32 protein-coding genes (2 of these 32 running past the window's edge) are annotated in these 57,671 nt (G+C 69.7%); 10 read left to right on the top strand and 22 right to left on the bottom strand.

From position 1 onward, the window contains the following. A protein-coding gene (locus IPJ17_11475) for a S8 family serine peptidase (GenBank protein ID QQR72147.1) crosses the window boundary here: on the bottom strand, positions 1–674 show its start. 2,827 nt of this gene lie to the left of the window's left edge; the window shows 674 of its 3,501 coding nt (coding positions 1–674); it begins with the start codon at positions 672–674; its stop codon lies off the left edge, out of view. A gap of 361 nt (positions 675–1,035) precedes the next feature. Here IPJ17_11475 and IPJ17_11470 point away from each other — a divergent pair, with 361 nt between their 5' ends. Next, positions 1,036–6,213 (top strand): DUF11 domain-containing protein, encoded by a 5,178-nt coding sequence (locus IPJ17_11470; GenBank protein QQR72146.1) that lies wholly within the window; start codon positions 1,036–1,038, stop codon positions 6,211–6,213. Between the two features lie 354 nt (positions 6,214–6,567). Here IPJ17_11470 and IPJ17_11465 read toward each other — a convergent pair whose 3' ends face one another. Beyond that, on the bottom strand, positions 6,568–7,065 hold the full coding sequence (locus IPJ17_11465; protein QQR72145.1) for a hypothetical protein: 498 nt from the start codon (positions 7,063–7,065) through the stop codon (positions 6,568–6,570). 908 nt (positions 7,066–7,973) lie between these two features. On the opposite strand from IPJ17_11465, the gene IPJ17_11460 reads away from it, so the two are divergent. Beyond that, a protein-coding gene (locus IPJ17_11460; protein QQR72144.1) for an IS3 family transposase occupies positions 7,974–9,103 on the top strand; the annotation gives its coding sequence in 2 pieces (ribosomal slippage) (positions 7,974–8,226 and positions 8,226–9,103; 1,131 coding nt in all). 226 nt (positions 9,104–9,329) lie between these two features. On the opposite strand, the gene IPJ17_11455 is transcribed toward IPJ17_11460, so the two are convergent. From IPJ17_11455 to typA, 5 genes are all read right to left on the bottom strand, one after another. Next, complete coding sequence (locus IPJ17_11455; protein QQR72143.1) at positions 9,330–9,617, bottom strand: hypothetical protein; 288 nt, start codon at positions 9,615–9,617, stop codon at positions 9,330–9,332. Between the two features lie 96 nt (positions 9,618–9,713). Continuing rightward, a complete protein-coding gene (locus tag IPJ17_11450; GenBank protein ID QQR72142.1) occupies positions 9,714–10,121 on the bottom strand; it encodes a hypothetical protein in 408 nt (135 codons plus the stop codon). A gap of 300 nt (positions 10,122–10,421) precedes the next feature. Then, positions 10,422–13,256: a choice-of-anchor J domain-containing protein gene (locus tag IPJ17_11445; protein ID QQR72141.1), complete on the bottom strand. Its 2,835-nt coding sequence runs from the start codon at positions 13,254–13,256 to the stop codon at positions 10,422–10,424. 343 nt (positions 13,257–13,599) lie between these two features. After that, positions 13,600–15,042 carry a CSLREA domain-containing protein gene (locus tag IPJ17_11440; protein QQR72140.1) on the bottom strand — a complete coding sequence of 481 codons (1,443 nt, stop codon included), beginning with the start codon at positions 15,040–15,042 and terminating at the stop codon, positions 13,600–13,602. A gap of 138 nt (positions 15,043–15,180) precedes the next feature. Continuing rightward, positions 15,181–17,010: a translational GTPase TypA gene (typA, locus tag IPJ17_11435; GenBank protein ID QQR72139.1), complete on the bottom strand. Its 1,830-nt coding sequence runs from the start codon at positions 17,008–17,010 to the stop codon at positions 15,181–15,183. Positions 17,011–17,136: 126 nt separating this feature from the next. Here typA and IPJ17_11430 point away from each other — a divergent pair, with 126 nt between their 5' ends. Continuing rightward, on the top strand, positions 17,137–18,153 hold the full coding sequence (locus IPJ17_11430; protein QQR72138.1) for a hypothetical protein: 1,017 nt from the start codon (positions 17,137–17,139) through the stop codon (positions 18,151–18,153). 31 nt (positions 18,154–18,184) lie between these two features. Beyond that, positions 18,185–18,793, top strand: coding sequence for a thioredoxin family protein (locus IPJ17_11425; protein QQR72137.1), 609 nt, complete (start codon positions 18,185–18,187; stop codon positions 18,791–18,793). Positions 18,794–18,848: 55 nt separating this feature from the next. Here the strand turns inward: IPJ17_11425 and IPJ17_11420 are convergent, their stop codons facing one another. The 3 genes from IPJ17_11420 to IPJ17_11410 all read right to left on the bottom strand — a co-directional run bounded on the left by IPJ17_11420 (position 18,849) and on the right by IPJ17_11410 (position 26,373). After that, the gene (locus IPJ17_11420) at positions 18,849–21,896 is read right to left on the bottom strand and encodes a carboxypeptidase regulatory-like domain-containing protein (GenBank protein QQR72136.1); all 3,048 of its coding nucleotides are present in this window, start codon (positions 21,894–21,896) and stop codon (positions 18,849–18,851) included. 35 nt (positions 21,897–21,931) lie between these two features. Next, a complete protein-coding gene (locus IPJ17_11415; protein QQR72135.1) occupies positions 21,932–25,045 on the bottom strand; it encodes a carboxypeptidase regulatory-like domain-containing protein in 3,114 nt (1,037 codons plus the stop codon). A 350-nt stretch (positions 25,046–25,395) separates the two neighbouring features. Then, a complete protein-coding gene (locus tag IPJ17_11410; GenBank protein ID QQR72134.1) occupies positions 25,396–26,373 on the bottom strand; it encodes a YafY family transcriptional regulator in 978 nt (325 codons plus the stop codon). A 111-nt stretch (positions 26,374–26,484) separates the two neighbouring features. Between IPJ17_11410 and IPJ17_11405 the strand changes: the two genes are divergently transcribed. Together IPJ17_11405 and IPJ17_11400 are read left to right on the top strand one after the other, a co-directional pair. After that, on the top strand, positions 26,485–27,063 hold the full coding sequence (locus IPJ17_11405; protein QQR72133.1) for a hypothetical protein: 579 nt from the start codon (positions 26,485–26,487) through the stop codon (positions 27,061–27,063). Between the two features lie 13 nt (positions 27,064–27,076). After that, positions 27,077–27,718, top strand: a complete 642-nt coding sequence (locus tag IPJ17_11400; GenBank protein ID QQR72132.1) for a LysE family translocator — start codon at positions 27,077–27,079, stop codon at positions 27,716–27,718. Positions 27,719–27,878: 160 nt separating this feature from the next. Here IPJ17_11400 and IPJ17_11395 read toward each other — a convergent pair whose 3' ends face one another. The 4 genes from IPJ17_11395 to IPJ17_11380 form a co-directional block, all read right to left on the bottom strand. After that, positions 27,879–29,348, bottom strand: a complete 1,470-nt coding sequence (locus IPJ17_11395) for an adenosylhomocysteinase (protein QQR72131.1) — start codon at positions 29,346–29,348, stop codon at positions 27,879–27,881. Continuing rightward, positions 29,345–30,385, bottom strand: a complete 1,041-nt coding sequence (locus IPJ17_11390; protein ID QQR72130.1) for a metalloregulator ArsR/SmtB family transcription factor — start codon at positions 30,383–30,385, stop codon at positions 29,345–29,347. The genes IPJ17_11395 and IPJ17_11390 overlap by 4 nt, the downstream gene beginning before the upstream one ends. A gap of 230 nt (positions 30,386–30,615) precedes the next feature. Beyond that, positions 30,616–32,037 carry a hypothetical protein gene (locus tag IPJ17_11385; GenBank protein QQR72129.1) on the bottom strand — a complete coding sequence of 474 codons (1,422 nt, stop codon included), beginning with the start codon at positions 32,035–32,037 and terminating at the stop codon, positions 30,616–30,618. Continuing rightward, entirely contained in the window at positions 32,034–32,306 is a 273-nt protein-coding gene (locus tag IPJ17_11380; GenBank protein QQR72128.1) for a DUF2277 domain-containing protein, read from the bottom strand. Before IPJ17_11380 ends, IPJ17_11385 begins: the two co-directional genes overlap by 4 nt. Before the next feature lie 143 nt (positions 32,307–32,449). On the opposite strand from IPJ17_11380, the gene IPJ17_11375 reads away from it, so the two are divergent. Then, a complete protein-coding gene (locus IPJ17_11375; protein ID QQR72127.1) occupies positions 32,450–33,322 on the top strand; it encodes a DMT family transporter in 873 nt (290 codons plus the stop codon). 10 nt (positions 33,323–33,332) lie between these two features. Here the strand turns inward: IPJ17_11375 and IPJ17_11370 are convergent, their stop codons facing one another. The 7 genes from IPJ17_11370 to IPJ17_11340 form a co-directional block, all read right to left on the bottom strand. Further along, a complete protein-coding gene (locus tag IPJ17_11370) occupies positions 33,333–34,922 on the bottom strand; it encodes a right-handed parallel beta-helix repeat-containing protein (protein QQR72126.1) in 1,590 nt (529 codons plus the stop codon). Between the two features lie 74 nt (positions 34,923–34,996). Further along, on the bottom strand, positions 34,997–36,637 hold the full coding sequence (locus IPJ17_11365; protein QQR76149.1) for an amidase: 1,641 nt from the start codon (positions 36,635–36,637) through the stop codon (positions 34,997–34,999). Between the two features lie 84 nt (positions 36,638–36,721). Next, positions 36,722–39,181: a peptidase M14 gene (locus tag IPJ17_11360; GenBank protein ID QQR72125.1), complete on the bottom strand. Its 2,460-nt coding sequence runs from the start codon at positions 39,179–39,181 to the stop codon at positions 36,722–36,724. 89 nt (positions 39,182–39,270) lie between these two features. Beyond that, positions 39,271–40,698 carry an L-serine ammonia-lyase gene (locus IPJ17_11355; GenBank protein ID QQR72124.1) on the bottom strand — a complete coding sequence of 476 codons (1,428 nt, stop codon included), beginning with the start codon at positions 40,696–40,698 and terminating at the stop codon, positions 39,271–39,273. A 58-nt stretch (positions 40,699–40,756) separates the two neighbouring features. Continuing rightward, positions 40,757–41,941 (bottom strand): M48 family metallopeptidase, encoded by a 1,185-nt coding sequence (locus IPJ17_11350; GenBank protein QQR76148.1) that lies wholly within the window; start codon positions 41,939–41,941, stop codon positions 40,757–40,759. Positions 41,942–42,297: 356 nt separating this feature from the next. After that, positions 42,298–44,367: an oligopeptide transporter, OPT family gene (locus IPJ17_11345; protein ID QQR72123.1), complete on the bottom strand. Its 2,070-nt coding sequence runs from the start codon at positions 44,365–44,367 to the stop codon at positions 42,298–42,300. A 52-nt stretch (positions 44,368–44,419) separates the two neighbouring features. After that, positions 44,420–47,128 carry a S8 family serine peptidase gene (locus IPJ17_11340; protein ID QQR72122.1) on the bottom strand — a complete coding sequence of 903 codons (2,709 nt, stop codon included), beginning with the start codon at positions 47,126–47,128 and terminating at the stop codon, positions 44,420–44,422. 316 nt (positions 47,129–47,444) lie between these two features. On the opposite strand from IPJ17_11340, the gene IPJ17_11335 reads away from it, so the two are divergent. After that, positions 47,445–48,320: a transposase gene (locus tag IPJ17_11335; protein ID QQR72121.1), complete on the top strand. Its 876-nt coding sequence runs from the start codon at positions 47,445–47,447 to the stop codon at positions 48,318–48,320. A gap of 237 nt (positions 48,321–48,557) precedes the next feature. Here IPJ17_11335 and IPJ17_11330 read toward each other — a convergent pair whose 3' ends face one another. Beyond that, positions 48,558–49,916 (bottom strand): replication-associated recombination protein A, encoded by a 1,359-nt coding sequence (locus tag IPJ17_11330; protein ID QQR72120.1) that lies wholly within the window; start codon positions 49,914–49,916, stop codon positions 48,558–48,560. A 281-nt stretch (positions 49,917–50,197) separates the two neighbouring features. Here IPJ17_11330 and IPJ17_11325 point away from each other — a divergent pair, with 281 nt between their 5' ends. Both IPJ17_11325 and IPJ17_11320 read left to right on the top strand, forming a co-directional pair. Beyond that, positions 50,198–51,883, top strand: a complete 1,686-nt coding sequence (locus IPJ17_11325; protein ID QQR72119.1) for an acyl-CoA dehydrogenase family protein — start codon at positions 50,198–50,200, stop codon at positions 51,881–51,883. 31 nt (positions 51,884–51,914) lie between these two features. Continuing rightward, positions 51,915–57,671, top strand: the 5' portion of a protein-coding gene (locus tag IPJ17_11320) for an SDR family oxidoreductase (protein QQR72118.1). 2,895 nt of this gene lie beyond the right edge of the window; only the first 5,757 of its 8,652 coding nucleotides appear in the window; the start codon lies at positions 51,915–51,917; the stop codon falls past the right edge of the window.

The following is a 57,671-nucleotide window of genomic DNA, read 5'->3' as shown; positions in this document are numbered from 1 at the left end:
ACGCGCTGCAGCACCTTGCCGCCGAGCTTTTCGATCTCGGCGGCCACCGCATCGAGCTTGCCGTCGTCGTAGACCGTCACGTCGACGTTGCGGATCGTCCCGGTGCGGCCGTCGAGCTCCGGCGAGACCTTGTAGGCCGGATGGACGAGCCCCTGCCAACGGACGAACGGTCGCGCCGCGGCGTCTTCGGCGACACCGGGCGCAGCCCAGGTCAAGTAGGTGTCGAACGGGTAGTACTGCAGCAACGGCAGTCCGGCGCGGCCCAACTCGGCCAGCCATTCGTCCTTGGCGGGACCGCGCAACTGGACGAGGCGAAAGCCGGCCGACGTGCCGTTGGCCACCTCACCCGCACCGATCGCCGACTCACCGTCGCGCCGCGGGTCGAAACGGAAGCGACCGATCTGCACCTGGCCGGCGTCGCGGTCTTCCGTGAAGGGCACCCCGGCGCCTTCGAGGCGGGCGACGTCGGCCGCCGAAAGCTCGAGATAGCGGAAACCGCCGTAGTCGGCGGCAAAACGGGGCGCGAGCGCGAGGCGGCTCGCCGCGCGCGCTGCCGCGCGGTCGAGACGCACGACATGCGAGGGGCCGGGGGCCGACTCGGCGGAGGCTGCGCTGCCGAGAACGAGGGCCCATCCCAGGAGGCGAGAGAAGCGCTTGACCGCAGACGGGTGCACTCGAATCCTCCTTGAACCGACGAGCCGAACAGGGTCTGACCTTTCCCGGCCAGCCGATTGTTCCATTCGAAGTGCACGGCTTCAACTCGCGCCGTCCCTCGACGGCGACTCGCGAGGGCGCCCGCCTGGGGAGCCGGAGGCGGCGTCCCCGCGACGGCGAGGGCGGCCCGTTCGGGCCCATCGGCCGGCGCCCGAGGGTTTGACCTCCCCCCACCTCCGCCGGTACTCTCCGCCCACTCGACGTCATGCTTGGCTCGATCTCTTGCCAACCCAAGCCTGCGCCTTTCCGTCGCCTGCCGGCCCTCGGTGCACGAAGCCCGATCTGCCGGTAGGGACTCTGCCTTTGTTCCAGGAGGAGCCGATGCCGTCAACCCGCAAGCGTCCGATTGCCCTCGCCGACCCCGTCCTCACGATCGTCGCGTGCCTTGCCCTGCTGGTCGGCGGGCTCGCCGCGGCCGCGCCGCTTCGTCCGGTGGCGGCGTCTCCGGCTCCCGAGATGGAGGTCTCGAACCCCGACGAGAGCCTCGCCCGTCAGGAAGGAATCGCCCGCACCGACGACGGCCGGATCCAGGTCCTCGTCGAGCTCGTCGATCCTCCGACGGCGGTCGTCTACGCCGAGGCGATGAAGGGTGCCCTGCCGACGGACAGCCACGCCAAGGCCGCCGCCGCCGTCCTGACCCGGAGTCAGGCGATGCGAATCGCCGCCGCCCAGGCACAGGTCGGGGCCGCGCTCGCCGCGTCGCCGATCGATGCACGCGAGATCTACCGGGTGAAGAACGCCCTCAACGGCATCGCCGTCGCGGTCGAAGCCGATCGCCTGGCGGCGATCCGGGCACTCCCCGGCGTCAAGGGAATCGTGCCGATCGCCGCCGAGTTCCCGACCAATTCGACCAGCGTGCCGTTCATCGGCGCGCCGAACGTCTGGGCCAATACCATCGGCCTGCCGGCTGGCGTCGATGGCACCGGGATCCGGATCGGCATCATCGACACCGGGATCGACTACCTCCACCCCGCATTCGGCGGCCCCGGCGCGACGGCGGCCGACTACACCACCGAGCGCACCGACACCGCGACCTTCACCACCGTCGGCACGGCCACGGGCGGGAGCTTCCCGACCGCCAAGGTCGTCGGCGGCAACGACTTCGCGGGCGACGCCTACACTGGCGCCAACGCTCCGGCGCCCGACGCCAACCCGATGGACTGCAACGGCCACGGCAGCCACGTCTCCGGCTCGGCGGCCGCCTACGGCATGACCGCCGGGGGAGCGACCTTCACCGGGCCGTACGATGCCAACCCGTCGACCTACAGCGGCCTGCTGGTCGGACCGGGTGTGGCGCCCAAGGCGTCGCTCTACGGGCTGCGGGTCTTCGGCTGCTTCGGCAGCACCGGCCTGACCACCGCGGCCATCGACTGGTCGCTCGACCCGAACGGCGACACCGACCTCTCCGACCACCTCGACGTGATCAACATGTCGCTCGGCTCGAGCTTCGGCTCGGCGGTGACCGCCTCGGCGCTCTCCTCCGACAATGCGGCGCTCGCCGGCGTCATCGTCGTCACCTCGGCCGGCAACGCCGGGGACACCTTCTTCATCGCCGGCGCTCCGGGCTCGGGCTCACGCGTCCTCGCCACGGCGGCCTCTTTGGACAACGGTGTCGCCGCCGTGTCGATGCTGGTCAACTCGCCCGCCGGGATCGCCGGCAACTACCTCGGCGGCGCCGCGGCGTTCGGCACGACACCGAGCGGACAGACCGCCAACGCGGTGATCGGGCAGGACGCTACGTCGCCAGCGGCTTGCGGTACCTCGGCAACGGACGGCTGCTGCGCGCTGACCAACGCCGCCGCCATCGCCGGCAACATCTGCGTCGTCGACCGCGGCACCTGTTCGTTCAAGACCAAGGCGCTCAACTGCCAGAACGCCGGCGCCATCGGCACGATCATCGTCAACAACGCCCCGGGCTCGCCGCCGCCGGGGATGGCCGACGACGCGACGATCGTCACTCCGATCACCACGCCCACCGAGATGATCACGCTGGCCGACGGTACGCTGCTGAAGAACACGATCCTCAGCACGCCGCCGGTCAACGTCACCCTGCAGGGGCAGAACGGCGCCGACACCGTCGCCAGCTTCTCCTCGCGCGGCCCGCGTCGCATCTTCGGCTCGCCGCTTCGCCTGAAGCCAGACGTCGCCGCTCCGGGCTTCAACATCACCTCGGTCGAGACCGGCATCGTCTGCACGACGGCGACCTCGGGCGGCTCGTCCTGCACCGGCGTCTTCGACCCCAGCGGCATCCAGGTCGGCGTCCGCAACCTGACGATCTCCGGCACCTCGATGGCCAGCCCGCACATGGCAGGCACGATGGCGCTGCTCCGCCAGCTCCACCCGACCTGGACCGTCGAGGAGCTCAAGGCGCTGGCGATGAACTACGCGATCCACGACACGACGCTCTTCCCCAACGGCACCGCGCCGCGCTTCGGCCCGTCGCGCATCGGCGGAGGGCGTGTCGACGTGCCGAAGGCGGCCGTCGGCGACGTCGTGGCGATGAACGCCGAGGACGCCGGACTGGTGAGCGTCACGTTCAACCCCGAGGTCGTCGGCAACGTCACGCAGGTCAAGAAGGTGCGGGTGGTGAACAAGGGTGCGACCTCGCAGACCTTCAACCTCGGCTTCGACCTGACGAACGACGCCCCCGGCGTCTCCTTCTCGCTGCCCGGCGGCAACAGCCTCACCATCCCCGCCGGCGAGTCGGTCGAGATCGACGTGCAGCTGTCGGCCGACGCCAGCCTGATGGACCAGAAGCGCGACCCGTCGCTCTTCCCGACCCAGGGCATCCAGGCGAACTACGGCGACCAGCCGCGCTCCTTCCTGACCGAGGAGGAGGGCTATCTCACCTTCAGCCAGAGCAGCACGCTGAAGCTCCGCCTGCCGGTCTACATGGCCGAGAAGCCGTCGTCGGCGATGGCGGCCCCGCCGACGATCGTGACCGGCGGCGCGCCGACCGGCTCGACGACCATCCCGCTCTCCGGCACCGGGCTCTGCACCGGCACGCTCGCCGCCGGCCCGACTTGCACCGGAACCTACCCTACCGACATCGAATCGCTGGTCTCGCCGTTCGAGCTCCAGGTGGTCTCCGGCACCGACCCGGCGAACGCGCCGGACTACGCCGACATCCAGTACGCCGGCGTCTCCTACCTCCCGGGATCGCCGTCGAACATCAACAACGACCTCGTCTTCTTCGGCGTCTCGAGCTGGTCCGACTGGTCGACGCTCAACGAAGTGGCCTACGACATCTGCATCGACACCAACGAGGACGGGACGTACGACAAGGCCATCTTCAACCTGAGCCCCTCGATCTTCGTCTCGGGGGCCAACGCCGTCGACACCTTCCATCGCGGCGTCCGGGACCTGACGACGAACGGCAATACCATTCTCGGCCTCGGCTCGTTCGTCAATCTCGTCTCGCCGTCGGTGATCGACACGGCGATGCACCTCAACAACGTGATGGTCCTCGGCGCCACGCCGGCGCAGCTCGGCATGACCGCCGGCGACACCACCTTCCGCTACAAGATCGTGACCTGTCCGGCGACCAACGCCGGCTGCGCGCGGACGACGACCGGCGATCACTGCAGTCCGGCGGCGGCCTCCCGCTATGACGAAGCGGCCGGCCCGTACTTCTACAACTGGGCGGCGCCGGGCATCAACTTCGGCGGCAACTTCCTCGACGAGGACCTCAACGGCGCGACCCTGCCGGTGAGCTGGAACACCGCCAACATGACCACCAACGGGTCGCTCGGCGCGCTGCTCCTGCACCATCACAACGCCGCCGGCACGCGGGCCGAGGTGGTGCTGCTCGACACCGCCCAGGCGGCCGACCTGGCAATCGCCAAGTCCGTCCTGCCGGTCAACCCGACGGTCGGCCAGAACGTGACCTTCACCGTCACGGTCACCAACAACGGGCCGAACACCGCCTCGGGGATCGTCGTCAGTGATCCGCTGCCGAGCGGTCTCACCTACGTCTCCGACAACGGCGGCGGCGCCTACGTCTCCGGCACCGGGCTCTGGACGGTCCCGGGCAGCCTGGCCGTCTCGGCCAGCGCGACGCTGCAGATCGTCGCCACCGTCGAGCTCTCCGGCCAGATCTGCAACCGGTCGCAGGTCCGCGCCGGCACGCCGCTCGACACCAACCCGGCCAACAACCAGGCGACGGTCTGCGTCAATGCGCCGCGCTCGTCGGACCTCGAGATCACCGAGTCGGTGAGCAGCCCGACCGTGCTCGTCGGCGGCAGCGTGACCTACACGCTCACCGTCACCAACCACGGCGACGACCCGTCCTACAGCGTCGACGTCCAGGAGGGCTTCGCCAGCTTCCCGAGCCTCAACCCCGGATCCTTCACCGCCTCGCAGGGCATCTACAACCCGGCGACCGGCCACTGGGACCTGGCGAGCCTCGCCCCCGGCGGCTCGGCGACGCTCGCGGCCACCTTCACGGCGCCCAACACCGCGGGCGCGCTGACCAACGCCAGCGACACCAGCTCGCCGACCACGGCGGACCCCAATACCGTCAACAACTCGGCGAGCGCCACGACCACGGTGCTCTCGCCGGCGACCCTCAGCGCCACCAAGGCGGTGACCGGCTCGTTCGTTCCGGGCGGCGCCGTGACCTACACGGTGGTGCTCAGCAACAGCTCGAGCTACGACCAGCAGAACAACCCGGGCGACGAGCTCACCGACGTGCTGCCGCCGCAGCTCGCCCTGGTCTCGGCTTCGGCCAGCTCGGGCACGGCCCTGGCGAACCTCGGCACGAACACGGTGACCTGGAACGGCGTCGTGCCGGCCAACGGCTCGGTGACCGTCACCATCCAGGCGACGATCGGTGCCGGCGCGGCGCTGGCGACGATCACCAACCAGGGCAGCCTCGCCTTCGACGCGGACGGCAACGGCGTCAACGAGGCCGCCGCCCTCACCGACGACCCGGCAGTCGGCGGCGCCAGCGACCCGACGAGCTTCTTCGTCACCTCGCCGGCCGGCATCAGCGGGCGCACCAAGACCGTCAGCGGGAGCTTCGTCCCGGGCGGCGCCATCACGTACACCATCACCCTGACCAACACCTCGGCCACGGCCCAGCTCGACAACCCGGGCGACGAGCTCACCGACATCCTGCCGGCGTCGCTCGTGCTCGTCTCCGCGTCGGCCACCTCGGGCACGGCGGTCGCGACGATCGGCACGAACACCGTCACCTGGAACGGCTCGATCCCGGGCGGCGGCTCGGTGACGGTGACCATCGACGCGACGATCTCGTCCGAGGCCGCAGGGACCTCGATCAGCAACCAGGGAACCGTCAGCTACGACGCCGACGGCAACGGCACCAACGAGACGACCGCCTCGACCGACGATCCGGCGGCCGGCGGCACGAGCGACCCGACCGTCATCCAGATCTCGGGCGTGCTCGAGATTCCGACCCTCTCCCCGATCGGAATCGGCGTGATGCTCGGGCTCCTCGCCCTGGCAGCGCTCCTCGCCCTCCGGCGCCGCCCCGCCTGATCCCGACCCCACGCGGCAAATGCCAAGGGCCCCTCTCGCGAGGGGCCCTTTTCTTTTTCAGATCCACGACACGGTCCAGCTTGTGGGTATTGGGCCGGAGCACCGGGGACGAGCCGGACAGCTGCCACGGACTTCTGGGCCTCCCGTCCGTCCCCGACGCAGGATACGAGGCGAGGCCAGTGCAAGTTCCACGATTCCCCGATTCGAGGTCTCGTGGGATTGAAGACCACGCAGCCTGACTGCGGTTGAGTCCTTCCTTCCGAGGGGCTGACGAAGGGCGGCGTCAAGCCATACGACGAGCCCAGCCAACGGGCCGGGCTCGTTTCTCACCACCGCTGCTTGGCGCCTGGCTGCTCAGTCCGCCTTACCCGATTCCCGGAGTTTCCGCCTCCCGTGTGAGCGCCAGCGCATGAACACCAGAGGAGCATTGATGAGCGCTAGCGCGAGAGCCGTGAACAGCAGCGCAGCCACCCAGGTATTGGGAGCGATCCCGATCGCAGGAAGATACCCGCGGACTATCAAGGCAGGCAAGGCGGAGATCGCCATCGCGAGCGCGAGCCCGGCAATGCCGCCAAGCGCGCCGAAGAAGAATGAAGCAAGGCTCCTTGTATGAGCGACTCGAGCCATGACGGCAACAGGGGCCAACCACCCAAGCAGCCTCAAGTCCGAACCGACCCAGAACTCGCAGTGGTCAACGAGGAACGCACTGGGCAGTCCTTCGATGTCCGAGACCTCCAGCAAACGCAGATGCAGACCGACTGCTACAACCGCGTGCAAGGCAGCCCTGACAACAAGCAAGCTGCTGGCCACCCATGCAAACGAGGTGTAGCGGGGCCCCACGCGCGATTCCATTCGGTGTGGCATCACGGATCGAACGTCGGGTAGCAAGCCTTGAGGACTGCGTCGCCCTTCGGGCCGATTGTAAGGTGGCTGGCACCTCTACGGTCTTCGGTCTTCGACGTGACGACCATGTTGCGAGCTCACTTGGTTGCTGGCTTCATCTCGTCCGCAATGAGTTTGCGGTCAAGAGACTCAACCAGGTTGCACCCTTGGCTCATGACACTCGAGTGCACCAAGTCGACCTCGAGGCCGCAGAGCTTCTTTAGACCCGACGAGTACACGATCATGCTCGCCCATTCGGCGTCGGCCCGCGGCACTTTCAGAACGACTCCATTGCTTGCAGCTGGGAGCGGTTGAAGCGGCATTTCCTGGAGCAGTGTTTCCTTCGATGTTCGCCAGCCCGCACAAGTGGAGTAGAGGCGGCTACTGGCCCAAGCGTCTCCCATCAAGTTCCGCATGAACTCAGGCCCCAGAAGGACGAAACCGCGATCCCCGCGAATCCTGATGAAGTCAGCGTTCTCGGTCGACGTGAAACTCGCGTTGTAGGTCCTCCAAACAACGAAGCCAACGCCCGCTGCCGCCACGAGAGAAAGCAATAGAGCAACAAGCAGCGCACGACAAAGGCCCGTCACAGTGTCTTGCCTCCGCTGTATCCAATCTCGAGTCGAAAGTCCATCAGAGACGGTTCGCCGTCGCGCTTCACATCAAGCAAGTAGGTCCGCGCAGCAGTTTCGCGCGGTGTGCTCGTCGCTGCCCCAAAGTCCACTGCATGCAGCGATTCATGCATGAACGTGTCCGCGTACTCTCTTGCAAGCGCCGCAGGATCACCCGACGATTCTCGGACATGGCGTGAGCCCTTCCCCGAAAGTCGGTCCAGTTAGAGTGAGAGTCCTCCGCGGGGCGGAAGCCCGGAGGGCGCGATGCGCAAGAAGCGGTTCAGCGAAGAGCAGATCATCGGGGTGCTGAAGGCAGCCGAGGCCGGGATGGCGGTGAAGGAGGTGTGCCGTCAGCGCGGGGTCACCGAGGCGACGTACTACCGGTGGAAGAAGAAGTTCGGCGGCATGGAAGTGAGCGAGGCGAAGCGGCTTCGCCAGCTCGAGGACGAGAATCGCCGCCTCAAGACCCTGGTAGCCGACCTGACGCTCGACAAGCAGGCGCTACAGTGGGCGCTGGGAAAAAAGTGGTGACCTCGCCGGCCCGGCGCGAGGTCTCCACGGCGATCCGGGTGCAGTTCGAGCTGAGCGAGCGGCGAGCGACGAGGCTGGCGCTCGCGCATCGTTCGACGGTGCGGTACCAGGCTCGACGGAAGACGGACCCGCGCCTCCAGCAGCGACTTCTGGAACTCGCGGCCCAGAGGCCGCGCCACGGGTGCGATCTGCTCTGGCTGCAGCTGCGTCGCGAAGGGTTTGCGGTGAATCGGAAGCGAATCCTGCGGCTCTATCGACTCGAGCGTCTGGGGCTGCGCCAGAAACCGCGCAAGAAGCTCATCGCGGCGGCCCAGCGAAGCCGGGAGTTGGCCGCCACCGGCCCCACACAGCGCTGGTCGATGGACTTCATGCAGGACAGCCTGAGCAGCGGTCGTTGCTTCCGCCTGCTCAACGTGCTCGATGAGTACCACCGCGAGTGCCTGGCGACGGAGGTGGACCTGTCGCTGCCCGCCGAGCGGGTCACCCGGGTGCTCGACCGCCTCGTCTCCGAACGCGGCGTGCCGAGCGAGCTGTGGGTCGACAACGGGCCGGAGTTTACGAGCAAGGCTCTCGACCGCTGGGCGAGCGAGAAGGGTGTCCAGATGCGCTTCATTCGGCCCGGCAAGCCGATCGAGAACTGCTTCATCGAGAGCTTCAACGGGACGATGCGGCGCGACTGCCTCGAGGCCAACTGGTTCGACTCCCTGGCCGACGCCCGACAGCGGATCGAGGCATGGCGCGTCGAGTACAACCACGACCGGCCCCACACGAGCCTGGGAGGGCTCACGCCGGCGGAGTTTGCATCCCTCCGGTCGCCTACGGCTCCCTCCGGGCTGCAAACTCCGAAGAACCTGGTCCAGTGAGATCATTCAACCCGGACTCTCATCCGAGATGGACCGATGAAGGGGCAGGGCTCAGGCGCTCTACGTTGATGGTAGCAAGTACCTCATCTGCATCGTTCTTCCAGTCTGCCGTCTGTCGAAGCCGATTGTAAGATGGCTGTCACGCTTACGGCCGACCACAACGGCCATCGACTGGTCTCTGGACCCGAAACGATACCGCGTGCGAATCCTGTTGGAGCCGTCGCCGCTACTCGCGAGCTGCCTCCCCTACCGCCCGCAGGAGCATCCCGAACTCAACCAACGTCAGTCCGACTGGGGGGAGCTCTCCGCTCAGGACCTTCGTCATCGTCGACCAGTCGTCACTGATTTGCCCGAGGGAGAGTTCGCAAGGCTTTGAATAGGGATCGAAAGCGACCTCTCGCGGTACAAACCAGTAGTAGTCCCAGTCTACCCTCACGCTCGCCTGGCCTGTCTCCTCCAGGTGATTCAGCAGCATCTCCGCTAGTTCCCGCAGGTCTCGTGTGTGAACGATCATCACTCCTTCTCCCCGTCACGCAGCCGCTTGCTCGAGCCTATCGGACTCGCAGTTCGAGTCTCGAGCGGTCTGCCTAGCCGTCATTCTTCGGTTGACCTATCCAGCCTTCTGCCGGCTGACTCCAAAGCCAACACGCAGATGGAGAACAGCTGGCAGGAGGAACAGGACTACGGCTCCAACCGCCCTTCCGATCCACTCACCGAGCCCAGGCGAGGCCGCACCCGCGTTCGGAATCAGAAACATGAGGGAGCCGAAAACGTCCGCCCCAATTCCTGAGAGGAGGCTCAGACGGGCGTACCTTCTCTTCGTGACCTCACAAACCAAGGCAAGGACTCCAAATAGCCCAACGAGGAGTATGCCGCCCTGAAATGGCTGCTCGAGAACGAGCGAGGCCGCAACCAATACGAGCCCGAGTGCTCCTACGAGGATCAATGCCACCCTGTTGGTGGCAAGCACGAGGCTCTCGAAAGCCACCGCCAATGCCCCCATCGAGAATCCGGTCATGTCAAGGCGCTTTCGTATAGGAGGCGCAGTCATCCCGAGTGCCGTCTGGGCACTCGCCATCGGCCCTTGGAAGGTGGCTGGCACCTGTCCAGCACCTGTCCACCACCGCAGCACGCGAAGCCGGCGCTGCGATGGGTGCAGCCAGCGCCGGACCATGTGCGGGGCGGCGGAAAGGTGTCAGCCGGCCGACCTCGAGCAGCGGAAGCTCCACGTTGCCTTCGGAGTTGAGAGTAAACGAAACGGCCGGCCCCGGAGGGCCGGCCGTCGTTCAAGCGGTGGTGTCGAGGAACTGCGGGGGAATCAGTTGTAGGCCCCGCCGTTCCATCCAGAGAAGGTGCCGCTCTCGAAGCCGTCGCGGAAGAGCCCTGCCATGCAGGCCTGGACCTTCACGTCGTCGATGTGCCAGCCGTCGGGCGAACGGCCGGCCGAGGTGTCCGTGCCGATGCGGAAGCGGAATTGCACGGTGTTGCCGGCGTAGGCCGAGAGGTCGACGACCGAGTTCAGCCAGTCCTGCGGGTCGCCGCACCAAGCGCTGAGGCTGGCCAGCGGATTCGAGAAGCTCGCCGAGACGGTCCCGTTGTAGGGATCGGTCTGCAGCGATCCGTTGGGGATCTGCGTCCAGTTCGTGCCGCCGTCGGTCGTGACCTCGAGGATCGCGCCGTCGTAGCAGTTCGGCGGATTGTCTTCGAACGACTGGTAATTCCAGAACTGCAGCGTCAGCCCGGAGGCGGCCGCCGGCAGAACGATCGCCGGCGAGACGAGGCGCTGGTCGGAGACCGTCGTCGTGTCGACGGCGAGGTAGGCGTTCGGCGCGCTGTGATTGCGCGTCGTCGAGCTCGCCCAAGTGTCGCCGGTGCCGCTGTGGGTCCAGCCGGTGACGACCCCGTCGAAGTTCTCGAAGAAGACCTGCTGCGGCGTCGTGCCGATACCGCAGTCGCCCGGCAGCGCCGTCGTCGAGAAGGTGTAGACCGACGAATCCGCACCGGGGCCGCACGGGTTGGTCGCGCTGACACGCCAGTAGAGCACCGTGTTGCTCGGCAGATCGATCGTCGGCGTGTAGCTCGTCGCCGTGATCCCGGCCTGGTCGAGGAGCAGCGAGCCGAAGCCCGCCGAGTTCGAAACCTGGAGACGATAGCTCACCGCCTGGACGGCAGCACCCCACTGGAAGGTCGGCCGGACCGCGACGTTCAGCGCACCGTTGGCGGGCGCCGTGAGCGACGGCGCGGCTGGGGCTGCCGTGTCGATCGTCACGTTGACGTTCGAGTTGTGGCCGGGGCTGGCGGTGGCTGTCCCGGCGATGTTGATCGGATAGGTGCCGAAGGCCGCGGCGCCGGTGTTGCCGAGGGTGAACGTAGTCGAACCGGGCGGCGTCACCGGGTTCGGGGCGAAGCCCACCGTCGTGCCGCCGGGGTTCCCGGTGGCACCGAGGGTGACGTTGTTCGAGAAGCCCGAGATCGAACCGACGTTGACGGTCACCGTGGCGTTGGAGCCGGCGCAGATCGTCTGGTCGAGCGGCGAGGCCGCGAGGTAGAAGTCCGGCGTGCCGCACTGGTCGAACTTGAAGGCGCCGATGCGCAACTGCCAACCGACCGAGCTCGTGGTCGGAACCCACTCGTCGACATACCAGAAGGTGCAGTCGTCGATCGGGTCGACGTTCATCGAGGTGTAGTCGCCCCAGCGGTTCGAGCCGGTCTGCGATCCCGTTCCGGCGATGATCGTCCCTTCACCCTGGGGCATCGTGTTCAGCGGGTCAGCCGACAGACGCCCGGTGTAGCGCAATCCCGGGAAGACCGAGACGCCGTCGGAGACGCTGTAGCCGAGCGCCATGTTCCCCGCGCTGTCGATGGCGAGCGACCCCATCCAGCGGTGGATGCCGTCGGTGGTCCCTGGAGCGTAGGTCCCTTCCTGGAAGATCACCGGGCTGGAATTCGGGCTGCGAATCTCCCACCAGCGGATGCCGGACATGGTGGCGGACGCTTCGACCGACTGGTTGGTGACGATCGCTTCGTGGTCGCCGAAGTTGCGATAGGCCGCGCGGTGCAACGGCCGCTGGCGATAGCCGAGGTGATCCAGCTTGTTCGTGGTGCCGGGCTGAGGAATACACGCACGGCCCGAGCAGAACACCGGGCTCGAATCGAAGGCGCCGACCGGGATGGTGTTGGCCAGCGTGAACGTCGAGTTGGCCGGCACGGCGAAGTCGACGTGGAACTTGTAGAGGTTGATGGCGTCCGAAGCTGCCGAGTAGGGGCCACCGTCGTCCTGCGTTCCGAGGAAGAACTCCGGCGTCCCCGCCGGCGGGAGCACCGGTCCTTCGATGTCGGCCGGCAGCAGACCGTCGCCGACGTTGGCGCCGGCACCGGTCGGTGCGGCCAGGAAGGAGACGACCTGGGGGGCCGGGTTGCCGGCGATCATCTGCGTCCGGTTCAGGGCGTACGCGCCGACCCCGGCGAACGGCGACCCGGCGAATTCGCGCGTGCTGATGTAGTAGGCGTCGGACCAGATGCCGTACTTCGGGTAGTCCGGGAAGTTCGTCCCGGTGGTGAACGCCCACCGATAGTAGGTCCCGGTCGGATCGTTGGTCGTGGAGAGGGCCACGCAGTTGTAGTAGGTGGGGCCGTTCGCGGTGAACTGGGTCAGCAGCCAGCGGTCGGCGAACTGGTCGTAGAGGACCACCGGGTCGCCGGCGTTCTCCGTCTGGCAGGGGCCGCCGAATCCGCTCCACAGCGTGTTGTTGAGCGCCGGCCCATAGAGCGAAGTGCCGGTCTTGCTGAAGACCTGGAACGACAGGTTGCTCATCGCCACGTAGTGGTTCGGACCGACATCGCCGACCGGGTCCGGCGGCGACACGCCCGACACGTTGCTCGGCCCATTGAACGAGATGCTCGGCGCCGGCATCTCGCCGGAGCCGATCCAGTCCTGGACCAGCAGGTCGATGCTCTGCGGACCGGTCGTTTTGTTCAGGTCCTCGCCCGGCATTCCTTCACGCCGGGTCTGGAGCGACAGCCCCGGAATCGGCTTGATCGGCGGAATGTCGCGGAGAGGCGGCGAGACATCGAACTGGATGGCCCGGCTGGCGCCGCGGAAGGTGATCTGGGGCGGCGAATCGACAGCGACGACCGGGGCCGCGAGAGCCAAGAGGACGGCTCCTACGGCGAGTCTCGAGATGCGCGTTTCGTTCACGGTCCCTCCTTGGGGCGTGAGCCACCGGAGGCGCTCCGGCAGCATCGATATCCGAAAGCCCACGTCGGCCGCGTCCGGGCTATCCGGGGCGCAGGTCGGGCGGGCAAGGGAACCTCGCGCGATTCGTCGCGAACGCTACCGCGTTTTCGCCTCGGACTCCATCCCCACCCCATCGAATCCGATTTTCCCGGCAGCGGGGCAAGACGAAGGCCCCTCCCGCCGTGGCCGCGCCAGCCGGCGACGGACGTCGGGGCGCCGTACCCTGGAGGGCGCGACCTGCCCCCTCAACCTGCCGGGCTCAGCGCAGGGAGCCCGACCACTCGAGCAGGTTGCCGCTTTCGAAGCCGTCGGCGAGCAGGGCGATCGAAGGCGGCCACTCGAAGGCGCCGATGTCGCAGGCGGCGTCACGAACGACGCCGCGCTGGTCGGTGGCCGGACAGGCCGGCGAATCGGCGGCGCCGATCGCCACGCTCCCCGCACCGAGCGCATGGGTGGCCGTCGTGCCCGGGGCGTTGAGCGCCAGTGCCTCCAGCGCCAGCGCGGCGGCCGGCACGTTGACCTGATCGCCAGTCGACGCGAAGCCGCACAGATTCCCCGGACTCTCGAGGTTGTGCCCGAGCGAGTTGGCGGCGGACAGACCCGAACAGCTCTCGGGCCCTCCGGCGACGATCGTGTTGCGCAGGGTAAGGCCCCCGCCGGCAAGCGCCAAGTTGTCGCTCTGGTTCATGTCGGGGGTCGCGTTCCAGGCCACCGTGCAGTTGACCAGCGTCATCACGGCCGCGCTGCCGGCGGTCTGAATGCCACCGGCAAAGGAGATGCCGCCTTCGGAAAGGTTGCCGCTGACCGTCGAGTTGACGAGCGCCATCGAACCGCTGGCGTTGTAAATGCCCCCGCCGTAGCTCGAGCCTGGGCTCTGCCCGCCAGCGCGATTGCCGGCGACGGTGCAGCGCTCCAGGTTCACCGTGCCGCCCGCGTTGTAGATCCCCCCGCCGCGTCCGTTGGTGAAGTCGTTGCGACCGGCGCCGTTGCCGCTGATCGTCGAATCGACGAGGGTCGCCACGCCGGTCGACAGGTTGTAGAGACCGCCCCCGGCGCCGGCGTCCATGAACGACGCGGAGTCGGCCAAACTGCCGCTGATCCGCGAGCTCTGCAGGTGAAGCGTCCCGGCGTTGAAGAGGCCTCCGCCACGAGGCATCGCGCCGGACGGTGTCGTCCGCACCGCCGTGCAACCGTCGAGAACGACCGCGTCGAGCAGGAGGGAGCCCCGGCTCGCCACACAACCGCCGTCCATCGCCGTGAGGTCGGCGACCTTGCCGTGCTGGAGGGTCATTCCGCTCACGGTGACCGAGAAGGAGTCGACGACGCTCAGCGGGTTGACGTCGAACACGCGATCGAGCAGACCGCCGTCGACGATCGTCGAGCCCGCCCCGGCTCCCTGCAGGGTCACCGGTCCGAGCAGGTCGAGATCGCCGGTGTTGCCGAGGTCCTCCTGCGCGCCGGCCAGGGCGATCGTGTAGAGCCCGGCCGGCACCTCGATCGTGTCGGCGCCCGACCCGGCCTCGCAGGCGTCGAACGACGCGTCGCCGTTGGCGGCGGCGACCGCCTCGCGCAGTGAGCAGTTGCCGTCGACCAGCATCTCGTCGGCGGTGGTGCTGACGTGGATCGTCGCCGCACCCGCCGGTGCGACCGCCAGGGCGAGCCCGAGAAGAGCCGCCCCTCTTGTCTTGGTCAGGTTTCCCATTGCTCGCCTCCGAGCTGTCCGGGCGAGGGGCAGGGCGTGAGCCCCGGCACCCTCGCGGTCCGGTCGCAGCCTCGCAGGCGAGCGTTGGCGGTGCGTTGGAGGGTCCCCGAAGCGGCCGGCCGCTCCGGACTCCCCCGCCTACTTGCGCATGTTCGCCGGGAGGATCCGCTTGCGCAGGCGGAACGCCTTGGGCGTCACCTCGACCAGCTCGTCCTCCTTGATGAACTCGAGCGCCTGCTCGAGGTTCATCCGCCGCGGCGGCACGAGCTGCAGCGCGTCGTCGGCCCCGGAGGCGCGCATGTTCGTCAGCTTCTTCTCGCGCACGATGTTGACGTCGAGGTCGTTCTCGCGGGCGTGCTCGCCGACGATCATCCCCTCGTAGACCTCGTCGGTCGGCGAGACGAAGAGCTCGCCGCGCGGCTGCAGGTTCTCGATCGCGTAGCCGGTCGCCTTGCCGGGGCGGTCGGCGATCAGCGCTCCCGTCGGCCGGTGGTCGATCTCGCCCTGCCAGGGCTCCCAGCCGTCGAAGAGGTGGTTCATCAGGCCGGTGCCGCGGGTGTCGGTGAGGAACTGGCCGCGGAAGCCGATCAGCCCGCGCGACGGGACGCGGAACTCCATGCGCACGCGCCCGGTGCCGTGGTTGGCCATCTTCATCATCCGCCCGCGACGCCCGCCGAGCTTCTGGGTCACCGGACCGATGAACTCCTCGGGACAGTCGATGGTCAGTGCCTCCATCGGCTCGTGGAGCACCTCGTCGATCCGCCGCGTGATCACTTCGGGCTTGCCCACCGACATCTCGAAGCCTTCGCGGCGCATCATCTCGATCAGGATGGCGAGCTGCAGCTCGCCGCGCCCGGAGACCTGGAAGCCGTCGGCCGAGTCCGTCGGCTCGACACGGATCGCCACGTTGGTCAGCGTCTCCTTCTCGAGGCGCTCCTTGAGCTTGCGCGAGGTCACGTGCGTCCCTTCGCGGCCCGACATCGGCGAGGTGTTGACCGAGAAGATCATCGAGATCGTCGGTTCGTCGACGTGGATCGGCGGCAGGGCGAGCGCCCGGTCCGGCTCGGAGAAGGTCTCGCCGATGTTGACTTCGTCGAGTCCGGCCACCGCCACGATGTCGCCCGGCCCGGCTTCGAGGATCTCGGTGCGCTTCAGGCCGTCGTAGCCGTAGAGCATGGTGATGCGCGCCGGCTTCTGCTCGCCGCCAAGGGTGATGCGGACGATGTCCTGCGTCTTGCGGATCGAGCCGTTGAAGACGCGCCCGATCGCCAGCCGCCCGACGTAGTCGTCGTAGTCGAGCGAGGTGACGAGCAGCTGCAGGGGCTTGTCCGGGTCGAAGCTCGGCGGCGGCACGGTGCGCACGATCTCTTCGAAGAGCGGCGCCAGCGTCTCGTCCGGCCCGTCGGCCTCGCGGCGGCAGAGCCCCTTCTTGGCGTTGCAGTAGAGCACCGGGAAGTCGAGCTGCGTCTCGTCGGCGTCGAGGTCGATGAACAGGTCGTAGACCTCGTCGAGCACCTCGGCGGCGCGGGCGTCCGGCCGGTCGATCTTGTTGATCACCACGATCGGCGCCAGATGCGCCTCGAACGCCTTCTTCAGCACGAAGCGCGTCTGCGGCAGCGGCCCCTCGGAGGCGTCGACCAGCAGCATCACCCCGTCGACCATCTTCAACGTCCGCTCCACCTCGGCGCCGAAGTCGGCGTGGCCGGGGGTGTCGACGATGTTGATGCGCGTCCCCCGCCATTCGACGGAGGTGTTCTTCGCCATGATGGTGATGCCCTTCTCGCGCTCGAGGTCGATGGAGTCCATGACGCGCTCGACCACGTGCTCGTTGGCCCGGAAGATGCCCGATTGCCAGAGCATGGCGTCGAGAAGGGTGGTCTTGCCGTGGTCGACGTGGGCGATGATCGCCACGTTGCGGATGTCGGGACGGCTGCTCGATCCGCCGTGGTCGGAATACTCGGTGCTCATGCGCTGGCTCCGGAGAGTCGGGTCGTTCGCGGAAGGTCTCGGGGGTGGCGCGAGCCGCAGGGAAAGCCGGCCGGCCGGGACGGGAAGCCGCGGGAGAATACCACGGAGAGTAGAATCCGCCCCCCGATGCCCGCGTCCTCCTCCTCCCGCTCGGCCCGGATGGCCCTCGCCCTGGCGTTGCTCGCGGCGCCGACCTGTGCCGTCTCCGGCCCCTGGCACGACGACGGCCCCGTCGCCGTCCGGCTCGTCTCACCCTGGCTCGTCGCCCCCCGCGGCGCGGAGCTGGCGCTTGGCCTCGAGGTGGCCCTCGACCCCGGGTGGCACATCTACTGGCTGAACTCCGGCGACGCCGGCTACCCTCCCCGCCTCGACTTCGGGGCCACTCCGGGGCTGGTCACCGCCGAGCTCCGGTTCCCCGTGCCCCACCGCTACGATCTGCCCGGCAAGCTCGTCGCCTTCGGCTACGGCGAGCGCGTGGTCTACCCCGTGACGCTCCGGGGCACCTTCGGCGACACGCCGACGCTCGACGTGACGGGCACGGTCGACTACGTGGTCTGCGCCGGCGAGTGCATTCCGTTCACCACGCACCTCGAGCTGGTGCAGCCGTTCGGCGAGACGGCTCGACCCGACGCGGAGACCCAGCCGCAGCTCGCCGCCTGGAGCTCGCGCGTCCCCACGCCGGCCCCGGAGGGCACGGCGACCGGTCGGCTCCTCGAGCGGAGCGACGCCGGCGGCACGCTCGAGATCGCTTTCGCCGGCCTGCCCGAGGAGCCGACCGACCTCTTCTTCGCTCCGCACGAGCTCGTCGAGCTGGGCCGTCCCGTCGCCCTCGCCGTGCGCGGTGACGACCGCGGCGATCGCCGCCACCGTTTCGCCGTGCCGTTCGCCTGGAAGGTCCGACCCTCGGGTGCGCCACCCGAGCTCGGTCTCGAGTGGACCCTCGCCTTCGGCGAGTCCGGCTGGACCGGTCGAACGGGCGTGCCGCTGGGCGCCGCGTCTGCGCCCGCGACGCAGCCTTCGGGGCCGATCACCCCCACCGATCCGGCGCCCCTCACTTGGCCATGGCGCGTGGTGCTCGCCGCCACGGCGCTCGGCCTCGTCTGGGCGCTCTGGCCGCGAGCCAAAGGCGGGCCACGTCCGTAGAAGAGACAAGACCCACGACCGGAGGATCCCGATGCGACACCGTGCCCGTGCCCGTGCCCTTGCCCCCGCGACCTTCGCCGTCGCCCTGCTCCTCACCTCGCTGCTCGCCGCCACACCGCTCTTCGCCGTCGCCGTGGGCGACCCGGCGCCCGACTTCAAGCTCAAGGACCTCGACGGGAAGGAGGTCTCCCTCGCGCAGTTCCGCGGCAAGACGGTCGTCCTCGAGTGGAACAACCCGAACTGTCCGTTCTCGCGCAAGCACTCCGAGGAGAAGACGGTCGTGAGCCTCGCCGCCGCGCACCCCGACGTCGTCTTCCTGGCGATCAACTCGACGAACGCCAGCCACCGCGACTTCTTGCAGCCCGACGCCTACAAGAAGTTCAACGCCGAGCACGGCATCACCTACCCGGCGCTCTACGACCCGAGCGGCGCCACCGGCCAGGCCTACGGCGCGAAGACCACCCCGCACATGTTCGTCGTCGACAAGAGCGGCAAGCTCGCCTACGCCGGCGCCATCGACAGCGCCCAGTCCGGCGGAGCGAAGGTCAACTACGTCGAGCAGGCCCTCGCCGCGCTCGCCGCCGGGAAGCCAGTCGACCCGGTGAGCACCAAGCCGTACGGTTGCAGTGTGAAGTACTGAAGGCCTCCGGGGGCCGCCCGGATCGGGCGGCCCGAGCCTCACCCCTACGCTCGCCTCAATTCGAGACGCTCCCGCCCCACCCGACGAGCGACCCGTTCTCGAACCCGTTCTTGAACACCGGCCAGCCGGAGAGGACGAAGTCGATGCCGGTGACGACCTCGTACTCCCGCAGCGGAATCGGCGTCGCGAGATTGAGGTCACAGAGGCCGAGCCAGGCGGGACCGTTCGGACAGGGTACGTTCTGCCAGAGCTCGTCGACGGCGCCGACGCCGTTGTCGGTCGCGACCAGGAGGCCCGTTCCCGGAGCGCCGGCCAAGAGCAGGTAGCTTCCGTCTGCTCCAGACTGAACGGAGCCGGCGCTCGTGTGGTCGGCTGCAAGGAAGGCGTCGACTACGACCCCCGGCGCAGGTCGTCCATCCGGGCCTTGGAGCACTCGCCCCCTCAGACTCGGCGCCGCTCGCAGTGAGAAGTTGACATTCTCCGCCACCTGGTTCAAGCCGACCGAGATCGGCGTGCCGCTAGCGAGGAGACAGTCGACACCGATCTGGCCGGGACAGTTCAGACCCGGGAAGAGACTGCGCTCACAGCCGCCCGCTGTGGCCGTTACGTAAACCGGAGCCGCGCTCGGCACGGTGAGCAAGAAGCTCCCGTCGTCGCGAGCGTAGCCACTAGCAACGACGGCCCCTCCTGCGTCCATCGCCGCGATGGAAGCACTGGACCAGCAACGTCGCGCCGAGTCACCGGAGAGAGCCGTGCCGCGAATCCATCCCGCGTGATCGAGAGCAACGTCGATGCCGTGTCGCTCTTCCCCTTGGGCGATGGAGATGGGAGTTCCGCCCGTACAGAATGCCTGACACGGCACATTGTCCCACCGTTCGCTGTTGTAGCTGGGCGCATGGACTTCGACGAGGTAACTTCCCGCGGCAAGCGTGTCGAAGGTGAAGGCCCCGTCTGCTCCACTGCAGGTGTCGTCGAGGGGCGCGCCGCCGTTCCACAGCAGCCGGACTGCTCCGCCGAGACCACAGACCGAAACGCCCTGCCCCTGAGAATCGCGGACGAAGCCATGAATCGAGGCTCCGAGGGCCAGCGAGAAATCGATTCCCTCCGTGGGAGCGTCGAGGTTCACAGGGACGGAAGTAAACGGCAGCCCGGTCGAGCTGCAGCCGTTCGGGCCGCAGTTGAATCCGTCGTACACCTCGTCGACGCGGCCGAGCGAGTTCGAAGTGCGCAAACGATGCCCCTGCGGGGGCACCGCCTCCAGTCGATACTCTCCCGCGACATTCGATTCGCCCCACGTGCTCTGGCAGTAGAAGCCATTCCCGTTGGCGACGATGACGCCAGCGAGCGGCGCTCCGTTCTCTTCTCGGCGAACCGAGCCTCCGATCGACTGGAACGGTCGCAGCGAGAAGTCCACGTCCGCCGTCGTCAGGAGCGGAGACACCGACACGGGCGTCCCTGCGGAACACTCGAGAAAGCACGATTCCGAGTAGGTGCAGGTTGCGCCTCCCCAGATCTTCGCCTCATGATGCATCGGCCGAGCCGTGACCGTGTACAGGCCGGCCGGCAAGCTCTCGATGAGGTAGGCACCATCCGCTGACGATGTCGCGGACGCGATGAATCCGCCCGTGCTGACCGCATAGGCGCCGACAGTCGCCCCTGGGATCGGGCTGCCCAACGAGTCGAGAACCTGGCCAGCAATCGCTCCGAGCCGAGGCAGGTCGAAGTCGACATCCGTGCGGTCATCTCCCGGACCGACGACGATCGGTGTTCCGAGCTCAGCCGAGCAAGGTCCGACACAAGTGACGTGATCGTAAACTTGGCCTTCCCGCCCGGATGCACCGGCGATGGCACGGTACTCGCCCTGGAGCCCGGAGATGGCGTAGCGACCAAACGGATCGATGAGGTCGTACGCCACGTCTTGCCCACCTGGCGTGAGGATCCGCACGGTGGCGGAGTCAGGCGGAGTCCCTTCCGGGACCAACCGCACTCGCCCGACGATGTGTCCTCCGACGACGAGTTGGAAATCGATTCCCGGCGTCGTCGTCGAATCCTGCACTACGACCGGGTCACCCGAGGCTACGCTGCAACCGAACGGTGGACCGCCCGCACAGTGGTGATTGTCGAAGAGCTCCCCCACGAGGTCGCCCCCGTACGGGACGACGACTCGGTAAGAACCCGGCGGCAAATCTGGAATCGAATACTGACCATCTTCATTCGAGTAGGTGGTCCGGTAGCTCCAGCCGGCCTCGACATAGGCCTGAACCTGGGTCGAGACCCCGACCCCGTTGTCGGCTCTCGTCACCCGACCTGAAATCGAGCCGACATCGAGCGCCGCATCGATCGTGAAGGTGTTGTGTCGCCTCGAGCCCTGCGACCGCGAAGCGAGCCGAATCCACAGGTCGCCATACCCGGCTGAAGTTGTGAACAGTACGTTCTGGAGAGGTGACCCGGACGAAGCGAGTGCTTCTCCTCCGCAGCGGCTGAAGGTGGTGACGCTCACGCTTTCGTCAAGCGCCTCGGCGCGAATCGCCACGTTCGTCGCTTTCGGAACCCTCACTCGAAACCAGACCTCCGGCCGCACGATCCCGCGGACGCGGGTCGAGCCGAGCTCGAGCGCGGTCTCGCAGGTGGTGTGCGTCGAGGTGGCGACGATCTCGAGATCGCCGGGCTCGCGCGTCGGAGCGGACGGCAACTGCGGTCCGACCTCGCTTCGCCGCGCCGCCCGCCGCTCGATTCGCGCCTGCAGCGAGTCGAGCTCGCCACGCGCGCGAAGCAGCTCCTCGCTCGCGGCATCCGGCGCGATACCGGACCTCGTTCCGAGGCGAGTCGCCAAGCCCCGCAGCGCCCGCTCGATCTCGGCGCGCCGCGCTTCCGCGCCGGTGATCGCCTCCCCCACCTCGAGCGGTGTCAGCGCCAGCATCTCCTCGAGGTGCCAGAGCTCCCGGCGCAGCTCGGTTGTTTGCTGACGCAGGCTCTCGCGCTCGGCCACGCTCGGCGCTGCAGGTCCGGCCACGGCCGAGGACATGCCGGCACTCGAAACGAGACCGGCCCAGCAGACGACCACTCGAAGGAGTCGTCGCAGGAAGTGTGGGCGAGGGTTCATGTCCATCTCCAGAGGAATCTCGCTCGCGTCTGCACTCAGTTCGATCTGATCCCACCCCAGCCGACAAACGACCCGGTCTCGAATCCGTTCTTGAACACCGGCCAGGGGGAGAGGACGAAGTCGAGGCCTTCGACGATCTCGTACTCCCGGAGCCGAATCGGCGTCGCGAGGCCGAGATCACAAAGGCCGAGCCGTGCTGGGCCGTTCGGGCACGGGATGTCCTGCCAGAGCTCGTCGACGGCACCTGCTCCATTGTCGGTGGCGAGGTGGAACGTTCTCCCTGACCAGAGGAAGTCCATGCGGAAGCTCCCGTCGGCTTCGCTCTGCTTGGCCCATACGTGCGCGTGGCTGGTGGCGTCGAAGAGGTCGACGACGACACCGGGCAACGGAGCTCCATCGGGATCGGAGAGAACCCGCCCGCGCAGGCCCGGTGCCGGTCGCAGTGTGAAATCGACCCCTGTCAGGTCGACGTTCAGCTTCGCCGTGAGCCGAGACCCCGGCGAAAGAAGGCAATCGACTCCGACTTGCCCCGGGCAGTTGATGCCCGGGTACAGGCTTCGCTCGCAGTGGGAGGCAAGTGCCGTCACATGCACGGGAAAGGAGGTCGGAACCCTGAGGTCATAGCGACCCAAACCGTCCGTGTTCACCGTCTGCAGCAGATTCCCGCCGCTGTCCCACAGATCGACTTCCGCAGTCGGTCCCTCACAGAGCGTATTCGGCTCGGCCTGCACTTGTACGGTGCCGAAGATGCGGCCGTAGCGGTCGAGCGTCAAGTCGATGCCGCCCCTCTGCTCGCCGAGGGCGAGCTCGAGCGGGGTTCCCCCGTCGCAACCGCCCTCGCAGGGGACGCCGTCAAACCGTTCATCGACGAAAGCGGTGCCCGAGGCCTCGACGAAGTAGGTCCCCGCGGGGAGACCGTCCCAGTGATAGCTACCGTCCGCGGCTGGACAGGTTCCCCGGAGCCACATTCCGGTGCCCGAATAGAGCTCAACGCCACCGTTCGGACAGAGAACTGCTCCTTGCCCCTGAACGTCGCGAACGACGCCCTGGATCGAGGCACCTCGAGAGAGGGCAAAGTTGATTCCATCGATCGGCCCGTCGAGCGTGACTGGCACCGGCGTGTAGGGGCCGGAATACCACGAGCAGCCATCGATTCCGCACGAGAACCCGTCGTAGACCTCGTCGATGCGCCCGAGGGCGTTGGAGGAAAAGAGCCTGTGCTCCCGCGGCTGGGCCGATTCGAGTCGGTAGGTTCCGGCCCCGTCCGACTCGTCCCACGTCGAAAGACAGAATCCGGGGATGGTGTTGCGTACGATGACTCCCGGCAGCGGCGCCCCGTCTTCCTCCTTCGTCACCAGGCCGCTGATCGAGGGGAATGGCCGCAGCGTGAAGTCGATTCCCGAAGTCGTCACACCGACCGCCGCGGTCACCGGAGTTGCGGAAGCATCGTTGCACTGCGTGAAGCAGTCGGCCGTGTAAGTGCAGGTGTCACCGCCCCACACTTTCGCCTCGTAGTAGCTGGGACTCGCCGAGACCACATAGTTCCCGGGCTGCAACTGAGTGACCACGTACCGGCCATTGGCGTCCGAGTTCGTGTACCTCGAGTTGTTCGGATCACCCATCATCTTCGCGGAGACGTAGCCGTTGGCGATCGGCTCACCCGTCGTGCTCGTGAGCTTGCCGGCAATCGAACCGAGGGGGCTCAGGTCGAAGTCGACATCGCTTCGGTCGACACCCGGCCCGACCACGACCGGAGCGCCGCTCGACGGGATGCAGGTCCCGGCGCAGGTCCCGTGATCGAAGATCTGCGTCTCCCGGCCGGAAGCCGAAGCCACCACGCGGTAGTCACCCTGCAGACCGGAGAGTTGATAGCGCCCGAACGAATCCGTCGCCGCGGAGCCGACCAGTTGCCCCGCCGAGCTCATCACTTTCACGAGGGCCGAAGACGTGGGTGGCGTCGCTTCGGGTCGGAGCAACACCCGCCCGCCGATCCTCCCACCCACCTCGAGTTGGAAGTCGACGCCCATCGTGGTCGCAGAGTCATTGACAACGACCGGATTCGCGGCGCTCAGCGAACATCCGACCGGCGGTCCGCCGGCGCAGGGATGGTCGTTCCACAGCTCCGGAACCAGGACGCCGGTGTCGCGGAGAGACAGCAGGTACGACCCGGGCGCGAGGCCGGAGATCAGGAACTCGCCATTCTCCGTCGTGAGAGCGACACGCTGGCTCGAGCTGTCGACCGGCACCGCAACCACCCGAACCTGCACACCCGAACCATCGTCGGCGCGGGTCACTCGACCCGAGATCGCTCCCGATGCGAAAACGACCTCGAACGAGAACGTCTCGTGCCGACGATCGGTCGTCGACCGTCCTTTGACACGAACCCAGATGTCACCCTTCACGACGGCCGTCGTGAGGAACGCGGAGCGACGCGGCGCGCCCGAGGCCAAGCGCGGCTCCGTTCCGCAGCGATCATGCAACGAGAGAGCCAATTCCCCGGCCAGCGCTTCGGACCGGAACGTCACCCTCATCGCTCTTGGTACCGGCACCCGGAACCAGACCTCCGGCCGCACGATCCCCCGCACACGGGTCGAGCCGGGCTCGAGCGCGGTCTCGCAGGTGGTGTGCGTCGAGGTCGGGACGATCTCGAGATCACCCGGCTCACGCTGCGGGGAGTACGGCAACTGCGGTCCGACCGCGTTGCGCCGCGCCGTCCGCCGCTCGATCCGTGCCCGCAACGACTCGCTCTCTCCACTCGCCCGCAGGAGCTCCTCCATCACGGCGTCGGGAGCGGCTCCTTGAACCGTTCCCACCCGAGCCCTCAGGCTCTCCAGCACCCGCCCGATCTCCGCTCGCCGCGACTCGGCGCCGGTCACCGTCTCCCCCACCTCGAACGGCGTCAATGCCAGCGTCTCCTCGAGCTGCCAGAGCTCCCGGCGCAGGTCGGTGATCTGTTGCCGCAGGGCCACGGCCTCGCCCGAGGCTCCGGCCGGCGGTTCGCTCTCCGGGGCAGGCCCAGCAGCCAAGGCGGTCGAGCCCGACGGGACGGCCTCGGCAAGAGCCACGGGCGATCCCGGCGCGACGACGGCAAGGAAGGCGAGTGAAAAGGCGGCGAGAACCCTCGCCGGCGGTGCGGACGCATGATCCATACGCGCTCCTCCTCGGCTGAAGGAGACAGGTCGTGACTCGAACTGTACTGCCGTGGACGGGGATCAGCAAAACACCCGATCAGGTAGGTCCGGGTCGCCGGCCATTCCCGCCGCCCCTCTTCTCACTCGCTACCGTTCGAGGCTCAAACCGAACAAGGACCTGTCACGGATCGCCTACCGGCGAGAAACACCCGTCCGCAGCGGCCTCGTCACCGGCAAGGAGGCCACCTCCCTCAACCAGGACGACGTCCGGGCCAGGTTCACCGGCCACGAGCGCGACCTCGGCCTCACCACTAGCGACGCCGACGACATCGACTCCATGCACGCCCGATACGGCAGCGAGCAGATCGCTACGACGCGGAGGGAGACTCCGCCTCTTCGGCGAGCACCGCGCGCCGGATGGCGCGAAGGTGGCGCAGCAGCACGGCGCGGAGCTCGGGCGGGGCCTTGGGTCGGAAGGTGAAGGGCAGCCGGGCGAGCTCGCGGGCGAGCCAGGCGAGGTCGTCGGTCTGCGAGGAGAGGAGCACGCCGCCTTCGACCGGCTCGAGGGTGCCGAGCGTCGCGGCGATCTGCGCTCTCGCGGTCGCAAGATCGGTCTCGAGGAGGACCTCCGCACGGTGCGCTCGCGGCAGCGTGGCGATGGCGGTGGAGATCGCCTTGAGAGTGTCGAACTCTCTCGGGCGTTCGAAGGTGCGCGCGGTGCGGGTGACGGTGGCGATGCGGTCGACGCGGAAGGTGCGACTCGCCCGGCGCAGATGGCAGTGGCCGACGACGTACCAGCAGCCACCGCGGAAGGCGAGGCCGTAGGGATCGAGATCGCGTGCGGTGCGACTCCGATCGGCCGCGGTGTAGACCAGGCGCACCGTCCGCTGCGCCTGGGCGGCGGCGGAGAGCGTCGCCAGGACATGGCCCGCCGCCGGTGGGCCCCCTGCCGGCAGATCGAGTTGCATCGTCTCGTCGGCGGCGCGCAGCCGGCGCTTCAGGTCGGCCGGCATCACCCGCTCGAGCTTCGCGCGAGCGCTGGCAAGGCCGGCCGCCGCGGCTCCGAGACCGAGAGCGCTCGCCGCGAGGAGACCCAGCGAGAGCGCCAGCGCTTCGTCGTCGGTGAAGAGCATCGGCGGGAGCTTGAAGCCGGCCACCAGCGCGTAGCCGCCCCCGGCGCCGCGCTCGGCGGTGACCGGGATCCCCATCTCCTCGAGCGCGACGACGTAGCGCCGCACCGAGCGGGGATCGACGCCGAGGCGGCGGGCGATCTCTCTGCCCGACAGTAGCCCGTGCGCTTGCAGCAGCTCGAGCACCGCGAGCGTTCGGCGAGTCGACGAGCTCATGCCGCGAGGGTATCAACGATTAGGGCGGAAAACGTCCGCTAGCGGCCCTAGCGTCTCCCCAGAAGGCGTCGGCGGGAATCGACCCGCGATGACCACGCAACGGGAGAACCCATGGGAATCGACGTTTCGGAGCTCGCGCGCAGGAGCCTCCTGCAGATCGCCGCTGGCCTGACGGTCGCCGGCACGCTCGGCATGACGACCACCGCCCGGGAGGCCGCCGTTCCGCCGGCCGCCTCCGGCAAGCCCGGCGACTTCGACTTCCTCACCGGCGAGTGGACGATCGAACATCGTCAATGGAAGGACGGCCGCTGGGACCGCTTTCGCGGCGAGGCGACCGTCATCGGGCTGCTCGGCGGCATGGCGAGCGTCGAGGAGCTGCGGATTCCCGAGCGCGACTTCAGCGGCATGGGCCTTCGCCTGCTCGATGTCCAGCGGAAGCTCTGGGGCGACTACTGGGTGAACCGCCGCAGCGGCGTCCTCGGCGCCGAGCCGGCCTGGGGCAGCTTCACCGATGGGGTCGGGACCTGGGATGGCGACGACACCGACGCCAACGGCAAGCCGATCCTCGTTCGCGGCTGCTGGGACCGGATCACGCCGATCTCGTGCCGCTGGTATCAGGCCACCTCGTCCGACGACGGCAAGACCTGGAAAGAAAACTGGGTCATGGATTGGGCTCGGCGAGCCCGTTGAGCGGAGCGCACCGATGGTCCCCGCGGCGCACCTCTGGGTCTTCTTCCTCTTGGTCTTCGGCATCGTTCTCCTTCCCGGGCTCGACATGGCCTGCGTCCTGGCGTGCACGCTGGGAGGCGGGAGGCGCGCCGGGCTCGCGTCGCTCGGCGGCATCGTGACGGCGGCGATGGCTCACGTCGCGATCGGGGGGATGGGGATCGCCGCCATCCTCCTCGTCCTGCCGGGGTTGTTCAACGCGCTGCTCGTCGGTGGCGCGGCCTACGTCGCCTGGATCGGGATGGCCATGGTGCGCCACGGGGCGCTGTTCGACACCCGCGGCACGAGCGCGGCGGCGGTCGCTCTGCCGACGGCCTATCGCCGTGGCGTGTTGACGAACCTGCTCAATCCGAAGGCCTACGTCTTCATGCTGGCGGTCTTTCCGCAGTTCGTGCGCGCTGAATGGGGGGCGGTGCCGCTCCAGGCCGCGGCGCTCGGCGGGGTGATCGTGGCGACGCAGCTCGTCGTCTACGGCGTGGTCGTCCTCGCCGCGACGCGCGCGCGTCGCTGGCTCACCGAACGGCCGCACGCACTCGCCCTGGCCGGACGCGGCGTCGGCTTGCTGCTGCTCGTCGTGGCGCTGTTCTCGGCGCTCGAAGGGTGGCGGCGGTTGACCTGAGCCGCCCACGTGCCGTGCTCGTCGGCGCGCAGTGCCATCGACACCGGGCCGCAAAAGCTCGGGCTCGGGGTCGGCCGGGTGGCTTCCAGAGCACCAAAACGAAAGGGCGAGGCCCTCGCGGACCTCGCCCTTCGTCCCGCTGCGTGGACGCGGTCGCGGCTCAGTAGCGGTAGGTGTCCGGCTTGTAGGGCCCCTCGACCGGCACGCCGATGTACTCGGCCTGCTTGTCGGTGAGCTCGGTCAGACGGACGCCGAGCTTCTCGAGATGGAGGCGGGCAACCTTCTCGTCGAGCTTCTTCGGCAGAACGAAGACCTTGTTCGGGTAGTTGCCGGCGTTGGCCGCGAGGTCGAGCTGGGCCAGCACCTGGTTGGTGAAGCTCATCGACATCACGAAGGACGGGTGGCCGGTGGCGCAGCCGAGGTTGAGCAGGCGGCCCTCGGCGAGCACCAGCACCGCGTGGCCGTCGGGGAAGACCCACTCGTCGTACTGCGGCTTGATGTTGACCTTCTTGATGCCGGCGATCTTCTTCATGCCGGCCATGTCGATCTCGTTGTCGAAGTGACCGATGTTGCCGACGATCGCCTTGTCCTTCATCCGCGCCATGTGCTGCGCGGTGACGATGTCGAAGTTGCCGGTCGCCGTGACGAAGATGTCGGCCTCGGCGACGACGTCGTCGAGCGTCTTGACCTCGTAGCCCTCCATCGCCGCCTGCAGCGCGCAGATCGGGTCGATCTCGGTGACGATGACGCGGCAGCCCTGGCCACGCAGCGCCTGCGCGCAGCCCTTCCCCACCTCGCCGAAGCCGCAGACCACGGCAACCTTGCCGGCGAGCATCACGTCGCTCGCGCGGTTCAGACCGTCGACGATCGAGTGCCGGCAGCCGTACATGTTGTCGAACTTCGACTTGGTCACCGAGTCGTTGACGTTGATCGCCGGGAAGAGGAGCTGGCCGACCTTCTCCATCTCGTAAAGGCGGTGCACGCCGGTCGTCGTCTCCTCCGAGACGCCGACGATCGCCGGCACGATGCGGCGCCAGCGCTGCGGGTCCTCGGCGCGGATCTCGGCGAGCTTGGCGAGGACGATGGCGTACTCCTCGCTCTCGGCGGTCGCCGGCGCCGGGACCGCCCCGGCGAGCTCGAACTCGTGCCCCTTGTGGATCATCAACGTGGCGTCGCCGCCGTCGTCGACGAGCAGGGTCGGGCCCTTGCCGGAGCCGAAGTCGAGCGCCCGGGAGGTGAACTCCCAGTATTCTTCGAGCGACTCGCCCTTGTAGGCGAAGACCGGCACGCCGCGGGGCTCGGCGACCGTGCCGTGCGGCCCGACCACCACCGCCGCGGCGGCGTGATCCTGGGTCGAGAAGATGTTGCAGGAAACCCAGCGCACCTCGGCGCCGAGCTCGGCGAGCGTCTCGATCAGCACCGCGGTCTGAATCGTCATGTGCAGCGAGCCCATGATCCGCTGGCCGGCGAGCGGACGCGCCGCGCGGTACTCGGCGCGCAGCGCCATCAGGCCGGGCATCTCCTGCTCGGCGAGGCGGATCTCCTTGCGACCCCACTCGGCGAGCGAGAGGTCGGCGACGCGGAAGTCGAGGCCGGTCTTCTTCTCCGGCGTGGCGAGGGTGGGGGTCATCGCGGGGTCTTCTCCTTTCCTCGCGGGGCGCGAGGGGTCGTGGAACTCGTCGACGGGGGTGGAACGGACGGATCGGTGAGCGGGCGCTCGGCGGTGGCGAGCAGCAGCGCCGGGCCCTTGGCCGCCGGCTCGGGCGGCAGGCCGCGGCAGGCGACGCCGGCGAGGCCGGCGGCGGCGAGCAGACCGGCGAGCTCCTCGCGCTCGAAGCCGGGGCGCAGCTGGCCCATCTCGCGGCGCAGCTCGTCGCGGTCGTGGCGCAGCAGATCGACGACCACCGCGCGGCCGCCGGGCTTGAGCACCCGGCGCAGCTCGGCGAGCGCCAGCGGCGGCTCGGCGACGTGGGTCAGGGCGAGCAGCAGCAGCGCCGCGTCACAGCTCGCCGCGGGGAGCGGCAGCGCCTCGAGGTCGCCGAGGCGGAGCTCGACGTTCGACGCGCCGGCGAGCCGCTCGCGCGCCGCGGCGAGCATCGCCGCGGACTGGTCGACGGCGACGACGCGGGCGACGCAGGGCGCGAGCTCTGCGGCCAACACCCCCGTGCCGCAGGCGAGGTCGGCCACCACCCAGTCGCGCGGCAGGAGGGCGTGCAGCGCGGTGTGGGTGAAGACGTCGCCGTAGAGCTCGCGCCGCAGGCGGTCCCAGTCGCCGGCCGCGCCGGCGAAGAACTCGCTCCCCCGCTCGCGCTTGCGCTCGAGGTGGCGGCGGAGGCGCAGGCGGTCCTGCGCCAGCGCCGGCCAGGCGGCGGCCTCCTCCCGCGCCAGCTCCCAGAGCTGGCGGGCGCCGGGCTCGAGCTCGTCGGTCCGCATGCGGTAGAGGTTGGCCGTGCGCTGGCTGCGCGACGCCACCCAACCACCGTCGGCGAGCTGCTTGAGGTGGCGCGACACCGACGACTGCGGCATCCGCACCACCTCGGCGAGCTCGCTCACCCCCAGCTCGTCGCGCTCGAGTAGCGCCAGCAGCCGCAGGCGCGCCGGCTCGGCGAGCGCCGACAGGCGCTCGATCAGCAGGTCCGGCGCGGAGGTGGGGGCCAGGGCTTCCATCGCTCTATCCGGGTGAAAGGATATTTCGACTCGCCGCTCCCGTCAAGCCCCTCCTCCGGACCGTTTCCGAGTGGGCGCCCCGGTTCGGCCCATCTCGCTCCAAGCCGCCAAGACAAAGACGTCTGGGTAAGAAGAAGAGGCGGAGCCGCAGGCGTCGCGCGGCCGACCCTTCCAGTCCGTTCCCGAGCGCGCCGCGGCCCGACGCGCGAGGCTCGTTCCTCCGAGGTTCCTTACCCAGACGTCTTGTCTTTGGATGCGGTCCGCCGGCCCGCGCGCGCGACCAGCCGATCGACCGTCGCCGCAACAGTGGCCCAGAGGATCGGTAGCGACGGCTGCTGGAAGCGCGGTAGGCCCTCTGTGGCGAGAACGGCGAAGAGGTAGGCGGCGGTGACCGGAAGGAGCAGGGCGAGCGCCGGCCGGTCCGCGCCGCGCAGCGCGTGGATGAGAGCGAGAAAGGCGCCGAGCGCGAGGAGCAGTCCGATCGGCAGCGCGGCGTCGAACGGGCGGAGCCATGCGGGCGAGCGCTCGGCGAAGAGGCTCCGCCAGGCGACCGGCACGGTGGCGCGCAGCCAGCGGCCGGGAGCAGCGCCGAGGGCAGCGAGCGCCTCGCGTCGCAGGCGCGCGTCGGCGGCGAGCGGATCGCCGGTCTCCCGGATCAACGCGTCGCGCCGCGCCATGGCGCGGACGAACGGGCTCGCCGCCCCGCCCTCCCCCCGCCAGCTCCAGCGCTCGAGGCGGCTCTCGCCGTCCGCCGCCGTGGCGCCGAGCGGCCAGGGCGTCCAGACCGCGAGCGCCGCGCCGGTCCCCTCGCGCTCGACGTCGACGCCGAGCTCGGCCCGCGTCAGCAGGACGACGCCGCCGCGGTCGGCGAGCGTGGCGTGCCCCAGGGTGGCGGCGTTGCGCGCGATCCACAGCCCGGGGAGGAGGAGCGCCGCGGCCAGGAAGACCCCCGCGAACGCCACCCGGTGTCGCCCCCGGTGGCCTCCGAGCAGCAGCGGGAGGCACAGAGCCAGGGCCACGGCGAGCGGCAGGAAGGCCGCCTTGACCAGCGCCAGCGCGCCCGCCACGAGGCCGGCGACGAGCGCGCGGAGGTTCGACGGGCGTTCGACGAGCGCCGCCAGGCCGCAGGCCAGGGCCGTGGCGAGCGGCGCGGCCAACGCCTCGCTGGCGAAGAGATCGGCGCTGCGCGCGAGCGCCGGGCTCAGCGCGACGAGGGCGAAGGCGGCGACCGCCGCGACCGTCGGACCGGACCGGCCTCCCGCCCACCCCACCGCCGCCGCCGCGCCGAGCGCGGCGAGGGCGAGCAGCAGCCGCTGCGCGCGCTGCACCGGGCGCACCGCGTCGCGCGCCCGCGCGTCGCCCGCCGCGAGCCCCGCGGGCCGCATCGGCACCTCGCTGCCGGCGAGGTGCCAGACCGTCGCGACGAACGCCGCGTAGCCCGGCTCGCGGAAGGCGTCGGGCGCGGGAGCGTTCACGCCCGGAGCGTGCGAGAAGACCCCGTGGCGCGCCAGGTGGATCGCCGCCTGGGCGTTGGCCTGCTCGTCGTCGGTGAGCACCGGCTTCTCGCCCGGCGCCGCGAGCGCCCAGAAGAGCGCCAGGCCGCCGGCGAGCGCGAGCAACCACCCCGCCCGGCCTGCGCCGCTGCCTCTCATGGCCGCACGGCGCGGGAGGCTCGCCGCAGGCGGGCTCGCGCCGCCTCGACCTCGCGGTCGCGCGGCGGAGCCTGGGTGACGAGATCGCCGAGCAGCGTGCGCGCCGCCCCCGCGATCTCCTCCACCGCCCGCTCGAAGACCGCCGCGTTGGCCCGCGACGGACGGGTGAAGCCGCAGAGCTTGCGCACGAACTGGCGCGCCGCGGCGGCGATCTCCTCCTCGCTCGCCGGCGGCGCGAAGTTGTGGAGGGTCCTGATGCTCCGGCACATGCTCGGCTCTCCTGGCTCTCGTTACACTGGCGCCGCCTCCGGCGACGGTGTGGGCAATCGCGTCGGGGTCGATTATCCTCGACCGGCCGGAAGCAGGGGGACGGCCCGACCGGGCGCTCCGCCGCGAGGCCGGCCCGCCGCCCATGGGAAACGTCTACGCGCTGCTCACCGCCCTCGTCTGGGCGGGAGCGGTCATCCTGCTCAAGCGCTCGGGGGAGACCGTCCCGCCGTTCGCCCTCAACCTCTTCCGGGTCGTGGTGTCGACCGCGCTGCTGGTGCCGACGGTGGTCCTCGCCGGCCAGGCCTCGTGGGACGGCTGGACCGGTCGCGACGTCTTGCTGCTGGTGGCGAGCGGCATCGTGGCGATCGCCATCGCCGACACCCTCTTCCACCGCAGCCTCAACCTCTGCGGCGCCGGCATCTCGTCGATCGTCGACTGCCTCTATCCGCCCTTCACGGTGCTCTTCGCCCGCGTGCTGCTCGACGAGCGGCTCTCGGCGCAGCAGCTCGTCGGCATGGGCCTGGTGCTCGCCGGCGTGCTGACCGCGGCGCGGCACGAGGCGCCGCACGGCGTGCCGCCGCGCCAGATCGTGCTCGGCGCAGCGCTCGGCGTCGTGGCGATGGCCGCGCTCGCCCTCGGGATCGTGATCGCCAAGCCGGCGCTCGATCACGCCCCGGTGCTCTGGGCGACCGCGGTGCGCCAGATCGGCTGCCTCGCCGCGATGGCCCCGTTCGCCCTGCTGTCGCGCCGACGGCGGGAGACGCTCGCCGTCTTCCGCCCGGCGCGCGCCTGGCGCTTCACCCTCCCCGGGGCGATCCTCGGCTCCTACCTTTCGCTCATCCTCTGGATCGCCGGGATGAAGCACAGCAAGGTCGGGGTCGCCGCGATCCTCAACCAGTCGAGCACGATCTACATCCTGCTCCTCGCCGCCCTCTTCCTCGGCGAGCCGTTCACCCGCCGCAAGCTCCTCGCCTCGGCGCTGGCGGTCGCCGGCATCGTGTTGGTGACGCTCTAGCGGCCGCGCCTCACGGCAGCGCCGGGCCCCAGGCGGCGACGCCGCCCCATTCGAAGCCGTCGAAGAAGAGCGGCGCGGACTCGCAGGCGCCGCTGTCGAAGGGCGCCGCGCGCGCGGCGCCGCGCTGGTCCTCGGCGAGCGTGCCGGCCGCCGCGCCGCGCGCCGGCGAGGCCGGCGCGAGCGCCATCGTCTCGGTCGGGCCACCGTGGCCCCACGGCGCGCCGAGCTGCGGGTCGGCCCAGAGCGCGGTCGGCGTGGCGCGCACCTCCTCCTGGCCGTTCGGCCGGAAGCGCGGCCACTGCAGGTTGCCGCCGCCGTCGTGCGCCGCGGGGTTGAGGATGTTCCAGGGGTTCCAGACGTTGCCGCCGGTGTTGCCGACGAGCAGGGTGTCGCGCAACGTCAGGTCGTTGCCCGCGTCGACCCGGATGCCGGCGGCGAAGGCCACCTCGCCGGGGGCGGAGTTGCCGGCGATCGTCGAGCTGGCGATCGTCACCGGCGCCGTCGTGCCGATCGAGATCGCCCCGGCCAGGCTCTGCCGCGCCACGTTGCCGGTGAAGGTGCAGTTCTCGACCGTGCCGCTCGCGCCGGGGCCGAGGAAGAGCGCCCCAACGCCGTTCGCCTCGTTGTCGCGGAACACCGACTGCCGGAGGGAGAACGGCCCGCCCTGGAGGTAGACCGCGCCGGCGAAGCCCTGCGCGGTCGGATTGAAGTTGCTGTCGAAGGTGCAGAAGCGGAAGTCGGTGGGGCTCGCCGTGTCGTACGCGACGGAAAAGAAGGCCGCCCCATAGGCGTTGCCCTGATTGCCGTAGAAGCGGACGCCGCACATCTCCACCTCGCGGCTCGCACCGTCGACGCCGATCGCACCGCCGTTGCCGCCGTTGCCCGGATTTCCGCCGCTTCCGGTGGCGCGGTTGGCGAGGAAGAGCGAATCGGTGACGTGCAGGCGCCGGCTGCCGAGCGAGTAGATCGCTCCGCCGTTGCTTCCCCGGTTGTTCTCGAAGCGACAGCCGTGGATCCGGACCACGTCCATCCCGGTCGCGTAGATCCCCCCGCCGCCGCCGTCCTGGGCACTGGCGATCGCCGTGTTGTCGCGGACGATGCAGTCGACGAGCGTCAGGCTCACCGCCTGCCAGGGGCCGCCGGTCGCCTTGTCGATCGCCGCGCCATCGCCCGCCGGCGCCGCCCCGTCGGCAAGCGTCAGGTGCTGCAGGGTCACGGTGAAGGTCGCGTTCTGCGGGTTGGTGATCCGCATCAGGCGCGTCGTCCCGCCACCCGAGAGCGTCACCCGACCGCCACCGTCGATCGTCACGGCGCGGGTCACCTGCAGCTCGGCGGTGAGGGTGAGCGTCACCGGTGCGGCGCCGAGATCGAAGCGGACGAACCCGCCGGCCGTGACGGCCGCCTGCAGCGACGCCGGCGTCACGCTGCCCGGTGTCCCGTTGCCGAGGGTGGTCCAGGTGGCGCTCGTCGCGGGCAGCGCCGCGGGCAGGCAGGCGGCCCCACCCTCCCGGGCGACGGCGAGCGAGACGATCCCGAGGCCGAGAGCGAGCAGGGTCAGCCGGAGTCGGGGCGAGCGGCGCCTGGCGGCGAGAGGGAGCACGCCCCGATTCTGCCGCTTCCCCTCGTCGCTCGACTGTGGCGCGCTTCGCGCCGGGATCGTCCCGTCCGTCGCCTTCAGGCGCGCCGGCCGACGTCGACCGTCGGGGCGAAACGCGGGGCGCGGCGCACCTTCGTCGCCTGCTCGAAGGCGTAGCCGAGGCGCAGCAGTCGGGCCTCGCTCCACGCCGGCCCCATGAACGAGAGCCCCCAGGGGAGTCCGTGGACGAAGCCCGCCGGAACGGTCAAGTGAGGATAGCCGGCCACGGCACAGGGGCTCGTCGCCGCCCCCGTGTAGTGGTCGCCGTTGACCCAGTCGGTGAGGTAGGCCGGCCCCATCGACGGACAGACCAGGGCGTCGAGCCGATGCTTGCCGAGGACCGCATCGATCCCCTCGGCACGCGACAGGCGCGCCGCCTCTCTCACCGCCCGGGTGTAGGGCTCGTCGGTGAGCGGCCCCTTCGCCTCGCACTTCTCGAACGTCTCCTGGCCGAACCAGGGCATCTCCTCCGCCGCGTGCCGCCGGTTGAAGTCGATCAGCTCGGCGAGGTTGCGTGGGTGGCCGCCGTCGACCGGCAGGCCGGCGAGATAGGCGTTCACCCCCGCCTTGAACTCGTAGTGCAGGACCTCGCCCTCGAGCGGATCGAGGTCGGCGAGATGAGGGATCTCGACCGGGTCGACGAGCACCGCCCCGGCGCCCTCGAGCACCGCGAACAGCCCCTTCATCTGGTCTTCGATCTCGGGGTGCCAACCGAAGAACGCCCGCACCAGGCCGAGGCGGGCGCCGGCGAGCCCGCGCGGGTCGAGGGCGGCGGCGAAGTCGGCAACCTGCCCGGCGGCGCGTGCCGTCGCCGGATCACGCGGGTCGGCGCTCCCGTTGCCGGCGAGCGCGGCGAGCAGCAGGGCGGCGTCGGCCACCGTCCGGGTCATCGGTCCGGCGGTGTCCTGGGTGGCGGAGATCGGAATCACGCCGCTGCGCGAGACGAGACCGACGGTCGGCTTCAGGCCGACGAGGCCGCACATCGACGACGGGCAGATGATCGAACCGTCGGTCTCCGTGCCGACGCCGAGGGGGGCGAGGTTCGCGGAGATCGCCGCCCCGGTGCCGCTCGACGAGCCGCAGGGGTTGCGGTCGAGCGCATAGGGGTTGCGCACCTGGCCGCCGCGCCCGCTCCAGCCCGAGGTCGAACGCGGCGAGCGGATGTTGGCCCACTCCGAGAGGTTCGTCTTGCCGAGCAACACGGCGCCGGCGGCACGCAGCCGCTCGACGAGGAAGGCATCCCGCGCCGCTCGCGAGCCGGCGAGAGCGAGCGAACCGGCGGTCGTCCACATCCGGTCGCCGCTGTCGATGTTGTCCTTGATCAGCACGGGGATCCCGTGCAGCGGTCCGCGGAGCTTCCCGGCGCGGCGCTCGGCGTCGAGCTCCGCGGCGATGGCGAGCGCGTCCGGATTCGTCTCGGCGACCGCGTTCGGCCCCTGCGGGCCGCGATCGAGGGTCGCGATGCGCTCGAGATAGAGCTCCGTCAGGCGGCGGGAGGTCCACTTCCCGGCCGCCATGCCGGTCGCGAGGTCGGTCACCGTGATCTCCGCGAGCTCGAACGGAGGGTCGTTGGGATTCGCTTCACTCGCCGCCGCGCCTGGCCGCGCGCCGATCGCCGCGCCTCCGGCCACGCCGATCGCCGCCAGCCCGGCGCCGCCGAGCAATTGACGCCGATTCATCGCCGATCCCGTGGGGCTCTCCATGGTCCGCTCCTCCGTTGGCCCGTCGGAGTCTACGGGGAAAGCGCTCCACCGAGACCGCGATCAGAGTCCGAAAGCATCCCAATTCGACAGCGTGCCGCTCTCGAAGCCGTCGGCAAAGGAAAGAATCGGGGCCATCGCCGCGCGCAGCACGACATCGTCGACGTAGCAGCCGTCGCGCTGTACCGAGACGTCGGTCGAGAGACGGAAGCGGATCCGCGCCTGAGCCTTTCCGTCGAGCTGCGGCGCGGCGAGCGTCACTTGGGTCCAGGTCGACTGCGTCCCGTCGTAGCTCGCCAGCTCGGTCCAGGTCGCTCCGTCGTCGCCCGAGACTTCGACGTGGCAGAAGTCGAAGGTCGGCTCGGTTTCGTAGCGCTGCCAGAAGGAGACATGGACGCCGCTCGCCTGCGAGAGGTCTTGGATCGCGGAGACCAGCGAGGTGTCGACGTTGTTGCCGTAGACGACGCCAGCCCCCGGGGAATCGGTCCAGGAGTGCGATGGGCTATGCGCTTGCAGGTTGGTGATCGCCCACGGGCTCGCGGCCGCCCAGCCGAGGTTCCCCCCTTCGACGTCGTCCGCGAGCGCCGCCGTGTACGGCACCAGCGAGAAGTCCTGGAGGCGCGAATCGCCGGAGGAGAGTGTGACCGCCGCCACGTTGGCCGAGGCGTGGTCGAGCGCCGAGGCGGCGAGCGCGTACGTGCCGGTCGGCACCTGAATCGAATAGGCCCCGCTACCGGCGTCGGAGGTCGTCGAGAACGGCCCGACAGACACCGTCGCCGCGAGCGGCGAGCCGCTCGTCGCGTCGCGAACGACTCCGTAAACGGTCGGCGCGGTCAGCGGATCCATCACCGTGAGGTAGGTTGCCGAGACGGCCCCCCAGTTGCCGGCGCTGTCGCGCCCGCGCACGAAGGCGAGGTGGCGACCCTCCGAGATCCCTGCCGTGGGAACCGCCACCGTCGCCGGCTCCACCGTCTCGTCGAACGCCCCGTCGACGGCGCTCATGGCGATCGGCGCCGCTCCGGCCGCCCACGGCGGGGTGTCGAGCGTCAGCTCGGCCTGGGCGATCGGCTGGCTCGGCTCGACGCCGCCGGCGCTCGAATAGCGCGTGTCGTCGAGGGTCGCGGTGACCGCGAGCGGATCGCCGGGCGCCACCACGCTCACACTCGGCGTGACCGACAGGGCGTCCGGACCGGCGGGGGTGCGGTAGGGCGTGCGCGCGACCTTGGCGGCGTAGCGCAGCGCCGCGAGGTTGTCGGGCAGGATCGTCGAGGTGAAGGTCACGCAGTCTTCGAAGAAGTTGGTCCCGAGCTCCCAGGCGTAGGAGGCCACGCCGAGCTCGCCGTAGCCGAAATCGTCGGTCGTGCCGTCGGTGGGGTAAAGACCGATCGACTGCTCCGGCATGTAGCCGTTGAAGTACGCGAACTTGCGCCCGAGCGTGGCGAACGCCGTGCCGTTCGGCGCCACGGTCGAGGTGAACCCCCACGGCCAGAGCACCAGCTCGCTGAAGCTGTGAAGGTCGAGGTAGAGCCCGCTGGCGTCGGGCGGCGCCGGATCGGTCAGCTCCGGACCGCGCTGATCCGGGAAGATCGCCAGGAGGTAGTTGCGGATCGCCTGGACCTCCGGCTCGGAGGCCGGTGAGTCGCCTCGGAAATCCGTTGCGCAGGTAGCGGGGTAACCGCTCGACCCGCCGCAGCAGCCCCATTGGAACGGAAAATTCCGGTTGAGGTCGGCGCCACGGGAGGTCGAGGTCGCGCCGCAGTACGCCTCGTTCGTGTTCTTCCGCCACGACGAGCCGGCTTCGGCCTTCTTGCGGCCGTCCGGGTTGGCCTGCAGCAGCAGGTGGACCTCGTGGTGGTCGAGGATCCACGTCGCGTCGGCGTCGCTGCCGTAGCCGTCGACGAGCTGTTCGGCGAAGCGGAGCGCCAGCTCGGCGGTGGTGTACTCGCGAGCGTGGATGGCGCCGTGCAGGAGAAAGCGCGGCTTCGGCCCCGGCACGGCCGAGTTGGTGAGCCGGAGCACGCGCAGGTCGTAACCGGGGTTGCCGCCGGCGGTGACCTTCTCCCAGCTGTCGCCGATGTCGACGATCGACGCAAGCTGGGGATGGGCGGCGACGATGGCGTCCGCCGTGGCGTAGCTCTCCTCGACCGTCCGATAGCAGGAGTATCCCGGAATGCCGGCGAGGGTCTGCTCCGTGGCGGCGCGGCGCTGCGCCTCGCGCATCGCGGCCGTGGTCGCCTCGTCGAGCTCGAGCCAGTAGCCGCGGGCACGCAGCCACTCGAGGTCGCTTGCGTCGGCCGCGAAGAGACGCAGCGCGCCGCTCTTGCGGTCCACCGAGAAGTGATCGAAGCGGCGCCCGACCTCCTGGCGGTCGGCGTCGGGGACGAAGAAGGCCCGCACCATCCAGGGGCCGTCACCGGTGAACGGATCGGCGACGTCGACGCCAGCGTGGAGCGGCGGAGCGACGAGCGCCAGCAGGAGCGCAAGAGCGATCGGCAGCGAAAGACGGCACAGGTGTCGAATCATGGCGACCTGGAAGGAAGAGTCCGGCCCGAAACGGAGTCGGCGAATCTGCTTCGAAGCAGATCGCCTTCCGCCCCTCCGCGTCAAGGGAGTCAGCAGTCCGGCAAGCCGACGCTGACCTCGGGCTCGGGCGACCCCGCGCCGGGCTCGATGGGGCGGAGGCGCAGCGCGAGACCGCCGCGCGCCGTCTCCTTGTACTTGCTCCGCATGTCCCGCCCGGTTGCCGCCAGGGTGTGGATGACGTCGTCGAGACTGACGAAGGACTCGCCATCCCCGCGCAGCGCCAAGCGGGCCGCCTGGATCGCCTTCACCGCCGCGACGGCGTTGCGCTCGATGCACGGCACCTGGACCAGCCCGCCGACCGGATCGCAGGTCAGCCCGAGGTTGTGCTCCATGGCGATTTCGGCGGCCACCGCCACCTGCGCGGGCGTCCCGCCGAGGAGCTCGCAGAGCGCGCCGGCCGCCATCGAACAGGCACTGCCGACCTCCCCCTGGCAGCCGACCTCCGCACCGCTGATCGAGGCGTTCTCCTTGAAGAGCGTGCCGATCGCCGTCGCGGTGAGCAACATGCGCCGCACGCCCTCGTCGCTCGCACCGTGGACGAATCGTCGGTAGTAGTGCAGCACCGCCGGCACGATTCCGGCGGCGCCGTTGGTCGGCGCGGTCACCACCCGCCCGCCGGCGGCGTTCTCTTCGTTCACCGCGAGCGCGTAGAGCCCGACCCAGTCGAGGGCGGTGAGCGGGTCGGCGAGCCCCGACTCCGGGTTCTCGGCGAGTTGCCGGTAGAGGGCGGGAGCGCGGCGCCGCACCTCGAGTCCGCCCGGCAGCACGCCGTCGGCACGACAGCCGCGCCGGACGCAGGTCTGCATCGTCTCCCACAGCCGCTGCAGTCCGGACTCGAGATCGGTCGCGCGGCGCATCGCCAGCTCGTTGGCCCGCACGATCCCCGAGATCGAGAGCCCGAGCTCCCGACAGAGCGCCAGGAGCTCGGCGGCCGAGTGGAAACGATGCGGCACCTCCTTCCCGTCGCCGCGCCCCGATCCGACCGACTCGCCCTCTTCGACGACGAAGCCGCCGCCCACCGAGTAGAAGGTCCGCTGTCCGACGACCGCACCGCCGGCGTCGCGCGCCGTGAAGCGCACCGCATTCGGGTGGAACGGCAACGGCCGAAGCTCGAGGCGCAAGTGCTCGGCCTCGACATAGGGAACCGCTCGCCAACCGAGAATCGGCAGCCGGCCGTCACGGCGCACGCTCGCCACGAGCGGATCGACCTGGTCGGGATCGAGGAGCTCCGGCCGTTCGCCGAGCAGCCCGAGGACGACCGCCTTGTCGGTCGCGTGGCCTCTCGCCGTGGCGGCAAGCGAGCCGAAGAGCTCGACGGTCAGCCCGGCGGTGCGATCGAGCGCCCCGCCCTGGGCCAGCCCTTCGGCGAAGTGCCGCGCCGCGTTCATCGGCCCGAGCGTGTGCGAGCTGCTCGGACCGATGCCAATCTTGAAGAGGTCGAAGACCGAGAGTGTCATTCCCGTGCCGGGAGAGCGGGGACAGGAACCCGTCTCTCCCCCTTGCGTGCCGGGAAGACTACTGCGTCGCCGCCGGATTCGCTCCTGCGGCAGCCCCGCCGGTCGCGACCTTCGGGTCGTCGAGGTGCTCGGCCTTCCAGGTCATCGCCATGAGAATCCGGTTCCGGCCGCTCGGATGATCGAAGAAGAGGATCTCCTCGAGCGGCGACGGCGCGAGCTTGCGGTACTCGCCGAGCTTGAGCGCCGTCTCGGCGAAACCGTCCGGCTGTCTGGCCGCGTTGAGGCCGAAGATGTCGGCCTCGACCTCGTTGACGCGGATGATCGTGTTCGTCACCGGGGTCGCAACGAAGAAGAAGACCGAGAAGATGGCGACCAGCAGCGGCAACGTCGCCACGTCGGAGACCCCGTCGAGCCGCCAGGCCGCCCCCCACCGGGCCAAAGCCTTCTCCATGCCCCAGCGCACGAAGGCGAAGGCGGCGACGATCAGCAGGCCGAGCTCGAGGACGCTCTCGTAGACGTGGTTGAGAACATAGTGCCCCATCTCGTGCGCCATCACCGACTCGATCTCGGGCAGGCTGCAGCGCTTGAGCAGGTTGTCGTTGAGGGTGATGCGCTCCGTACCGAGAAGACCGCTGACGTTGGCCGAGATCCGCGTCGTCTGCCGCGAGGCGTCCATCTCCCAGACGTCGTGGGCGGGAATGCCGTTCGCCCGGGCGAGCGCGAGAATCGGCGCGAGCACCTTCGGATCCTCGAGCTTCTTGTACTCGTTGAACAGCGGATTGATGAAGACCGGCCCGATCACCGCCCCGAAGACGAGGAAGCCGAGTCCGAGGAGAGCCCCCCACAGCGCCCAGGTGCGCGGCTTGCGGCGGAGCACGGCGTAGAGCAGCGGCACGAACGCAGCGCCCAGCAGCAGGCCGATGAGCAGCTCCTTGGCCTGGTCGCCGAGCCAGAGACCGAAGCTCTGGGTCGCGAGGCCGTACCGATGCTCGCGGAAGTAGTCCGAGTAGACCGTCAACGGGAAGGAGAGCAGCGAGACCAACGGCAGGTACATGGCGAAGTAGAGCGAGGCGGCGAGCGACCTTCTCCGGGTGATCCGGTTCGCCAGATCGCGCAGTCGCGCCGAGAGCCCCGTCCCGAGGAGGAGCCAAGCCACCGCCAGGCCGTAGAGGAAGCCCCAGAGCTGCAGCCAGTAGCCGCCCTCGAAATAGGCGTCGGACTTGGCGCGCTCCGCGGCGGGCATCCGCGCGAGGTAGGCCTCGGTCGCCTTCTGGGGATCGAACGCGGTGGAGCTGGCTCCAGGCGTCGCCGCCGCAGGCGCGCCGGCACCCCCAGGCGAGGTCGGGTTCCGTGGTGCTTCCTCGAGACTCCAGACCCCGGCGGCCGAAGCGACCGACAACAGCAGTGCCAGGGCCCAACTCCGCCCTCCGGATCGCAACCTCATCGCACCCTCCTTGCCGGATCGCCTTCCGGCGTCCAGCGACCGCAGCAAGACCTGCGACGACACGTCGGGCCTTTCCCGACCTTACGTCGGCTCACTCGCTCGGGTTTCGTCCGGGGACCGAGAGCGCCCGGCGCGCTCGGGTGCCGCTTGCGCGGTCATCGCTCGGCGCGCGCCTGCCGGCGCGGCACGACGATCAGGATCGTCCCCAGGATCGCCACGCCGACGAGACTCGTCAGGTAGGACGGGTGCTCCAGCAGCTCGGGCAGTCGGACTTCGGCGAACTTCAGCGCCGCGAAGAGGATGCCGATGATCGCCTCGCCGGCGATCAGCCCCGAGGCGAGGAGCGTGCCGGCGTTCTCGGCGCGCTCCTTCGGCTCCTTCTCCCACTTCTCGCGCTCCGCTGCCCGGTCGAGCATCCCCTTGAACAGACCGCCGACGAAGATGGCGAACGAGGTCTCGATCGGCAGATACATTCCCACCGCCACCAGCATCGGGCTCTTGACCTGCATCAAGATGAACGCGAGCCCCATGAAGACGCCGACCAGGATGAGGATCCACTCGGTCTTGCGCTCCATGATGCTGCGCGAGACGACGGCCATCAGGCTGGCCTGCGGCGCGGCGATCCGCGCACCGCCGAAGCCGGCGTTGGTGGCCAGCAGCTCGTTCTGCAACTCCGGGGCGAGGGCTCGCACCTCGGTGAGGCTGTAGGCCCGGTGGGCGAGCGCCGAGCTCTCGCCGGCGTACTCGACGCTCGCCGCGCCGGCGCTCTCGAGCTCGCCGAGCTTCTGCGCGACGGCGCTCTTGATGTCGCCGAGGTGGAGCACGGAGAGCACGAGGAACATGGCGAGCGAGGCGGCGGTGACGCCGAGGATGTCGCCGACCTGCATCCGCCAGGGGGTGCACCCGAGCAGATGGCCGGCCTTCAGGTCCTGCATCATCTCGCCTGCCACCGACACCGAGACACAAGTGAAGGCGGCCACGCCGAGCACCGCGGCGATCCCCGTCGCCCCCTCGAGGCCGAGCACGACCATCAGGAAAGCGACGGCGATCAGCACCGTGACGGTGAGCCCGCTCGTCGGATTCGACGACACGCCGATGATGCCGACGAGGTAGCCGGAGACGGCGGCGAAGATGAACCCGAGCACCAGCATCACCGCCGCGGCGACCGTCGCGGCGAGGAGGCTGCCGGCGAACCACTGGAAGACGAAGACCATCACCGCAAGCACCGCGGCGATGCCGACGAGCGCCCACTGGATCGGGATGTCGCGATCTGTGCGGATCGCCTGCGGCTCGCCCGCGCCGCGACGTCGCGTGAGATTGCCGACCGAGCGAGCGATCCCCTCGACGAGGCTCGCTCGCATCTTGTAGAGCGTGTAGAAGGCTCCGACCAGCATCCCGCCGATGGCGATCAGGCGCACGGTGTTGCGCCAGACGAGCGCGATCTCGGTGGCCCAGTTGGCCACCGGCGTCGCGTCGTGCCAGTGCATGAAGAAGGCGATCGCCGGGGCGAGCAGACCCCAGGCAAGCACGCCGCCGCTGAAGTTGATCCCGGCGAGGCGCGGCCCGATGATGTAACCCACGCCGAGAAACGCCGGGCTCGCCTCCGGCCCGCGCACCACGAGCGCCCCCCTGCCGACCGTGAGGCTGGTCTGCCACTTCGCCGCGAGCACCTTGAGCTCGGCGAGCAGGGCGAAGAACGCGCCCATCCCCATCCCGGCGAGAAGGTGGCGCGACCCGCCCTGCCCTCGTTGCCCCGCCTTGTGGATCTCCGAGGCCGCCACCGCCTCCGGGAAGGGCAGCTCGGCGTTGTTCACCAGCACGCGGCGCGTGATCGTCACGAACATGATGCCGAGCAGGCCGCCGGCGACCAGGATGATCGTCGAGACCACGTAGTGGGCCGGGGTGAAAAAGGTCGGCCAGATCCCGGCGATGAAGAACGCCGGCAGGGTGAAGATCGCTCCCGCCGCGACGTTGCCGCCGATCGAACCGACGGTGCGCGCGCAGTTCTCCTCGAGAATCGTCCCGCCGAGCGCCTTGATCACCGCCATGCCGATCACCGCCGTGGTGTAGGTCGCGGCGATCGTCATGCCGGCCTTCAGACCGAGATAGGCATTGGCGGCGGCCATGAAGACGGCCATCGCGACGCCGAGTAGCAGCGCACGCGGCGTGGCTTCGCGCATCTCGGTCGCGGCGCTGACGAACGGCTCCGAACGCTTCTCTTCCATGGCCGATCTCCCGGTCAAATCCGCTGAGGGGTGACGCTCTCGGGCGAAGACTTCAGGGAACGGCCGGGTAGGTTGCGCTCCACTGCGCCATCGAACCGCTCTCGAAATCGCCGGCGAAGACCGCACCGAGGGCACAGCTCTGCACCTTGATCTCGTCGAGGTTCCAGCCGTCGGTGCGTCCGGAGGAGGTGTCCGAGCCGATCCGGAAACGGAACTGCACCGTCTGGCCGGCGTAGGCGCTCACGTCGACGACCGAGCGCGTCCACGCCTGCGGATCGCCGCACCAGGCCGAGGCTCCCCCGATCGGGTTGGAGAAGGAGGTCGAGACCGTGCCGTCGTAGGGATCGGTGAGCAGCGTCGCGTTCGTCAGCTGGATCCAGGACGTGCCACCGTCGGTCGAGATCTCGAGAATCCCGCCGTCGTAGCACCCACTGGTCGACTTCTCGAACGACTGCGAGTTCCAGTAGACGAGCACCACCGGGTTCTCGCCGGCCGGCAGCGCAAGCGCCGGCGAAACCAGCCGCTGGTCGGCGACGGCGGTCGGGTCGGTGGCGTGCATCGCCTGCGTCCCGGCATGGACGTAGGCGGCGCTCGTCGTGATCGCCCAGGTGTTGCCGGTGCCGCTCGAAGCCCAACCGCCGAGACCGGTCTCGAACCCGAAGTCGTAGACGAGATGGGGTACCGATCCGGTGGCGCAATCCCCAGGAAGCGCCTGGGTGGTGAACGAGAAGGCCGGCGAGACCGCCGAGCCGCACGGGTTGTTGGCGGTCACCCGCCAGTAGAGATGGGTGTTCGACGGCAGGTCGACGGTCGGCGTGTGGCTGGTCCCGGCGACCGTCGCGGTGTAGACGGGGCTGCCGAACCCGGCACTGTCGTCGACCTCGAGCAGGTAGTCGGCCGCCCCGGCAGCAGCGCCCCAGGAGAAGGCGGGGCGCGGTGCGACGTTGATCGCCCCGTTCGCCGGCGCGGTGAGCGCCGGCGCTGCGGCCGAGCCGGTGAAGACGGCGAGATCGACCGTGTCGGAACGCAAGGTGCCACTCGGGCTCGCCGTACCGGAGACGGTGATCGTCGAGCTGCCGGCGGCCACGCCCACGGTGGTCACGTTCATCGTCGTGCCACCGCCCGGACTCACCGGATTCGCGGCGAAGCCCACCGTCGAGCCGACCGGATTTCCGGAGGCCGCGAGCGTCACCGGCTCGGCGAAGCTCCCCAACTGCCCGACGGCGATGTCGAACGTGGCGCTGGCCGGCGCGCAGACCGTCCGGCTCGCCGGCGTCGCGTTCACTTGGAAGTCAGCCTGCGAGAGCAGCAGGTTCACCGCCGCGAGTGCGTCGATGCGGCCAGCCCCGAAGGTGTTGTTCGGAAAGATCCCTGCCGCGACGCTGCACTCCCCGCCGAAGGTCGGGTGCACCGCGGACTGACGGATGAGGTCTTCGAGGCGGGTGACGTCGCCGGCTGCCGCCGGAACCGCCGAGACCATCAGTCCCACGAGCCCGGCCACGTGCGGTCCGGCCATCGAGGTGCCGCTCCAGCCGCCGGCATAGGAGCTGCCGGGAATGCTCGAGCGGATGTTCGAGCCGGGGGCGGCGATGTCGGGCTTCATGCGGTTCGAGCCGTCCACCGTCACCGGACCGCGGCTCGAGAAGCTCGAGACCGCGTCGGTCGAGGTCGTCGAGCCGACCGAGAACGCGGCGTCATAGATCGCTGCCGGCGTGTTGACTGTCGAGCAGGCCGACCCGTCGTTGCCGGCCGAGACCGCCACGAAAATGCCCGCCGCCCGGACGTTCTCCACCACCGTCTGCATGACACCGAAGTTCGCGGCGCTGCACCCCTCCGAGGTCGGGCAGCCCCAGGAGTTGTTGATCACGTCGGGGGACTTGGCGGGGTCGGGGTTCTGGCCAGCGAGATTCGTCGGCGCGATGAACCACTGGAAGCACTCGATGTAGCTCGTCGGGGTGCCGACGCCGACGTTCATGTTGCGGCACCCGATCCAGCGCGCCCCGGGAGCCATGCCGATCTGGTTGGATCCACCGTCGTCGCCGACCATCGTGCCCATCGTGTGAGTTCCGTGCTGGTCGTCGTCGCACGGGACGACCGAGTCTGGGCCGCAGGTGCCACCGCCGGAATGGACCGCATCGTGCCAGTTGTAGTTGTGATCCGCGCTCGCACCGTTCCAGCCGCGGTACTTGCTCTTGAGCGCCGGATGATCCCACTGGTAGCCGGTGTCCTGTCCGCCGATGACCGCGCCCTGCCCGGTGTAGCCCAAGGCCCAGACCGAGGGTGCGTTCACCTTGGTGATGTTCCATTCGACCGCGAGCGGAGCGTCGCTGCGGTTCTGCTCGGCGAGGTCGACGACCGGCTGCTCCATCACCAGCTTCGGATTGGTATCGAGGCGCGCCACGTCGGGACGCGCGGCGAGCTCCTGCGCCAGCGCGAGGTCGCCCTCGACCCAGAGGAAATTCGCCGCCCAGAACGAACGGTGGACGATGCCGCGACGCTCGAGCTCGGCGAGCAGCGGCGCCTGGGCGCGTTTGGCGGTCGCCGTGAGCTTCTCGTAGACGTAGCGCCCCTTCGCAAGCTTGCTCGACAGCTCGTGCGCCGCCGAAAGGTCGGCCTGCTCGGTCATCACCACCAGCATCTCGGCGCGGCCGCCGGGGGCGTCCGCGAAGACCCGCTCGAGCGCAGGCGAGATCTTGGCCAACGCCGCAACGGGCGCGGCAGCCAGGGCGAGGGCGAGAACCGCAGAGCAGACAGGGCGCATGGGGCCTCCGGAGATCGGTCGCAGGGGATGAACCTCCGTATCTTAGCTGCAAACCAGGAGGCGAGCCCACCGGATTCTCCCGGCGATCTCGCGCCGATGCCGGCCCACGCAGGTCCCTGCCGAGCCACCACAAGGCGCTCCACAACAAGTCGCCACAACAAGTCGCCGGCACCTGGTGACAGCCCACGACATGTCGCTGGCACCTGGAGGCGCCGGGCTGGTGGTCGAGCTCAGGCGGAGAAGCGGCAGATTCGCCTCAGGAATTGCGTCATTGGGGTCGATGGGACGCCGGCTTCGCTACATTCCTGAGGGCTCGATGGTCGAGGTTACCTGCCGAACCGTGCAGGGAAGGCTACTGTTGCGCCCCTCGCCGCAACTCAACGACCTGGTGCTCGGGATCCTCGGGCGAGCCCAGGCGCGGTACCGCATGACGGTGCACTACTTCGTCGTTCTCTCCAACCACATCCATCTACTGCTCTCCCCGGACACGCCTCAGCAGCTCGCGCTGTTCATGGCGTTCGTCGAGGCCAACCTCGCCAAGGAAGCCGGGCGACTTCATGCCTGGCAGGGTCCCTTCTGGGCGCGTCGGTACCAGCTGATCGTGGTTTCCGGAGAACAGGAAGCCCAGGTTGCTCGACTGCTCTACCTCCTGCGTCATGGCGTGAAGGAAGGGCTCGTGGATCACCCCCGCGACTGGCCCGGGCCGAATGCCCTGCCAGCCCTCGTCGAGGGCTCCCCTTTGACCGGCGTCTGGGTCGACCGCACGCAGGAGTACCGACTTCGCCAGCGGCAGACTCCGGTCGATGGGTCCGCTTGTCGTTGTACGGAGACGATCGTCCTCACTCGGCTTCCCTGTTGGGGCCACCTGACCGACGCGGCCTATCGCCTTCGCCTCGACGAGCTCGTCTGTCAGGTCGAGTCCGAAGGGCTCCAGCGACGCCGCGAGCAAGGAGACCCGCTCGGACTTGAGCGCATTCAGCGGCAGCACCCACACCAACGACCCTCGACGACGAAGCGCTCGCCAGCGCCCCTCATACACGCGGCACACCGGATCGTTCGACTCGCATTCGTCGACGCCTATCGCGCCTTTGTCGGCGCCTACCGAATCGCCGCCGACCGACTCCGAATGGGCGACCGGCTCGTGATCTTCCCGGACCGAGCCTTTCCTCCCCCGCTGCCCGTCGGCAAGTAAATAGCTCCACTCCACAATCGCGCGAAACCGCTCGAGGCCGAGCTCGAGACAGCGAGAGTCCGTCGTCCACCCACCGATCGTCGAGCGCTGGAGCGAGGTCTCGTCCCTTGCCGCGGCCGTCTGCCCGACATGGGACCTCGGAAGCCAACCAAATCTGGTCTGCTCTGCCGCATTCGAGGTCTCGGAAACGACCACCCGACCTTCCCTCACGACAAGTCGCTGGCACCTCCGGGAGAGTCAGTCGTTCCCGCGCTGCCGCGCCTCCTCCCGCCGCCGCGCGAACTCCTCCAGCCGGCGACCGAGCCGCTCCTCCTCGCCCTTGCCCGACGGCACGTAGAACCGCGCCCCCCGCAGCGCCTCCGGCAGGCACTCCAACCCCGCGATCCCCCCCTCGGTGTCCGGTGCATAGACGTATCCGCGCCCGTAGCCGACCTCCTTCATCAGCCGTGTCGGCGCATTGCGGATCGCCAACGGCACCGGCTCGGCGGGGCGTTCGGCCACCGCTCGTCGCACCTCTCCCCAGGCGCGATAGACCGACACGCTCTTCGGCGCAAGCGCCAGGTAGACCGCCAGCTCGGCGATCGCCAGCTCCCCCTCGGGCGAACCCAGCCGCTCGTAGACGTCCCACGCGGTCACGGCCAGCGTGAGCGCCCGCGGGTCGGCAAGTCCCACGTCCTCCGCCGCGAAGCGCACCAGCCGGCGGGTCACGTAAAGCGGCTCCTCGCCCGCCTCGAGCATCCGCGCCAGCCAGTAGAGCGCCGCGTCCGGATCGCTCTCACGCAACGACTTGTGCAGCGCCGAGATGAGGTTGAAATGTTCCTCTCCCGCCTTGTCGTAGAGCAGCACCTTGCGCTGCGCCACCGCCTGCACGTCGACCTCGGTAATGCGCGCCGCCCCTTCGGGCCGTCTCTCCGCGGCGAGCAGCTCGAGCAGATTGAGCGCCTTGCGCGCATCGCCCGAGGCGAGCTGGACGATCGCCGCGATCGCCTCCTCACTCAGCTCGAGACCCTGGACGGCGACGCCGCGTTCGCCGTCGACGAGCGACCGCCGCACGAGCTCGGCGAGCGCTTCGGCGTCGAGCGGCTCGAGCACCACGACCCGGCAGCGCGAGAGCAGCGCCGCGTTGAGCTCGAAGGAGGGGTTTTCCGTCGTCGCCCCCACCAGCACGATCTCGCCACGCTCGACGAACGGCAGGAAGGCATCCTGTTGCGCCCGGTTGAACCGGTGGATCTCGTCGACGAAGAGCAGGGTTCGCGCACCGTGCGCGCGATGCCGCCGCGCCGCCTCGGTCATCACCTCGCGGATCTCCTTGATCCCCGAGGTCACCGCCGAGAACGGCACGAATTCGGCCCGGGTCGTCTCGGCGATGAGTCGAGCCAGCGTCGTCTTGCCGCACCCCGGCGGCCCCCAGAAGACGATCGACGGCACACGATCCTCGGCGATCGCGCGCCGCAGAAACCCATCCGGTCCGACGAGCGCCTGTTGGCCGACCACCTCGTCGAGCGTGCGCGGCCGCATCCGCTCGGCGAGCGGCGCGTCGCGCCGCACTGCGTCATGTCGAGGCGAGCTCGGGTCGTCGAAGAGGGTCGGTCGCATGAGCATCTCCGTCGGCGATCTTTCCACGATCTTCCGCGTTCGCCGCAGGGCGACGCCGAGCGAACCTTCGCCGCGAGCGACGACACGCTGCCCCACCCCAAGGGGTGGCCTGTCGCGAGATACCGTGAGGGTGGGGCGTTCGCCACCCTCGGGGGGGTCGTGACGCACCAGCGCCCCCGATAGCCTCGCTGCCGAACGACTCGCGTTCCAGGTCGCCGCTCGCACCCCGCTCGGGCAAGCCGCGCCGCCGTGAGTCCACTCTTCCGACCGGAGACGACGACATGCCCGCCGCCCAGCCAGCCGGACTCGACCGTGAAACGCTCGATCTCACCCTCGAAGCGCTGCGCGACTTCGCGCGCGAGGAGCTTCCCGACGCGGCGCTCCTCGACCTCGACGCCCGCGACGAGTTTCCCGAACCGATCGTGCGTCGCATGTGCGGCGAGCTCGGGATCTCGCTGCTGTTCATTCCCGAAGCCTACGGCGGCATGGGCGGCGGCGCTTTCGACGTCTACCGCGTCTGCGAGACGCTGGCACGGATCGATCTCGGCGTCGCCACCGGCGTGCTCGCCACCTTCCTCGGCAGCGACCCGATCCACTTCGGCGGCACCGAGGAGCAGAAGCAGCGCTTCCTCGGCGCCATCGCCGAACACGGCCTGCTGATGGCCTACGGCGCCACCGAGCCCGAGGCCGGCAGCGACCTCGGCGCCTTGCGCACCACCGCGCAACGGATCGAGCAGGACGGCCGGATCGTCGCCTACCGGATCGACGGCGCGAAGCAGTGGATCAGCAACGGCGGCTACGCCGACCTCTACAGCATCCTCGCCCAGACCCCCGGCGGTCCCACCTGGTTCGTCGTCGACAAGGGCACACCGGGTCTTTCGCACGGCAAGCCCGAGGACAAGCACGGCATCCGCGCCAGCAACACCGCGGCGGTGATGCTCGACGGCGTGGTCGTCGAGGCCGACCGCCTCGTTGGCGGCGACGAGGGCCAGGGTCTGCTGCAGGCGCAGGTGGTCTTCGGCTATACCCGCTTGATGGTCGCCGCCTTCGGGCTCGGCGCCGGGTGGGCGGCGCTCGACAAGGCGATCCCCTACTCGGTCGAACGCATCCAGGGCGGCGCGCCGCTCTCCGAGAAGCAGGGCTACACCCACAAGCTGATCGTGCCGCACGCCGCACGGCTCGAGGCCGCCCGCGCCTACATCGAGGAGACCGCCGAGCGGATCGACCTCGGCGAGGGGACGCTCAACACCGAGGGAGCGATCGCCAAGTACATGGCGAGCGAGGCCGGAAACGCCGCCGCCGAAGCCGCCATCCAGGCGCTCGGCGGCTACGGCTACACGCGGGAGTACCTGGTCGAGAAGATCAAGCGCGACGTGCGCATCACGACGATCTACGAGGGCACCTCGGAGATCCTCGAGATGACCATCGCGCGCGACCGCTGGCAGCTCCACCTCAAGACACGGGGCGACTACTTCCACGCCGAGGCGCGTCGCGCCGAAGAGCTGGCATCGCGTCACCCCGAGGTCGGGGCAGCGACCGCCGCGCTCGCCCTGCACGCGCTCGCCGAATTGTACGAGCGCGCGCGTGTCGCCCGTCTGACTCGCCACCAGCACGTCCTCTTCCGCGTCGGCGAGCTCACCGCCTGGGCCGAGTCCGCCGCGGCCTTCGCCCGGCGCGCCGCGCGCGCCGCCGCGGGGACGCTCGCCGAAAAGGGCGACCGGCGCCTCGGCGCCGCTCCCCTCGCCGCCCTGGCCCGCGCCTTCGCCCGCGAGGCGGCACTCAAGGTGGTCTCCGAGGGGCTGCGCTGGTCCGTCGGTGCCGGCGGCGTCGGCGGTGACGAGGTGCCGGCCTTCGCTCACGCGCTCGGCCTTCCCAGGATCCTGGCAGCCCAGGCCGGGCTGCTCGACGATCTCGACCTCGCCGCCGACGCACTTTACGGACGCAACCGCGACGGCGCTGCCGTCTGATCACCATTCGACTCCAGGCCCCGAGGCTTTCATGAGCGTGCACCCCCGCCGAGCGATCGCCATCGTCGGTGTCGGCGCCGTCTTGCCCGACGCACCCGACGTCCCTTCTTTCTGGAACAATCTCGTCACCGGCCGTTACTCGATCTCCGAGACGCCACGCGAGCGCTGGGATCCGGCGCTCTACTACCACCCCGATCCCAAGGCTCCCCTCAAGACCTACTCGAAGATCGGCGGCTGGGTGCGCGACTACCCGTGGGATCCGATCGCCTGGAAGCTGCCGATCCCCCCCCGCGTCGCTGCGGCGATGGATCGCACGCAGCAGTGGGGCGTCGTCGCTGCCCGCGAGGCGCTACTCGACTACGGCTATCCCGAGCGCCCGCTCGACCGCGAGCGCACCGCCGTGGTCATGGGCAATGCGATGGGTGGTGACCGGCACTACGTCACCGCGCTCCACATCCTCCTGCCCGAGATCGCCGCCGAGCTCGCGGCCACGCCGAGCTTCCGCGCGCTGCCCGCACCGGCCCAGGAGGCGATCGCCCGCGAGCTCACCCAGGGGGTCGCCGGCCGCCTGCCGGAGATCACCGAGGACACGATGCCCGGCGAGCTGTCGAACATCATCGCCGGGCGCATCGCCAACCTCTTCGACCTCCATGGACCGAACTTCGTCTGCGACGCCGCCTGCGCCTCGGCGATGGCGGCGGTCGGCGCGGCGATCGAGGGTCTCGACGAAGGCACCTACGACGCGGTGATCACCGGCGGCATCGACGCCAACATGAGTGCGTCGACCTTCGTCAAGTTCTGCAAGATCGGCGCGCTCTCCGCCACCGGCACGCGCCCCTACGCCGAGGGCGCGGACGGCTTCGTGATGGGCGAAGGGGCCGCCGTCTTCCTGCTCAAGCGCCTCGCCGACGCCGAACGGGACGGAGACCGCGTCTACGCCGTGCTGCGCGGCATGGGCGGCGCCTCCGACGGGCGCGGCAAGGGGATCACCGCACCGAACCCCAAGGGGCAGCGGCTGGCCGTCGAGCGCGCCTGGCAGGCCGCCGGTCTCTCGCCGGCGACCGTCGGCTACGTCGAAGGTCACGGCACTTCGACGGCGGTGGGCGATGTCGTCGAAGTCGAGAGTCTCGCCGCCGTCTTCGGCGCGGCGGCCGGCACGCCGGGCTCGATTCCGCTCGGCTCGGTCAAATCGAACATCGGCCACCTCAAGGGCGCCGCCGGTGCCGCCGGGCTGCTCAAGGCGGCCCTGGCGCTGCACCACCAGATACTGCCGCCGTCGCTCCACTGCGAGCGGCCGAACCCGGCGATCGACTTCGCCCGTGGACCCTTCCGCGTCAACACCGCCCTGCGGCCGTTCGAGTCCCGCAGCGACACGCCCCGCCGGGCCTGCGTGTCGGCGTTCGGCTTCGGCGGCACGAACTTCCACGCCGTGCTCGAGGAGTGGATTCCCGGCCGCCTGACGAGCGAGGAGAAGACGCGCGTCGCCGTCGGTGCACCGGCCAGGACGCGGAGCGTCACCGCCGACGCCGCCGCGCCCGCGGGCGCCACGGCGAAGGCCCCGCTGCGCGGCGCCCTGCTGCTCGGCGCCGCGGACGAGCGAGCGCTCGTCGAGCGCCTGCGCACCGCCCGCGACGCGGCCGCCGCCGGCGAGTTGCCGGCGCCCGAACCGCCGTCGGCCGCCGACCTCGCGGCGCCCCTGCGTCTGGCGATCGACCACGGCTCGGCCGCCGAGCTGGTCAAGCGCTGCGACAAGGCGATCCAGGCGATCGAGGGCGGACGCACCGGCGCCTGGCGCGTGCTGCGTGCTCAGGGCGTCGTCCGCTGGGAGGGGCCGCCGTCGAAGGTCGCCTTCCTCTACACTGGCCAGGGCTCGCAGTACGTCAACATGCTCGCCGACCTGCGACGGAGCGAGCCGGTCGTCGCCGCGACCTTCGCCGAGGCCGACGAGGTGATGACGCCGCTGTTCGGGCGCCCGCTCACCGACATCGTCTTCGCTCCCGAGTCCGACGCGGCGCGCTTCGCCGCCTCGGAGGAGGCGCTCAAGCAGACCCAGTACACACAGCCGGCCGTGCTCACCGTCGACGTGGCGCTCACCCGGCTGCTCGCCGCCTACGGCATCACGCCGGACTTCGTCATGGGCCACAGCCTCGGCGAGTACGGGGCTCTGGTGGCCGCCGGCTCGCTCTCCTTCCCCGAGGCGCTCGAAGCGGTTTCGGCGCGCGGCCAGGAGATGGCACGCCTCTCGGTGGGCGACCCGGGACGGATGGCCGCGGTCTTCGCTCCGCTCGAGGAGATCGAGTCGGTGCTCGCTGGCATCGAGGGCTACGTCGTCGTCGCCAACATCAACTCCATCGCCCAGGCGGTGATCGGCGGCGAAACCGCCGCCGTCGAACGCGCCGTGGCCGCGTTCGGCGAGCGCGGGCGCGAGGCCCGCTATCTGCCGGTCTCGCACGCCTTCCACACCCGCATCGTGGCGCCGGCGAGCGAGCCGCTGCGTCGCATGCTGGCGCGCCTCAAGCTCTCGCCGCCGCGTGTCCCGCTGGTCTCCAACGCGAGCGGACGCTTCTATCCGATGGCGCCGGACGCGGTGCCCGAGATGATCGAGCTGCTCGGCCGACAGATCGCCGAGCCGGTGCAGTTCGTCCAGGGCCTGTCGACCATCTACGAGGCCGGCGCGCGTGTCTTCGTCGAGCTCGGCCCCAAGCGCGCCCTCCAGGGCTTCGTCGAAGACGTGCTCGGCGATCGTCCCGACGTGCTTTCGCTCGCCACCAACCACCCGAAGCTCGGCGACGCCGGATCGTTCAACCTCGCGCTCTGCGGCCTCTACGCCGCCGGGCGAGGCGCGGCGCGACCCGAGGCGGTCGCTCCGATCGCCGTCGCCGTGGCACCACCCGACGTTTCATCCCCGGCGTCCTCGCCGGTTCCCGCAGCGGACGCCCGGCCGCACGCCACGGCGTCCGCCGCTCTGGACCTCTCCGGAGGCGACTCCCGCATGAGCACCCTGCCGCCCGTCCCGTCCGATCGCTTCGCCGATCTCGGACGTCTCTTCGTCGACTTCCTTTCCAAGGGCCTCGCCCTCGCCTCGGGCGAGAGCAGCCCGGCGACCGCTGCCCCCATCGCGGCTCCGGCACCCGGTGCGTCCGCCGTGAAGGACGACACCGTCGTCGTCACCGGCGCCGCCCTCGGGCTGCCGGGCGCCGAGCGCGTCTTCGACGACGGCAACCTCGCCCGCCTGCTCGCCGGGGAGCAGATGCTCGGTGCCGTGCCGGCGGCGCTGCGCCGTTCGATGGTCGAGAAGCGGATCACCCGCCTGGTCAAGAGCGAGGAGGGAGGACGCTTCGAAACGATCGAGAGCCCGGACGAGGTGATCAAGCTCGCCGCCCGCGCCGGGGAGCTCGAGTTCGGGCGCGACTTCGGATTCCCCGCCGACCGCACGGCCGCCTTCGACCGCACGACGATGCTCGCCATCGGCGCCGGCATCGACGCGCTGCGCGACGCCGGCATTCCGCTGGTCATGCGCTACAAGACGACCACCACCGGCACGCTGCTGCCCGACCGCTGGGGCCTGCCGGAGGAGTTGCGCGACGGCACCGGCGTGATCTTCGGCTCCGCCTTCCCCGGCTACGACCAGTTGATGGGCAAGATGGACGCCTTCCACCGCGAACGCTCGCGGCGCGAGCGCCTCGAGGAGCTGCGGGCGCTCCGCGGCAATCTCGCCGCCGGAGATACCTCCGCCGTCGAGCTCGACCGCCGCATCGCCGCGCTCGAGGCCGAGCTCGTCGCCGAGCCGTTCACCTTCGACCGGCGATTCCTCTTCCAGGTGCTGTCGATGGGGCACTCGCAGTTCGCCGAGGCGATCGGTGCCCGCGGCCCGAACACCGCGATCAACTCCGCCTGCGCCACCACCACCCAGGCATTCGCTCTCGCCTCGGACTGGATCCGAGCCGGCCGCTGCGACCGGGTGATCGTCATCGCCGCCGACGACATCACCAGCGACAACCTCTTCGGCTGGTTCGCCTCCGGCTTCCTGGCGAGCGGCGCCGCCGCCACCGACGAGCGCGTCGAGGACGCCGCGCTGCCCTTCGACCGCCGCCGCCATGGCCTGCTCATCGGCATGGGCGCGGCCGCCGCGGTGCTCGAACGCGCCGGTGCCGCGCGCGAGCGCGGCCTCGCGCCGATCTGCGAGGTGCTGTCGACCGTCACCGCCAACAGCGCCTTCCACGGCAGCCGGCTCGACGTCTCGCACATCGGGCAGATGATGGAGAAGCTCGTCGCCGATGCCGAGTCGCGTTGGGGGATCGACCGTCACGCCGTCGCCACGGAGATGGTCTTCGTCTCGCACGAGACCTACACCCCGGCACGCGGCGGGTCGGCCCAGGCCGAGATCGACGCGCTGCGCCGCGTCTTCGGCTCGTCGGCCAACCGCATCGTCATCGCCAACACCAAGGGCTACACCGGGCATCCGATGGCCGTCGGGATCGAGGACGTGATGGCGATCAAGTCGCTCGAGACCGGCATCGTCCCGCCGGTGCCCAACATCCGCGAGATCGACCCCGACCTGGGAGCGCTCAACATCTCCCGCGGCGGCAGCTACCCGGTGCGCTACGCGCTGCGTCTCGGCGCCGGCTTCGGCTCGCAGATCAGCATGACGCTGCTGCGCTGGAGCCCGACGAGCGACGGCCGGCATCGCACCCCCGCCGAGCTCGGCTTCGCCTACCGCATCGCCGACCGCGCGACCTGGGAGGGGTTCCTCTCCCGCGCCAGCGGCGATCCGCAGCCGGCGATCGAGGTCGTGCACCGCACCCTGCGGGTCGTCGACCGCGGCCTCGCTCGCCTCGCTCCCGCTCCCGCGGCGGCGGCGGGCAGCTCGCTCGCGAAGCAGGTCCACCACGTTCCGACAGGGGAAGGACTAGCCGCGACTTCAGCCGCAGTACCGCCTGGGAGCCAGGCCTCCGTCGCCACGCCGGTCGCTGTCACAGCTCCCGCCGCCTCTGCGAGCTCCGACGCCGTGACCGAACAGGTGCTCGAACTGATCGCGGACAAGACGGGCTATCCGAAAGAGATGCTGGCGCTCGACCTCGATCTCGAGGCCGACCTCGGCATCGACACCGTCAAGCAGGCCGAAGTGTTCGCCGCCATCCGGGAACGCTACGGGATCGAGCGCGACCCCAATCTGAAGCTGCGCGACTTCCCCACCATCGCCAAGACCATCGGCTTCGTCTACGACAAGCGACCGGAGCTGCGGCCGACGGCGCCTGCGACCGCCGCCGCCCAGATCCTCCGCACCGCTCAGGATGACGACGCGGCGCGTCGCGAGCGAAGCCGAACGGCGGACTCCGCGATGCCGGTCGCCACCGGGTCACCGACCCAGACATCCTTGGTCTTGCCTTCCTCCGTTCCCCAGCTGGAAGCCGAGGACGAGGTGACGGCGACCGTGCTCGCTCTCGTCGCCGAGAAGACCGGGTATCCGCGAGAGATGCTGGCGCTCGACCTCGACCTCGAGGCCGACCTCGGTGTCGACACGGTCAAGCAGGCCGAGCTCTTCGCCGCCGTGCGCGAGAAGTACGGCATCGCGCGCGACCCGAATCTGAAGCTGCGCGACTTCCCGACGCTCGCCACGACGATCGGCTTCGTCTACGACCATCGGCCGGAGCTGCGGCCGGCGGCGGGTGCGACCGCCCCCACCCAGATCCTTCCCTCCGCTCAGGAGGAGAAGGTCGACGCCTCGGCGAATGCGGGAGCGGTCGCCTTCGGGTCTCCTACCCAGACGTCTTTCGTCTCCTCTTCG

The sequence above is a fragment of the Holophagales bacterium genome (assembly GCA_016699405.1).
Lineage (GTDB): Bacteria > Acidobacteriota > Thermoanaerobaculia > Multivoradales > JAGPDF01 > JAAYLR01.
Note: the sequence above shows the minus strand (reverse complement) of the source record. Positions and strands in the feature narration are given on the sequence as shown.

What these genes read in the sequence shown, in the direction of transcription:
- IPJ17_11470 (QQR72146.1), top strand. Translation starts at nt 1,036, where the DNA reads ATGCCGTCAACCCGCAAGCGTCCGATTGCCCTCGCCGACCCCGTCCTC.
- IPJ17_11455 (QQR72143.1), bottom strand. Translation starts at nt 9,617, where the DNA reads ATGATCGTTCACACACGAGACCTGCGGGAACTAGCGGAGATGCTGCTG.
- IPJ17_11425 (QQR72137.1), top strand. Translation starts at nt 18,185, where the DNA reads ATGCGACACCGTGCCCGTGCCCGTGCCCTTGCCCCCGCGACCTTCGCC.
- IPJ17_11330 (QQR72120.1), bottom strand. Translation starts at nt 49,916, where the DNA reads ATGCGACCGACCCTCTTCGACGACCCGAGCTCGCCTCGACATGACGCA.
- IPJ17_11350 (QQR76148.1), bottom strand. Translation starts at nt 41,941, where the DNA reads ATGCCCGCCGCGGAGCGCGCCAAGTCCGACGCCTATTTCGAGGGCGGC.
- IPJ17_11410 (QQR72134.1), bottom strand. Translation starts at nt 26,373, where the DNA reads ATGAGCTCGTCGACTCGCCGAACGCTCGCGGTGCTCGAGCTGCTGCAA.
- IPJ17_11340 (QQR72122.1), bottom strand. Translation starts at nt 47,128, where the DNA reads ATGCGCCCTGTCTGCTCTGCGGTTCTCGCCCTCGCCCTGGCTGCCGCG.
- IPJ17_11395 (QQR72131.1), bottom strand. Translation starts at nt 29,348, where the DNA reads ATGACCCCCACCCTCGCCACGCCGGAGAAGAAGACCGGCCTCGACTTC.
- IPJ17_11400 (QQR72132.1), top strand. Translation starts at nt 27,077, where the DNA reads ATGGTCCCCGCGGCGCACCTCTGGGTCTTCTTCCTCTTGGTCTTCGGC.
- IPJ17_11465 (QQR72145.1), bottom strand. Translation starts at nt 7,065, where the DNA reads ATGGAATCGCGCGTGGGGCCCCGCTACACCTCGTTTGCATGGGTGGCC.
- typA (QQR72139.1), bottom strand. Translation starts at nt 17,010, where the DNA reads ATGAGCACCGAGTATTCCGACCACGGCGGATCGAGCAGCCGTCCCGAC.
- IPJ17_11420 (QQR72136.1), bottom strand. Translation starts at nt 21,896, where the DNA reads ATGAACCCTCGCCCACACTTCCTGCGACGACTCCTTCGAGTGGTCGTC.
- IPJ17_11385 (QQR72129.1), bottom strand. Translation starts at nt 32,037, where the DNA reads ATGAGAGGCAGCGGCGCAGGCCGGGCGGGGTGGTTGCTCGCGCTCGCC.
- IPJ17_11440 (QQR72140.1), bottom strand. Translation starts at nt 15,042, where the DNA reads ATGGGAAACCTGACCAAGACAAGAGGGGCGGCTCTTCTCGGGCTCGCC.
- IPJ17_11345 (QQR72123.1), bottom strand. Translation starts at nt 44,367, where the DNA reads ATGGAAGAGAAGCGTTCGGAGCCGTTCGTCAGCGCCGCGACCGAGATG.
- IPJ17_11380 (QQR72128.1), bottom strand. Translation starts at nt 32,306, where the DNA reads ATGTGCCGGAGCATCAGGACCCTCCACAACTTCGCGCCGCCGGCGAGC.
- IPJ17_11365 (QQR76149.1), bottom strand. Translation starts at nt 36,637, where the DNA reads ATGAATCGGCGTCAATTGCTCGGCGGCGCCGGGCTGGCGGCGATCGGC.
- IPJ17_11450 (QQR72142.1), bottom strand. Translation starts at nt 10,121, where the DNA reads ATGACCGGATTCTCGATGGGGGCATTGGCGGTGGCTTTCGAGAGCCTC.
- IPJ17_11360 (QQR72125.1), bottom strand. Translation starts at nt 39,181, where the DNA reads ATGATTCGACACCTGTGCCGTCTTTCGCTGCCGATCGCTCTTGCGCTC.
- IPJ17_11325 (QQR72119.1), top strand. Translation starts at nt 50,198, where the DNA reads ATGCCCGCCGCCCAGCCAGCCGGACTCGACCGTGAAACGCTCGATCTC.
- IPJ17_11355 (QQR72124.1), bottom strand. Translation starts at nt 40,698, where the DNA reads ATGACACTCTCGGTCTTCGACCTCTTCAAGATTGGCATCGGTCCGAGC.
- IPJ17_11335 (QQR72121.1), top strand. Translation starts at nt 47,445, where the DNA reads ATGGTCGAGGTTACCTGCCGAACCGTGCAGGGAAGGCTACTGTTGCGC.
- IPJ17_11390 (QQR72130.1), bottom strand. Translation starts at nt 30,385, where the DNA reads ATGGAAGCCCTGGCCCCCACCTCCGCGCCGGACCTGCTGATCGAGCGC.
- IPJ17_11375 (QQR72127.1), top strand. Translation starts at nt 32,450, where the DNA reads ATGGGAAACGTCTACGCGCTGCTCACCGCCCTCGTCTGGGCGGGAGCG.
- IPJ17_11430 (QQR72138.1), top strand. Translation starts at nt 17,137, where the DNA reads ATGCCCGCGTCCTCCTCCTCCCGCTCGGCCCGGATGGCCCTCGCCCTG.
- IPJ17_11405 (QQR72133.1), top strand. Translation starts at nt 26,485, where the DNA reads ATGGGAATCGACGTTTCGGAGCTCGCGCGCAGGAGCCTCCTGCAGATC.
- IPJ17_11415 (QQR72135.1), bottom strand. Translation starts at nt 25,045, where the DNA reads ATGGATCATGCGTCCGCACCGCCGGCGAGGGTTCTCGCCGCCTTTTCA.